Origin of the sequence: Bifidobacterium commune, from assembly GCF_900094885.1 — a bacterium.
Taxonomy (GTDB): Bacteria; Actinomycetota; Actinomycetes; order Actinomycetales; family Bifidobacteriaceae; genus Bifidobacterium; species Bifidobacterium commune.
This window is the reverse complement of sequence record NZ_FMBL01000003.1, coordinates 115343-173013: the sequence shown is the minus strand read 5'-3', so window position 1 is coordinate 173013 and position 57671 is coordinate 115343. Positions and strand designations below refer to the sequence as shown.

The following is a 57671-nucleotide window of genomic DNA, read 5'->3' as shown; positions in this document are numbered from 1 at the left end:
TACTCCTTGGCACCATCGTTGATCTCATTGAAGCCCTGTGCATAAGCGACAATCTTCGAGGCATACATCGCCTGACGAATATCATTGATGAAGGCCTTGCGCTCCTCATCATTGGCGAACTCAATGGTGCCGTCCGGACCGGAAAGGTTCTGCTCAGCTGCCCCCGCACGCAGTTCTGTCTGATCGGAAAGACCACGCGCGAACACGCCTTCGGCCACGACCGTGACGGGGGTGCCGAGTTCGAGTGCGGTCTGGACCGTCCACGTTCCCGTGCCCTTCATACCGGCGTGGTCAACGATGATGTCAACCAGCGGCTTGCCGGTCTTCTTGTCCTTTTCATGGAGCAGATCAGCCGTTATTTCAATCAGGTAGGAGTTGAGCTCGGTCTTATTCCAAGCCTCAAACACATCACCAATCTCATCGGGGGTCATACCCATGCCGCGGCGCATGATGTCGTAGCTTTCTGCGATGAGCTGCATATCGGCGTACTCAATGCCGTTGTGCACCATCTTGACGAAGTGACCGGCGCCGTTCTCGCCGATGTGGGTGACACAGGGCTCGCCCTCCGCTTGTGCAGCGATGGACTTCAGGATCGGGCCGAGGGTCTTCCAGGATTCATCGGTGCCGCCAGGCATAAGGGAGGGGCCGTTGAGCGCACCTTCCTCGCCACCGGAGACGCCGCAGCCAACGAAGTGCAGGCCACGCGCGCGGATGTCCTTCTCGCGACGGATGGTGTCCTTGAAATAGGAATTGCCGCCATCCACGATGATGTCACCGGGATCCATGGCATCAGCCAATGCTTCGATTGTGGCATCGGTCGGCGCACCGGCCTTGACCATGATGATGGCCGTACGTGGCTTGGTAAGGCTGGCCACAAACTCTTCGATGGTCTTGGCCGGGACGAAATTGCCGTCATCACCGTGATCCTCGATCAGCTTTTCGGTGCGCTCATAGTGCCGATTGAAAAGAGCCACGGTGTTGCCGTGACGCGCAAGATTCCTTGCGAGGTTCGAACCCATGGCCGCCAGACCGACGACTCCGATATTTGCTGTAGCTTCCGTCATTGTTTGCCTTTCAATTTGACATTCTTTCGGCTGCCCAGGGACTTCGCTCGGCTCCCGTTCAACCACGCACCTAAGCCTTTAGCTGTTTCGGAGATTGCATAACCCGAAACACACTCGTCAAGTCTATCGCCATCTACCCGCGCATGCATCTCAAAAACGTGGGTTGCGCCACATTAGCGGCGAACGCCGATGCAAATTCCGGCGACAAGCTTGATATGCCCCTCGCTCGCCAGCCAAATGACCTAGCACGAACAATGCCGCAACCGATGCTGCCGATGAGCGACGATATAGAGCCAATCGAGAGAGTGCCTGCCTTATTCAATGAACAAAGCGTGCAGCCGGGCCACTTCGTCCTCACTCATGCCGTTTTGCAGGCAGTAGCGTTCGACGGAACCGCATTCTTTTCTGATGGACGACAGCACGCCACGCATCAGTTCCGGGGGCGAGGCAAGCATCGCGGTCTGTGCGGCCGTGATTTGACCGACGCCCTGTTCGTCATCGGAAAGCCCCTGCATCACCGTCTCCTTGAACGTATCACCGAGATTCGCGCCGGACTGCGCGTAGCAGGAAACGACCATATCGTCACTCACGCCAAGCAGACTCATCAAAATGCCTGTGGTGATTCCAGTACGATCTTTACCTGCTGTGCAATGAACAAGCATCGGACGGCCACCATCAAACAGCAACTTACGCAGAATAAGAATGATTTGTTCGGCCGAACCGAAAACGATATCGCCATACATCTCGGCCATATTGGGGCCTTTGCCCATGCCCTTTATGCCGCCCTGCTCAGTCAGCGGCGTCTTAAACAACGGAACGCGATCGACATGGATATCGTCGGGAAGCGTGTACGGCCATTGCTCGACCTCGAGCGGATCGCGCAAATCCACTACTTCCTTGACGCCGAGACGATGCAAATCGTCGATGCCCTGCTCACCCAGGAAATTCAAGCCGGCCGAACGGAAGAACAAACCATTCCGCAGCACATGCCCGTCAGTAGTTGGGTAACCGCCAATGCCACGCGCATTGGGCACCCCGTCGATTTCAACACCGGCTCCGTCTCCGTCAGGACGATAGTTGAGATACGTCTCGTCGCTGGCCGCATCCGGGTCGGCACCTTGAGCAACCGAACCGTTACCGACTAATCCCTGTTCGCTGAAATCCGACATAAAACCCTTCCTTTACGGGCCACTACCCGCTTCATCATATGTTTTGTTTGACGCAAAATATGCAGTCGCATATGGACAAGCCTACCCACTTATTTCCAATTTTTCTGACCCTCACCACAATATGAACCGAATTGCGCAGAACACCGTCATATTGACGCAACACGCGGCACGACTACGCATCCCCATGTCCATATAGTAAACGTAGACGTGTCACCTTCCGAAAACGACATCCGGTAAGGGCTGAAAACAATTGCCTCGTCGCCAAATCAAACGCCCGCTTAGCGAGCAGCAACAGGATACACGGCGAAATTTCAACGTTGCACACCTTGATTTTTCATTTCATTCATCGGTGAACACAGATAGAATGAAGCACGGGCAAACCAAAAGCATGGGACGTGCATAACAGCAGACATCAGGGAGGTCGCGAAAACCGCGGGAGTTTCGATTTCGACGCAGTCGTCGCCAACTCCTTCGACATCAGACCGGAGAAGGCCTTACGTTTGAGAACCATGCATGTGCCAACCGAAGGAAGGATATCATGACACCCAACAACACTCACAACGACTGGTGGAAACAGGCCGTTGTCTATCAGATCTACCCACGCAGCTTCAAAGATGTCAACGGAGACGGGTTGGGCGACATCGCAGGCATCACCGAAAAGATGGAATATCTGAAGGATTTGGGTGTGGACGCGCTGTGGCTTTCCCCGTTCTATCCGTCGGATCTGGCCGACGGCGGCTATGACGTGATCGACTACCGCAACGTCGATCCACGATTGGGAACCATGGACGACTTCGACCAAATGGTTGCTGCGGCGCACAAATCCGGCTTAAAAATCATCGTCGACATTGTGCCGAACCACACTTCCGACAAGCACCGCTTCTTTCAGGAAGCGCTTAAAGCCGGACGCGGCTCCGCGGCACGCGACCGTTATGTGTTCCGTGAAGGACGCGGTCAGAACGGCGAACTTCCTCCAAACGAGTGGCAGTCACTATTCGGCGGACCCGCGTGGGAACGCGTCGAGGACGGCCAATGGTACTTCCACATCTTCGCCAAGGAACAGCCGGATGTGAACTGGAAGAACCCCGACATTCACGAGGAATTCAACGAAACATTCCGCTTCTGGAGCAACCACGGCGTTGACGGATTCCGTATTGATGTGGCACACGGTTTGGCCAAGGACTTCGACAGCAGACCTCTTGAAGAGCTCGGCAAAGAATTCAGCGTTCAAGACCAAGGAAACCCCGATAATCGGAACCCCCTGTGGGATCGCCCAGAAGTTCATGACATCTACAAAGAATGGCGTGGCGTCTTTAACGAATACGATCCACCGCGATTCGCCGTGGGCGAGGCTTGGGTTATTCCCGAGCACCAGCATCTCTATGCCTCACCCGACGAACTCGGACAGGTTTTCAACTTCGAGTTCGCGAAGGCCAATTGGAATTCGGACGCCATGCGCACGGCCATCGCGGAAGGTCTCGAAAGCGCAGCACACAGCGGCGGATCCACTTCGACTTGGGTGATGAGCAACCACGATATTCCGCGCAACCCCACCCGTTACGCCCTGCCCCAAGTGCCGGCGCGCAACCAGCACCAGATTGCCAAAGACTGGCTGCTGCGCGATGGCGAAACCTACTACGAAGACCGCGAGCTTGGCACCAAACGCGCTCGCGCCGCAGCACTGATGGAGATGGGCCTACCCGGTTCCATCTACATCTATCAGGGCGAAGAGCTTGGACTGTTCGAGGTGCCCGACATTCCTTGGGACCGGTTGGAAGACCCGAACGCCTTCCGCACCAGCCGCAGTGCAAGCGACAAGGGACGCGACGGCTGCCGAGTGCCGATGCCCTGGACCTCCGGAGACGAGGCGCAGCCCGCCCCATGGGACAGTAATTTTGCAGAGGGGTCCCCTTTCGGTTTCTCTCCCGCCACGAAATCCGACGGTACACCGAGCGAGCAGCCACATCTGCCGCAGCCCTTGTGGTTCAAGGAATTCGCGGCCGACAAGGAAGCCGCCGACCCGACTTCGATGCTGGCGCTTTATCGTACGGCATTGCGTAACCGCGCAGCACTGCTCACCGCCACCGACGATTATGACAGCTTTGATTGGTTCGACATCGGCAACGATGTCATCGCCTATACACGACCGGCTCTTGACAACGGTTCACCGACGACATTCGCAAGTGTAACCAATTTCGGGCCGACACCGGTTGCACTTCCCGAAGGTCGAACGATCATGACTTCCGCCGAACTGACCGGCAATGGTGCTCTGCCGCAAGACGCGACCGCCTGGATTCTGCTCGACAAGTAAGTCGTTCGTTCCACTTGTGACAATATTGCGAAATTCGCTGGAATTATTGAGATCCCAGCGAATTTCGCATACGCAATGCATTGTCTGAGCAACACCGTCAAATCTTTGAAACGTCAGGAAACGCGGGAGCAAACAGCCTCTGATCTGTATTGTTTGCCCAGCATCAAACCCCTGCCGCTAGACGTTCCAACGCACGATGACGGGGTCGTTCTTGTAGTATCCGAGAACCGAATGGTGGGCTGTATCAAGACGCAGCAGACGACCCAAGTGCGGGTCGGTATGCAGCCATTGAGACGTAACGATTCGAAGAATATGCGCATGAGCGACCAGCAGCACATTATGCCCCTCAAGAATCAGCGGAACGGCTTTTTCGATGACACGACGTGCTCGCACAGCCGCTTCATCAACGGTTTCGCCATGTCCATTGTGAACATTCAGGATCTGACCGTCCGGAAGCTCGCAAACCCAGTCGCCTCCCATGGTTTCAGGCAACATCTCAGGCCCTTCGTCCCAGATGCACCAGTCATGGCCCAACGCGGCACTAACCTCCTCGCGTTTCCGCCCTTCAGCGCGCCCGTAATCCCATTCCGCCAAGTCCTCAAGCGTCTCAGAAACCGCATATCCAGCCAACTGCGCGGTCTCACTAGCACGACGCAGCGGACTGGTGAAAACACAGCCGTCCGAAAAACCGCCAGGAAACACCTCACGAAGCCGTTCGCCACCAGCGAGAGCCTGCTGCCTGCCCTGCTCGGTTAACGACACATCGGTACGGCCCGTGTATTGCCCGCTGACACTCCAAGGGGTCTGCCCGTGACGCAGTAATACCAAGTAACCAGGATCTGCGGCACCGTCGCCTGAAGTAAGATAATTACCCATACCGCAACTCTAATCCAAACCGGACCTGCGGGCAACATCGCGTACCGTCCGGCATTCGGACTCGCAGGCAGTGGTCTATCATGGAAACCATGCATGCACGACACAGCACAACTTCGGTAAGCGACATCAGCGAAGACGGCACACAAGACCGAATCGATGAGAACGATTCTTTCGGACAAAACACCGCCGAACCCTCACCGTCTTTCGCGGACGACCGCGATTCGAAGCGCTCCGAAGACGAGTTAGCTGACACCGACACAGCACCGCAGCGTGCCGCCGACACCGATGCTTCGGCAAAAGCACGAACATCAACGGCATCTGCCAATTCTTCGGCCGACCATATCGTTGAGAAGTTTCATCGCATCGACCAGAAAGTAGCAACCATGATTCAGAACCGTATGCAAGACCCGGACACGTTGGGCGAGAAAATTTTCAAATTCGTCCTCCCCACCGTGCTAGGCGGTTTGGCAGGAAAAGTGTTCAAAACCATCTGGGACAGCCAAGTGACGAGCAAACGCGGGCCAGCCGGCGGCGACGCTGCCGAAGATGCCAACCAGCAAGGGCTTATCGGCAGCATTCTGTTCGCAGCGGCTTCCGCAGCCTTCGGTTCGGTTATTTCCGAATTGGGTACGCGTGGGTCGAACGCGCTGGTCAACCGCCATCAGAGTCGCCGCAACAAATAATACCAACCTCCGTATTCGCGGTATAACCACGAGAAGTACGTTTGCTTAAGTTCGGCTTGGACCCCGACACATCTCGGTGGGGCCCGACTCCGCATCTATCGCTAGACCGATAGGGCACTCTAGCGTTTTCTTGGCTTGAAGCCGCGTTTGCGAGAACGTGGCTTGCCCTGCCGCGACGCCGCATACCGGTCCATTCCGCGCAGCAACCGCTCCTCGCGTGGGCCATGGTGAGTCAGGTGCCACTCGCTGCAATAATCGCATCGATAAACCCACAACTCTGCCCCGCGCTCAATGAAGGCCTCACGCGCGGCAAACTCGGCCTGCGCCTTATCGTGATACATAATCTTGCGTGAGCTCGCGCATCGTTTCGGGGTGAAGTAGTGCACACCCCCACCCTAGCACGCAGGATTACAGTCAATCGCCCCTTACGGCAGGTCGTTGCCGGCTGCGGTATACAGGTCGTACCATTCCTGGGCACCCAAACGCACATCGGCACCTGCGGCCATCTCCTTCAACCGACTTGGAGTCATTGATCCCAGCAACACCTGCATGTTGGCGGGATGACGCAGAATCCACGCCACGGCAATCGCGCTCTTCGTGACGCCGTGCACATCGGCCACACGCTGCAGCATCTCGTTGAGTTCGGGGAACTTGGGGTTGTCGAGGAACACACCCGCGAAGAAACCGAACCGGAACGGGCTCCATGCCTGAATGGTCATCTTACGCAGACGCGAGTAGCTGATCAGTCCACCATCGTGATCAACGCTAGGTTCATCATCCATGTTGACATGCATCTCTTGACGCACCATCCCAGTGTGCCCGAGACCGAATTGCAGCTGGTTGATTTCCAGCTTCTGGTCAACTGCACTTTGCAGCATCTCGACCTGCATCGGATTTACGTTGCTCACACCAAAACGACGCACTTTGCCGCTGGATTGCAGCTCGTTGAACGCCTCTGCCAACTCATCGAGATCAACGAGCGTATCCGGACGGTGCAACAGTACAAAATCGACGTAATCAGTCTGCAAATTCTTCAACTCATCGTCCAAAGCCGCAACCAAATGATCCTTGGAGAAGTCATAGCGCGTAATCTGGTCGATTTCCGGATTACGGTAGATGCCGAATTTCGTCTGCACGTAGATCTTGCTGCGATCAATCCCAAGATCGCTCAGCGCCTGCCCGAGCTTTCTGCTACTTTCACCGCCCGTGTAGCAATCGGCTGTGTCAAAGAAGTTAATCCCGGCATCCAGCGCAGTGCTAACAATAGTTCGAGCCTCATCAGCACTTTTGGAGTTCATTCTCATCGCCCCGAGAGCTACGCACGAAGCCTTTACTCCCGATGTTCCAATCTCAATGTATCGCATATCGACACCCTTCCTTGGTTGTCCGCCAATGTTCTAAGTCTAGAGCGACACCACGAAAACCCAAAGAGCTAGCGAAAAGATCAGAAAACGGGATGGTTCCGATATGGCGACGGAACACCTCCGAAACCCGCCGAAGACACTTCTTTCGCGAACCCGAAAACCGCGCCATGCACACAATCCAGCGGGAAAAGAAAAACCCGGCGGGAGGAGACCGCCGGGAGGAGAGAAGAGAGAGAAAAAGATTCAATTATGGGATTCAAGAAGAAGAACCTCGTCAGTGGCTCAACCGCTGGCAAGTACAATATAACCGCACATTCCTTAGAAAAACAATGTATAACACTTAAAAAATACTGTGTAAATTCGTCACTTCAGTTAACCCGCGGCATAGAACGATGATTCAGGAACGGACGATCACCGCAAAACCTCATTCAATGCAATTTGCCATCACATTAAAGAGTTTGCGAGACCAGCACGCCCCACCGGCATGAACACCTTTCCCGGAATCACAATTGCTGTGGCGGCATGATCTGGGATAGTCATCTCTCAGCTGTGTTTCGGACCATCCAACGGTCAACAAGCACAAGCCCCACCACAACAAACGAATAGCGCCCCCGATCCATCGAACAGAATTTTGTTGTCCAACCAATCAGGGGCGCAGTTTACAAATGCATCACGGCTTCTACAACATGTTTCGCGATTATTGCTGTTCGGCCAGTTTCTCTTTGGCGTGTTCGAATCGTTTGGCTTCTGCCTCTTTACGAGCCTGCAAATCAGCTTCGAATCGAGCCAGCTCCTCGTCAACAGCTTCCTTGGGAATCTTCTCGAAAATAGGCACCGGCTTCGGAATGGGAGTACCCGCCACCAGAGATTCGCTCTCCCACGGATGCACCGTCTTGCCAAGCTCGTAGTCGCCGGTGATAATCGGATATTTGAAATCGGGCTTATCGAGATCTTCAACCTCTTCGATACGCGGCAACGGCGAGAATGTGCCCGTTCCGCCAAGTGATTCCCAGACCTTCTGCGCCGCATGCGGCAGGAACGGTGCGAGCAGATGGTTCGCGTCCGAAACGGCTTGCGCGCAGGTATGGAGAACCGTACCCAGATGCTTCGGATCGTCCTTGATCTTCCAAGGCTCGACCGCAGAAATGTACTTGTTGATGTCTCCGACGAGTTTCATCGCCTCATTCAGAGCATTCTTCTGATGATGTCGCTCGATGAGCCCACCGACCACATCAAAGGCGGCGGCGCTCTCTTCCAGCAACGCACGATCCTCGTCGGTCATGGAGTCCTCATCCAATTCTGGGATTTCACCGAAATTCTTATACATGAGGTTGGCCACCCGGTTGACTAGGTTGCCCCAGCTGGCAGCAAGCTCTTCGTTGTTGTGACGGACGAACTCGGCCCACGTAAAGTCGGCATCGGAGGTTTCCGGACCGGCCACGGAAATGTAGTAGCGCACAGCATCCACGGGGTAACGCGCAAGGATGTCCTTGACATAGATGACGACTCCACGCGAAGAGCTGAATTTCTTGCCTTCCATGGTCATGAACTCGCTTGAAACAACCTGCTCCGGCATATTGAGTTTGCCGTAGCTTCCGGGTTCACCACCCTTGGAACCCTCGCCGTTGTAGGCAAGCATTTCGGAAGGCCAGATCTGGGAGTGGAAGGTGATGTTGTCCTTACCCATGAAGTAATAGCCGGGGGCGCTCGGGTCGTTCCACCAAGCACGCCACGCCTCGGGATCGCCCTGTCGGCGAGCCCATTCGATGGAGGCGGACAGATAACCGATAACGGCGTCGAACCAAACGTAAAGCTTCTTGTTCGGGTTGTCGATCCAACCATCGACCGGCACGGGAATACCCCAGTCAATATCGCGCGTAATGGCGCGAGGCTTGACTTCTTTGAACAGCCCAAGCGAGAAGTTGATGACATTAGTACGCCAGCCTTCACGGGTCTTAAGCCAGGCGAGATTCGCTTCCGCGAGCGCCGGCAAATCCAGGAAGAAGTGTTCGGTTTCCCTGAATTCCGGGGTTTCTCCGTTGATCTTGGACACCGGGTTGATCAGTTCATCGGGGTCAAGTTCGTGACCGCAATTGTCGCACTGGTCCCCGCGAGCGCCGTCGGCCCCGCAAATCGGGCAGGTACCCTCGATGTAGCGGTCCGGCAAGGTACGGCCGGTGGAAGGCGAAATCGCGACCTTCTGAACGCCCTTGTAGATGTAGCCGTTCTTCAGGCACTGCTTGAACAGCTCCTGAACCACATGTTCATGGTTACCTGTCGTGGTGCGGGTGAACAGGTCATAGCTCAGACCCAAGTCGCACAGATCCTTGGCAATGACACGGTTATAGCGGTTGGCAAGCTCCTGCGGAGTCAGGTTTTCCTTGTCCGCTTCAACCAGAATCGGGGTGCCGTGTTCGTCTGTGCCGGAGACCATCAAGACGTCGTTGCCCTTCATGCGCTCGTACCGGGCATACACATCGGAAGGCACTCCGAAACCGGCTACATGGCCTATGTGGCGGGGCCCATTCGCATAGGGCCATGCAACGTTCACCAAAATATGAGTCATACCTACCGATTATTGGGCCCAGCGGGGACAGCGGAAGACTTAATTGCGAATGCTACGAACGAATTGCGAAACGGGAGACGGGAATCAAGTGGTTATCAACCGTGTCGTACACAATTCAGTGAGCCGCTTTACCTGTTATCCACATATTCACTTTTCATTTTTTTCGATTTGCTGACGCCGCATACCCTTATCTATATTCGTCTACCATGAACAGCACAACAACTGCCACTCGACGAACGAACCGCACCCACATAAACGCCTCGAAACCGACCAACCTCGCTCCGACGCCGATGTTGATCAGCAACAGAGACCTTCCGGGGCCGCTAAGCATGAACCGGCTCGACACCTTCGGCACGGTCCACCAACTCGACGATGCGAACGCGTATCTTGCGCAATACTCAGACACACTGTTCGGCAGAGGCACGATCATGACCAAGGCCGTGCCCCACTCGTGCATAGCCTGCGGCCGCAGCGCATTATGGGTATGGATGGGCGGTGCGTTCCCGAATGTTATCGACACCATCTCAAGTTCGCATTACCGTTCTCTAGTCTATGGACGCCCGATCAAGACCTTCGACCGCAGAATCTCACCTGGCCAGATTAGCACCATTGCCGCCCTGAAGATTACTTCGCCCGCGAGAACTGTCTGCGACATCATGCTGTTGGACAAACACGCAATGTCAGACAAGCAACGAAATGAATCGGCATATGCGATGCTGCAAAAATACCGCATCAACCCTGCGGATTGCCTCGATATTCTGGATAAGAACCGTTTCTGGCCCAATATTGCGCAAGCACGTCAGTTTTTTACGGTGATTGACCGCTGTTGCTGATCCATTTTACTCGGATCAAGACACGTATCGAGGAACCAAACGCGCAACAACAGCAACGACATCCAACAGAACCGAGTGTGTGATTGCGCTAACGGCATAGGCGTTCACAGTGGAACACAACCGCAGTGCGGTACACAAGCGCACCAAAAGCAAACCCAACGTTCACAGGACTTCCAACAGTCCTCAGAATGCAAATTCCGCATATCGAACAAAAATAATTATCAATATAACGTACTTAGCACAAAGCCGAAAACCATGCGTGGTACTAATATTGTCCAAACAACATACAGTGCCGCTACAAGTTTTGCAACAGCTACGGAACCGATGCACGCGCCCGACCGGACGCCCACAGCATCAGAAAACCCTGGGACCACGCGACCGCGACAAGGCCGCGCATCATGGGCTCGGCGCAGGAGATTTGAATCCCTTTGTACCCCTGCATCTGCCTAAATGCCGCTATTTGACTCCGGCATAATCGCCGTGAGCGACCGTCGATTATGCCGCTTTTCACCGGACGTCCCGCAGCCATGCTGTGCAATACCGTTGAAAGGACAGGGCTCGCATGTCTTCATCGACCTCTGAACACCAGCAAGACGCCATACGCACCGGAGAACAGAAAGCACCGTCAACCGAACCGATGGCCAAGACCGTCACGCAAGCCGAGCCAGAAATGCAAGAGATCCATGTGCGCCGTCAGTTCCTGCGCGAAAAGGACGTTACCGTCGTCGAGGAGAAAACACTGAAGCAGGCCATTGCGGGTACCGTGGTCGGCAACTTCATGGAGTGGTACGATTTCGGCATTTACGGCTACCTTGCAGTGACGATGGCAAGCGCATTCACCAGCGGCTTGTCGAAGAACCTGAGTCTTATCGTCATGCTTATGGGCTTTGCGGTCAGCTTCCTCGTCCGTCCGCTCGGAGGCATCGTTCTGGGACCTTTGGGCGACCGTGTGGGCCGACAGAAGGTACTGTTCCTCACGATGGGCATGATGGTGGTTTCCACCGCTCTAATCGGTATTCTGCCCACCAGCAAGCAGATTGGCGTATGGGCCATCGTGCCGCTTTATGCGCTGCAGATGATACAGGGCTTCTCAACCGGAGGCGAATATTCCGGGGCAACCACTTACATCTCCGAGTTCTCGCCCGACAGCAAACGCGGCTTCTACAGCGCCTGGCTTGACACGGGTTCCTACATCGGTTCCGCATTCGGAGCCGCCACGGTGGCAATCATCACAATGATCGCCGAGAACCACTGGGGCGCGGACGCCATGATCAATGGCGGTTGGCGAATCCCCTACCTACTGACAATCCCGCTGGGCATCCTAGCGATAGCCCTGCGTACACACATCCCCGAGACCCCGCAATTCGCAGCGCATCAGGAACGCCAGGAGGAGGAACAGCCGCAATGGTCCAAGGAGGCCCGCAAAGCAGCTCTGCGTAAAGAATCGCCGTGGGATCGTCCCGGCACGATGCTGTACGTCATCAAGCGCCACTGGCGCCGCCTGCTGATTGCCGTAGCAATCGTCGCAGCCACCAACACCGCCGGCTATGTGCTTACCAGCTATATGCCCACCTATCTGCGCGAAGAGGTTGGTACGACACCAACGATGGCCGCCGCCGCAACCGTACCGGTGCTTATCGTCATGTCGTTGTGCCTGCCACTGATCGGTCACCTTTCCGACATCATCGGCCGCAAGCCCATCTACACCATAGCCGTGGTTTCGACATTCTTGCTCGTCTACCCCGCCTTCCAGCTGCTGCATCTGGGTTCATTCTGGGCCGTTCAGGGCGCTCTAGCGATGATCGCAGTGCCGGTGGCGTTCTATGCGGGCGTTTCGGCAAGCACATTGCCGGCGCTGTTCCCCACCGAATCACGATTCTCCGGCATGGGACTGTCTTATAACTTCGCGGTTTCTCTGTTCGGCGGCACCACACCGTTGGTCTCACAAGCACTCATCACACTGACAGGCAACCACGATGCCCCAGGCTTCTATATCATGTTCTTCGCCATTTTCAGTGCAATCGCCACCGCCGTGATGCGTGAATCGTCAAAGTCGCCATTACCCGGCTCCATGCCGACAGTCGGCAGCGAAAGCGAAGCACGCGAACTGGTGCTCACCCAAGAACAGAACCCGAACCTAGACACCACCACGATGCCAATGCCGATGATGACCGTGGAAATCCCCGCAGGACAAACACTCCCGCAACGACCTGAAAACATCAAGCCAGTCAAGCGAACCGAAACCGAAGCGGAATGAACAAAACAGCCCATCAGACCGCTGATGGCTGATACAAGGTCCAAGGATTCAACGAGAGTGATTACCTAGAAGAAGTGAAACGCCACAAATCAAGGCCATTGAACTCATCTCCTAGTCAAACATGAACACCGAGTACAAATTTTGAACTTGTGTCGCTTATCATTTATCATGTAGAGACCACAAAAAGATTCCAAACGGATATTTTTTATATAGCGCGCACTTTAATACCGCAATACGGGAGAGTAGAAGAAATTATGAGCATCATGGCCACACTTACCGCCACAGTCCTATGCGTGACCATGGGAATCGCCCCACCCGCCACCGCGAAAAAAACCGAACCCGCTCCCGTCAGTGCATCCTCAACGCCAGTCAGCCAGAGAGAGAATGATGTTAAGCTGCCCAGCGCTCCATCAGCATTCAATAATGTCCGCCAACCCGTTTCTCCCGTTGGTCAGGTCGCGCCCCTAGACGGGGAACCAGAACCAAAATGTGAACCCTCCGGCATGCAAACCTGGGGCACCCCGGCCAACGACAGCGATGTCAACCAGGTTCCCGACAGAGATCCGTCACCCCTCAAATTTGAGCTCAACAGCAGCTGCGTCCTTACTTTTTACGGCGGCACCAGTCCTAATTGGGACTCGATAAATGATTTCACATTAGCGCAATTTCTCGCGCCAGCCACCGAAATTCGCTTCGCAGGCAACACCACTTTGTACAGCAACAGGCAAAACTACACCGGGTTGTTCAGTTCCCTCTCGTATACGAAGACAGTGCGGGTGGACGGCATCGTCCATCTCGCCGGCACCATAGGCGATAACCTGTTTGCGTACAATTTCGGATTGACCCACTTTGTGGGCAACGGCTTTGAAACCAGCCAGCTGACCACTGCTCACTCGATGTTCCTGTACTGCATGAATCTGGAATCGGTGACCATACCCGACACATGGGATGTCCGCAAAGTCACGGATATGAGTTGGATGTTCATATCCTCACCGAATCTAAAATCAGTATCCCTGCCCACGAGGTGGGACACCAGTAACGTCACCACCTTTGATTCCATGTTTGCGTCATGCTACAGCCTGGAATCGCTGAGACTGCCCGAGATCTGGAACACGGGCAGCGCCACCAACATGCAGAACATGTTCATGTCATGCACCAACTTGAAAAACTTGACCATGCCCACTTGGTGGGACGCCAGCAACGTCACCAACATGCAAAACATGTTTGCGTATTGCCAATCATTGGAATCACTGGTTATGCCCACCACACCGGACACTGGCAACCTCACTAACATATCCCTGATGTTCATGGGATGTGACAACCTGCGTTCGCTGGACATATCCAACATGAACACCAGAAACACCTTTTCTTCCTATGGAGCACAAGGCTCATTCCCTCCAGCGGTGCAGGATATATGGCTTGGCCCCGACACCTATCTTGCCGAAACCGACGACGACTACCAAGTGTTTCAGTACACTATGAATTATGAAGGCTGGGCCGAGATTACGGAGACAGGCGCGCACATACCGGCACCAGACCTGCGCGCCCGCACTTCACTGACTTCCGGAAAGAACCCCAAAGGGCACTACAGAATTCCCAAGCTCGTTCTCACCATCGACTACAACAACGGCGAGGCAAACCACACCGAGACCAAAACCATTGATACCAGCAACAGCAACAGCGCCGGATCCAGGTCGTTGACATGGGGCACACGTCCGGCACCCGCCGGTAAGGTGTTCGACGGCTGGAAACTCACCACAAGCGCCACTGGATACCTTCGACTCAACGACAACACAGTCAGTTGGGATGCGTACACCGATGACCGGGAAGCCAAGATCACGGCCACATGGAGGAACGTGGACCACCCGGCTATCAAGGTCATCGTCCATGCAGAGGGAAGTGCGCGCCCGCAGCGTTCCAACGACCCGTGGGCCGAAGTCACCGTCACCGAACCGGAAGACTCACGTACCGATGACACCATCACCCTCGAATCCCTTAACGGCGAAGGACACAATGACTCATGCAATCCGACGGAGGGCAGCAACCAGTGCACGTTCAGGCTGTCCATCGCACAACTGCGTGACGACGACTTCGAGTCCTTATACCACCTCAGAGCCAAAATAACAGCCTTTGATCGCCGAGACACTGAGACCACCGTCACCGGCCGACCCAGTGACCAGGAAGCCATCCTGCCTTACACCACGATCACTTATCAGGCTGGTATAGGAGCAGGCGGCAGTACACCTGCCACAAAGAGAGCCCTCACGGACACCGCCGCCCAAAACGCACGTTTGACCGTGGCGAGACCCGACACGATTACCAGACCAGCGAACAGCCTCTTCTCCGGATGGCAGACCAACCACGGCAGCATTCGACCTGGCACCACACCCGTACCGGTGAGCGCAGGCGACACCGATGCGCAGGGGCGCACCACTATCGCCCTTACCGCGGCATGGAACACGCTTGCCACACCGGATATCACTTCGGCCGTACGCGAGAGTAACGGCCACACGACCATTACCGGTACAGCCAAACCACTCCGCTCCGACGACATCGTGCGCATCTGCCATCTCACCGACAACCATGGCAGACAATGCCGCGACATCACACCGGACACCAATGCTTCCAACGGAACAACCCTGCCCCACGACGGCACCACTGAACACCCATGGAAACTCGTCCTGACCGACAGCCTCGACGAAGGAACAGCCATTGAGGCCTTCCTCGTCGCAAAAGACACCACATATACCGACAATCCTGAAGTGCAAAGCGCCGCTGCCACCGTCAACACCACCACAGGTATTGGTTCCGACAACGGTACAGGCACAGGCAACGGCTCCGACAACGGTACAGGTACAGGCAACGGTGCAAACACCGGTTCTGGCCCCGGAACCGGTACGAGCAACGGGAATAGGAAGGATACCGGCACTGACACTCAGCCCGGTACCAATAAAGACAACAGAAAGACCAGCCGCACAGACACGGAACCAACCGGAGGTCCGCTTTCCCTGGCCAAGACCGGCGGCATGCCCATTATGCCCTTGTTCGCCATCAGCCTGCTTTTGCTAGCTTCTGGTGCATGTCTCTACGGACTGCGTCGCAGACACGACACCGATTGACACATGGACATAGCCCATTCTTCGTGCCCGGCCAATAATTATGGTCGGGCACTTTTTCACTCATCGCAAGAGCCTCAAATGATGATCGGAAGGAAAGGGCATCCGCCACATTCACACCAGACTCAAGTCGTGTCGTCAATGCAGAGACATCACATCGAACCCCACAGGCCAAGATGAGACTGCGTTTGCCTTACGGCAGCACTGCCGAACACTCCTAGAGCATCACTCTGCCAACCATCGATGTGCCACCTTACTTGCTGCAGATGACACAAGATCCACTCTCTCGAAACGTAATACAGACAACGAAAGGCGCCTGTTTTGCGCTTTCTTTATTTATCATTAACCATACCTTCGGGGTTAAAAGTTATCGAAAAAAAGAAGACAACTATTATGGGCACTTTAATCACAATCATCATGACGGCTTTATGCTTAACCATTGGTGCGGTATTGCCGGCTTTCGTACCGGGTCAGGAAACGACACGCGCCTCCATGTCGGTGTCGCAGGCGAACCAAGCCCACGTGACCACACAAACCGCTACAGATCCGACATCCAAGACCAGTCTGCAGACCAATTTCATCGCCACGCACGACAATTCCCCCCGGCATAGGACCTCAGTCAAGCTGCACTCCCAGCGGATTACAGACCTGGGGCAGGCCATCCAACGATCCTGCCCTCAACCAAATCACCGGCAGGGACACGAATCCCATCCAATGGGAAGTTGACAGCAACTGCACCCTCGTCATCCACAGCGGCACCGGCCCGGATTTCGACGGCATTCTTCCATGGCAGAATTATGTAAACGACATCGTCAAAATCCGCCTAGAAAACAATGCTTCTCTGTACACTTCGGCGCCATACACCAATAGTTTGTTCGCTTTCTTGTGGACAGCAACTACAGTGCAGATAGACGGAAACGTTCATCTGGCCGGAAACATCGGGCAGAATCTATTCAGCGGCATGGAATCTCAGTAACCTCACTAGCCTGCAATCCATATCTGCCAACTGCGACGAGTTAGTTTCGTTAGACATATCCGGCCTGAATACCAGCGCCGCCGTATCTGCGGGAACGCTGATGGGGCTGCTGCCCACCAATGTGCGTGATCTGTGGCTCGGCTCCCACACTTACCTTGCCACCGACGAAAACGACAGCCAAGCATTCGGCTATGGCGTGAACTACGAGAAGTGGGGTGAAATTTCGCCCGACGGAACACGCACTCCCGTGGAAGATATGCGCGCTCGCACTTCACTGAGCTCAGGAAGGAACCCCAAAGGACACTACAGAATCGCTTCACTCGTTTTTACGGTGGATTACAACAACGGCGAGGAGAACGAGACCACGACACTCAATACCGCCAGCAGCTCCAATTCATGGAATATTCCATGGGGCACCCACGCGATACCAGCCGGCAAGATATTCAAAGAGTGGAAGCTCACTACAAGCGATTCCGACCATGTGTCCATTAACCGCAACACACTCACCTGGGATGTCGGTGCGAATGATCCGAATGCCAAACTCACAGCGGTGTGGAGAAACATGGATCGACCAACCATCAACAGCATCGTCGTACACAAGGCCGCGAGCGCAAACCCGGAGGACAACACGGACTCGTGGGCCGATGTCATAGTCGATGTGCCTGAAGATTCTCGCGATACCGACGACCCCCTCACTCTTGAATCATACAACTGCGAAGGCTTCAACAGCTTGTGCATACCCTCCGCAGCCGGCAACCAATGCACATTCCGTCTCTCCATCGCACAGTTGCGCGGCAACGACTATGATGCCGAGTATCAACATCTCAGCACGCAGCTGACTGCATACGACCACTACACCGAAATCAACGTGACTGGTCCACTGGGCTATTACAGAGGAATTCTGCCCTACACCACTGTCAACTACCAGCCCGGCGCCGGGGCCGGTGGCACGGCTCCTTCCACCCAGAAGTCCCTCACCGACACACCATCTCAGACAGCGCCGCTGACCATGGCCGGCCCTGACACAATCACCCGGCCAAAGCACAGCGTGTTCAACAAGTGGCAGGCAAGCCACGGCGCCATCAATCCCAGGGCCGCACAAGTCCCTGCAAGCATCGGTGAAACAGATGCAACCGGATGTACCATCATCAGTCTCAGCGCTGCATGGACCAAACTGGCCACACCCGAAATCACTACGGCCAAACGCGATGCAGCGAATAACCAAGCCACCATCACCGGCACAGCCAAACCACTCCACTCCAGCGACATCGTCCGCATATGCCATCCAACCAACACCGGCAGCAGGCAATGTCAGGATATTACTCCGGATTCCACAGGACAAGACGGAACTGCTTTGCCGAACAACGACACCAGCGAACATCCGTGGAACATCACCCTGCCAATCGCCGACGATCAAGGCGAACTGACCGTCGATGCCACTCTGATCTCCAAGGACACTGCTTACACCGGAAATCCCGAAGTCCAGAGCGCCACAGCCTCGGCCACCACTGCCGGCAGCACCGGTGACGACAACAATGACGGCATACACGATACAAGCGGCACTCCCTCGGAGCCCAACACCCCTAACAAGGGTGAAACCCCGGAAGCCCCGAAGACCCCCGAGACGCGGAAAAGAACCGAAATCCTCAATGGTATCGGCAGGCGCAGGATCATTCTTCCTCAAATGGCACCTATACAACTATCAAGGAAGGCCGGTTCGGAACGACCGGCAGAAACCGATATTCCCGAACCGACCCCTTGAATTCAGAATCTCACGCCACCAGCGTGGAAAACTGGCTGTTGTAAAGATCGGCGTAGAAACCGCCCTTTTTCAGCAGCTCGTCGTGGGTGCCACGTTCGACGATGTCGCCGTGGTTCATCACGAGAATCATGTCCGCGTCCTTGATGGTGGAAAGTCGGTGCGCGATCACAAAGCTTGTACGACCTACGGTGAGGTTGTCCATCGCCTTCTGAATCAGCTCTTCGGTACGGGTGTCAACCGAGGAAGTCGCCTCGTCCAGAATCAGAATCGGCGCATCCTGCACCATTGCTCGGGCAATCGTCATCAGCTGACGCTGGCCTTGCGAAAGGGAGGAATTGTCGTCAAGCACGGTGTCGTAGCCCTGCGGCAGCGAACGTACATAGCGGTCAAGCCCCACAGCCTTGCACGCATCCTCGATTTGCTGGTCGCTGACATCCTTCTTGGCATAGGCGATGTTTTCTTTGACAGAGCCGCGGAAGACCCATGTGTCCTGCAGCACCATCGAGAACTGGTCATGCACGTTGGCACGCGGCACGCTGGAAGTGTCGATGCCGTCGATGTACATGGCCCCGCCGTCGATGTCGTAGAAGCGCATCAGCAGGTTGACCATCGTGGACTTGCCCGCACCGGTCGGTCCGACAATAGCGATCTTCTGCCCCGCCTTCACACTCGCGGAGAAGTCATGGATAATCGGCTTGCCCGGCTCGTAGCCGAAGTTCACATCTTTGAACTCAACATCACCGCGCACGCGAGTGGGTTCGCCGGTTTTCGGGTCACGTCCAAGCAACGCAGGTTTGTCGGACTCATCACTCATCTCAGGCTCGTCAAGGAAGTTGAAGACTCGCTCTGAAGCTGCGGCACAGCGTTGAAGATTCTGGAACGCCTGAGCGAACTGCGAAAGCGGCTGGGTGAAGAGCCTAACATACATCATGAATGCCACAATGACACCGAATTCGATACGTCCGTCGATGGCGAGCGCCCCGCCGACCACACACACGACCACGAAGCTCATGTTGCCAATCATGTTCATCATCGGGCCCATGAGCCCGGAAAGAAATTGACTCTTCCACGCAGAATCGTACAGGTCGTTGTTGTACTTCTCGAAGCGTCGGATGGAATCAGCCTCGCCGTTGTATGCCTTGACGACGATATGACCCGAGTACATCTCTTCGACATGGCCGTTCACATCGCCCAGCGCAATCTGCTGACGAGCGAAGTACTTCTGGGAGAAATGCATGATCATTCCCATGACGATGATGCCAAGGAACGAGACTGCAATGGCGCACAGGGTCATGATGACATTGTTGTAGAACATCATGAACAACGAACCGAAGAAAAGCGTTATGGATGTGATCAGCATGCCCAACGACTGGCCTAGGGTCTGACCTATGGCATCGACGTCGTTGGTAATGTGCGAGAGCACGTCGCCATAGCTGGTGCGGTCGAAGTATTTCAGCGGTAACCTGTTGATCTTGTCCGAAATTGACCTGCGCAGGCTCTGGCCGATCCGCTGAGTGACGGTTGCCATCATCCAGTGTTGCGCATAGCCCAAAATCGCGTACCCTACATAGAGGCCGACCAATAGCCATGCAATACGCGTCACCTCGCCCATATCCACCGCACCCATAACAGGCTTGCCATGCACCAAAGCAGGCAAACCCTTGGCGATAGCGTTGGTCATGTTTTTCAGCTGATCCGGCCCGATAATCTGGCAGACGGTGCTGACGGCGCCCAATATGAGCGCGACAATGATGACTGGCAGATATTTCTTGCAGTATTTGACCAGTTTGAGCGTCACTGCACCAAAATCAGCCGGTTTATCGACCGGCCCTCTCGTTCTTGGCATTTGTTGCTACTTTCCTAGGTTTTAAACGTTTGCTTTCATCTTTGGTTTGGGCGGTACTGCTCCAGCAGTCAATGCACAGCAGCCACGGTTGCCGTCAGGCGAAACGTTTCCGCGCCGAACCTTTCTTCGCCGGCCCTATCCGGCCAACTCGTCAGGACTCATCTGCGATTCGGCGATTTCCCTGTAAACCGGGCAGCTCTCAAGCAGCTCCTTGTGCGTGCCCTCTCCTACTACCTTGCCGTCATCTAGCACGACGATGGTGTCGGCATCCATGATCGTGCCCACTCGCTGGGCGACAATCAGCTTGGTGGCGTCGGATGCGTTCTTCTTCAAGGCATCGCGCACCGCACGGTCGGTTTTGAAATCAAGCGCGCTGAACGAATCGTCAAAGACCATGATCTCGGGATGCCGATAAACGGCACGGGCGATGGAAAGCCTTTGCTTCTGCCCGCCCGAGACATTGGAACCGCTTTGCGCTATGGGTGCGTCGTATTCACCGTCCATGCGCTGCACGAACTCATCGGCCTGCGCCACATCGCTGGCCGCGCGAACATCCGCCATCTGCTCCTTGCTCAGCTCACCACGCTCGTCTTCACCGGCGATAAGAGCGAGTTCAAGCTTACGACCCTTAGCCGTAGAGGTATCAGCCACTTCGACCTCTTCCGCATCGCCGGGCCTGTCGCCATAGCTGACATTGGACGCCACGGTGCCTTTGAACATCACGGACTGCTGTGGAACGTAGCCAATCTTGTCTCGCAGGACCTTGATGTCGTAATCCTTAACGTTGACACCGTCGACCAGAATCTCACCTTCGGTCGCATCATAGAAGCGTGGCACGAGGTTGACAAGGGTCGATTTACCGGAACCGGTGGATCCGATGAAGGCAACGGTCTGCCCCTTGCGGGCGGTGAAACTGATGTTCTTGAGCATCTCCTCGCGGGTGCCTGGGTAGGTAAAACCGACATTGCGGAACTCTACGGTCCCTTCCTCGCCGGGCTTACCCTCGGTGAGCGATCCCGTTGTGACGGACGGTTCGGTATTCAGCACTTCCATCACACGCTGGGCGGACACGTCGGCACGGGGCCACAACACGAAAACCATGCTTAGCAGCAGGAACGCCATGATGACCTGCATCGCGTAGCTGGAGAAAACGACCATGTTGGAGAAGTTGGTGAGTCGGTCGGCCGGCAGCGCAGCATCCTTGATCAGATAAGCACCAATCCAGTAGATCGACAGACCAAGGCCGTTCATCACGGAGCTCATGACAGGGTTCATCGCGGCCATCGCACGTGTGGTGAACAGCTGGGTATTGGTCAGGTCGTCATTGACTTTGGCGAATTTGTTCTCCTGATAAGCCTCGGCGTTGTAGGCTCGCACGACTCGCAAACCGGTGAGGTTCTCGCGAGCGACAGCGTTGATGTTGTCGGTCAGGCGCTGCATCGAACGGAACTTCGGCATGACCAGAATCATGATGATAATGACAAATAGCAGCATCACCACCGTGGCGACGGCCGTCGCCATCGTCCATTCGAAGCCCTTCCCGGCGATCTTGCAAATGGCCCAAACGGCCATGATCGGGGCACGGAAAATCAACAGCACACCCATGGTGATGAACATCTGAATCTGCGTGACATCATTGGTGGAACGGGTGATCAGCGACGCGGTGGAGAACCTACTCATTTCTGCCGGACCGAAGGACTCGACCTTACGGAACTCGAGCGAACGCAACCGCTGACTGAAGGAAGCACCGACACGTGCCATGAAGTACCCCACGGCAACAGCACAAATCACCGACCCCAGGGAGACAAGCAGCATCTTGCCGCCTTCCTTCCAGATGTCAGCCATCTTGCTGCCCGGCGTTTCCACCAGTTCAGTGACCTTCGACATGTAGTCCGGCAGTCTGAGGTCAAAAAAGACCTGCCCTGCAATGAACGCAAGGCTGAGCAGCATCTGCCCAATCTCCGTCTTAGAGAGGTATTTGCTAATGCGAAGCATGAATCTCTTCCCATTCTCTTTCTTCATTATCTCGGATCCATCAATCCCGAGCGCCAATAGCAAGCGATGATTTTCATAATATTTTATTATCTGAATGTACACTACTGCGTGGTGTCGGCAGCGGAAATAAAAAACCACCCGCAGCAACAGATTGCGGATGGCAAACGCCTGCATTATCGATACAGACGGTGCAGATCTTTTATCAGGACCTGAATTTCAGGATCAGACTTTGGTCTCACGAGTCGGACGAATATCGGCGTGACGACGCTCCAAATATTCCTCGACGGCGGTGCGGATAAGCACCGAGGGCCGTACACCTTCATCGGCCGCACCGGCAAGCACCCAATCAGCTAACTCAGCCGTTGCTCGGACACACCAAGAACGCTCCTGAAGTTGACGTCCCCCACGCCGCGACGTAACTGACTCACCCAATTTCGCTCTCCCCCATAGTCGGTATGCCGTGTCGCTGGTGACTAGATAACAATTACTTTCGGGTTACGGCAAACCCGAAACCCCACCCCGAAATAGTCATCAAACTACAAACTATTTGGCATCACCCAAATTTTACGAATCCATTATAAGACACAGCAGCGCATTATTTAGATAGTATTTCAAAAATGTAATAATATTCACATAAATTCAACACATATATATAAATATGTCTTGATGTCAATCAGTGGCGGTCTTCTTACGATACACCGCATCACACCCCACGGTAATCGTTGCGTCCAAACTCAATGATGCCTTGGCTCAGACGCAACGCAAGCACCTCAGGAAATTTACTTGGTTTTCCGCCTCAACTCAGCATCTCATTCTGCTTTCCACGGAAGCGCCACACGCAATATCCACCGAACAGAGCCAACCAGATGAGCCCTGCGATAGCGGAACCACGTGTATCGGCAGAGATGAACAACGTGCAGTAAATGAACAGGAAGAAGAGAATCGTGAGCGTGTTCGTGACCTTATAGGCGGGCATCACGAAACCGTCAGCACTGAAATCCGCGGAGCGGCGGTAACGCCTGTGCGCGAGCATCGTGAGCACGTAGACGAAAATGATCACCGCGCTGGAAGCCGACGAGAAGAGCACGAATACGTTGGAAATCTGCGGAATGGAATTGATCATCGGCGAAAGCAGGATGAAGCACGCGGAAACCACGATGGCACGAGCGGGAACCTTGCTTTCGGATACGACGTCAAGCTTGCGCAGCACGGGCGAAGTGGAAACTTCCGCCAACTGATAAAGATGGCGTCCGGCTGAATACAGCAGCGAGTTGAGTGCGGACGATGCGGCCGTGATGACCACGAAGAAGACCAGTGCCGAAGCCCAATTCAGGCCCGCATACTGGAAGACCATGATGAACGGGGACGCGAACGAACCATCCTTGTTCGGCTTGAACGTGCGCCACGGAACGATGAGCATGATGGCAACCAGCGCCCCGACATAGAAGATGAGGATACGCATAATGATCTCATTAACGGCCTTCGGCAGCACCTGGCGCGGGTTCTTCGTCTCTGAGACAGTCACACCCACGAATTCAATCATCTCGTAGGCGAAAAAGACCATCTGGAAACTCATCAGCAGTGCAAGCCAACCGTTGGGAGCCAACGAGAGGCCACTGAAGATGTTATCCAAACCTGCATGGCCGGCCGGGCTGACATGATCGACGCCGTGAATCTGGACGGCCGGATAATGGTAGCCAATGACGACCATGACCACGGCCGTGACGATAAGCCCCACGATCAAGGTGATCTTAATCATCGAGAACCAGAATTCCGTCTCACCGAACGCTTTGACGGCAATGAGGTTGATGATCGCAAGAACCGCGAGGAAGCAGACCTCGATAAGCGGCTGCCACGCACGCAGGTCGAAGCCGAACGTGTCGAAGAAAGTCACGAAATACGTGCCGACCGCCGTAATCTCGGAAAGCCCCATCAGAATGAGAACGATCCAGTAGGTCCAGCCCGCGAAATGCCCCCAGCCCGCGCCGAGATAGCGGCCAATGAAGCTGATGAACGTGTGCTGGTCCGGATCGTGGTACATAAGCTCGCCGATGGCGCGCATCAGCAGGAACATCACCAGGCCGACCAGAATGTAGACCAGAATGATGCTGGGTCCGGTAAGCGCGATCGACTTTCCCGAACCGAGGAACAAACCGGTGCCGATGGTGCCGCCGATGGCAATGAACTGGACGTGCCGGTTACTCAGGCCGCGCTCGAGCTGGTTGCTGCCCTCTCCCGTACCGCTCTTTGGGTTTTCGACAGCATTGAGACCGGTCATAGCGGCATTCTCGCTTTTGTCCGTTTCAGTCATTTGTCCCCCTCGTAAATGGATTCTCGCTTACGCAATAGTGCACAGACTACGCCGCAGTAGGTGACATCCGCATTACGCACTCGATTTTTCTACGATACTCACCCACAAAACAACCCATGGGCAACGTCCGAAACACAGATGACCGCAAACATCGAGAGGACAGCCTATGCTTCAAACCAGCTACGGGGAGATGAGAGTCGAGCATCCAACGCCAACAGCTCCCGACCCCAAGGCATATGCGTATACATCAGATATACACACGAGCAGGGAATCCCGTGAAAGAGGAGCGCCACATGACTAGCCGGTCGGGGACAATAACAGGCAACAACAGCGTCGGCAGTGACAACACCGGCAAGACACCACGGAACCGCGGAGGCAACGGCGTCGTCCGCAAGCTCAAGACCCGCCACATCTCAATGATCGCACTCGGCGGCTGCATCGGCACCGGACTGTTCATGACCTCCGGTGGCACGATCGCGCAAGCCGGCCCCGGCGGCGGACTCGTGGCCTACGCGGCAATGGGCATAATGATTTACTTCCTGATGACCAGCCTGGGCGAGCTGGCCACAAACATGCCCGTTTCCGGCTCATTCGCAGTCTACAGCTCCAAATACGTCGATCCCGCGCTGGGCTTTGCGATGGGCTGGGACTACTGGCTCAACTGGGCCATCGCAGGGGCTACCGACATCTCGACGGCCGCGCTGCTGATGCAGTTTTGGTTTCCGGATTCACCCGGTTGGGTGTGGAGCCTGACAATGCTCATCATCATTTTCTGCCTCAACGCCTTCGTGGTCTCCGCATTCGGCGAGACGGAATTCTGGTTGGCACTGATCAAAGTAGTCACCATCGTCATCTTCATTGTCATCGGCCTGATGATGATCTGCGGCATCATGTTCCAGCCAGCCATCGGCTTTAAGAACTTCACTTACAAAGACGGGCCGTTCGTCGGTGGCTTGCCTGCAATCATGGCAGTCTTCCTCATTGCCGGCTACTCGTTCCAAGGCACAGAGGTCGTAGGCGTCACGGCCGGTGAGTCCGAGGACCCCAGCCAAGCGGTGCCCAAAGCCATCAACAGCGTTTTCTGGCGCATCGTGCTGTTCTATTTGCTATCGATTTTCGTCATCGCAGCAATCATCCCCTACACCAACCCGAATCTGCTGGGTGCTTCCGACGCCAACGTGACGATGTCGCCGTTCACCATTGTCTTCCAGAAGGCCGGTTTGGCAGCTGCTGCAAGCGTGATGAACGCGGTGGTACTCACTTCGATTCTTTCCGCCGTGAACACCGGAGCTTACGCTTCCAGCCGCATGCTTTACGGCATGGCAAAGGACGGCTACGCACCTAAGTTCCTTGGCACCACAACCAAACGCGGCGTACCGCTTGCGGCACTCATCACCACGCTGTGCATCGAGGCACTTGCCTTCTCATCGAGTATCTTTGGCCCGAAATTCTACATGTGGCTGATTACGGCCACCGGGCTAACCGGCTTCATCTCCTGGATCGGCATTGCGCTGAGCCACTTCCGTTTCCGCCGCGCGTTCAAAGCGCAGGGCCACAAAATTTCCGAGCTAAAGTACCATGCCAAACTCTTTCCCTTCGGGCCGCTGATGGCCATCGCGATCTGCCTGGTCGTGATCTGCGGCCAGAACATTCCGGCTCTTGCTTCTGGCAACTGGGGCGAGATGCTGATGACCTACTTCAGCGTCATCCTTGTCGCCATCCTTTATTTCGGCTACAAGTTCACCCACCACACTCACATCGTCAAGCTCAAAGACATGGACATCTCATCCGTCTGCCCCACAGCACCTGAGCAGCAGTAGCGCAACGGCATTCGAGACAATACGTAACGATTCCCGGACAGTGGTTATAGCTGAGTCTAGTTCTTGACCACGCCCGCTGTTCCACAGGACGAAGAAGAAAAGCATTTGTCTCCCAGAATTTCTGTTCTGGGAGACAAATGCTTTTCACGGCCTGATTGACGGGAACGCCAATCCGATGCCGACTGTTTCAAAAGAAGCGCCCTACACTAACCGCTAGGCATACCTCTCAAACCGTGCAATGTTTCAAACAATTATTGCAGATTAAATGTTTTCGTGATCTTGGCTTTGCCCATGTAATCAACACCGGAGGAGACTTCCACATCCACAGGTGAGGTCTCATCGTTAAGTTCGTAAGCAACAGTAACGGTCAAGTTGCCATTGGGCTGCAGCTCAGTATGATCGGAATCGTCATTGTAGCCCTGAACATCATCAAGGTAATAGGCCCTCTTCAGACTCGCGCCCTTCTGGAATACCTTATCCCGGAGACCATCCCTGAAGGAGTGGTTTTCCTTGTCAGTGTTCGTGTACTCGTAAGTAACGATAATCGTGTTATGACCCTCGAAGTCATCCGGACCCCTTTGAGCAGAGGCAATCTTGACGTCACCACCCTTGAGGCTTCCGCTGCCCTTCATCTCCTTGTCCTTCAGCTTCTGGTCAGTAGACCCCTTGTCACTCCTGGCCTTCTCGTGAGTGGTGTCGGAACTGGTAGAAGAATCCATTTGATTTGCTTCATCAAGGATGGACTTGCCCATGCTGAATGCACCAACGAGCACGATGGCGGAAATAACCAGACCAACAATACCGGTAACAAGACCGGTGATAGCCATATTTTTGCCGGAAAGATTGCCGGCATTAATCTTGCGCATCGACATGACACCGGTAACTATGGCGGCAATACCGCAGATGACGCCAATGAAGGGAATCCAGAACATAACAATGGCGACAATACCCAAAACCAGCGCGGCAATAGCCATGCCAGAACGGGTTGGGGTCATAACCATTGGCTGCTGAGGCATGGCGCCCATCGGGGCCTGCGGCATACCGTTCATTGGAGCCTGCGGCTGCTCATCACCCATGGGAACCTGCTGCGGCATCTCACTCATCGGCGGTTGAGATTCAGGAGCAGCCGGCCGCTGAGGCATCTGATCCATCGGGGTCTGCTGCGGCTCCGAACCGTTGGTCGGCTGCGCCCCCGGCTGGACATCGTTCTGCATTTCAGGCTGAGGCACCATGCCCCCACCATCCTGGTTGTTCTCTTCTTGCGCTGTCATTCTCTCCCACAATCCTTTTAAGCACCGGGGGGGGCTGTCCCGCTACTACTTTCAGCAACAGGCAAACCCGAAGCAAACGAATTAAACTAGTGTAATACAATTATACCCTCGTTAAGAATAACTCTCAACATAATAGAAAAAGACACCAATTCATTACTCAGGTATCGCTTCGGCGCATTACGACCTGTCAAAACCAAACGTTTCACGAATGCCTAGGGATGCTTTTATAGGGCACAACGTTTTCCACACGTATGCAACAGGGGTTGTCAACGAGCCTAAACTCGACAACAACCCCTATAACTTTCTATTCACAAAGCAATGCAAATCGTTGCTAGGTAAATCGAAAGAAGCGTCGGGCCGGACGACTACTCCTGGACCTGGGTGCGGGCAATGTCACCATTGAAGGAATCCTTCTCATCAGCGTCGGCCGATTCATCCTTAAGCCATGAGAACATCGCACGCAGCTTCGGACCAACGGTTTCGATGCGCTCGTGGCTGTACTTCTTCTGAAGTTCCTTGAAGTGCGGTCCGCCCTTGGCCTGATCGTCCATGAACTCCTTGGCGAACGAGCCGTCCTGAATGCGCTTGAGCTGGTATTCCATGTTCTTACGGGTGTTTTCATCGATGACGGTGGAAGTGAAATCGCCGTACTGAGCGGTGTCGGAGCAGGACCAACGATCCTTGTTCAGACCGCCTTCGTTCATCAGGTCGACGATCATCTTCAGTTCGTGACAAACCTCGAAATAGGCGATTTCCGGCTGGTAACCAGCATCTACAAGGACCTCAAAACCAGTCTCGACCAGGTGGTTGACACCACCCATGAGCACGTCCTGCTCACCGAAGAGGTCGGTCTCGGTCTCTTCCTTAAAGGTGGTCTTGATGGCACCGGCACGCAAAGCGCCCAAAGCCTTCGCGTACGCCAGGGTGATCTCCCAGCCGTTGCCCTTCTCGTCGTTCTCGCAGGCGACGACGGCAGGAACGCCGCGGCCGGCCATGTACTCGCGGCGAACCATGTGCCCCGGACCCTTCGGCGCGACCATGAAGGTCATGTGGCCCGGGCCAGGCTTGATGTAGCCGTAGCGAATGTTGAAACCGTGAGCAAACGCAAGGGCCGCGTCTGGCTTCATGTTGGGTTCGACGTCTTTGCTGTAGATTTCGCTTTGATACTGATCAGGAGCCAGGAACATAATGATGTCCGCGTCCTTCACCGCATCAGCGACGGACTTGACCTCAAGTCCCTGCTCCTTCGCGTATTCGACGGACTTGGAGGTAGGCCGCAGGCCGATGACGACATCCACGCCGGAATCGCGCAGGTTCAGAGCATGTGCATGACCCTGAGAGCCATAACCAACAATTGCTACCTTCTTGCCGTCGAGAACGGAAAGATCAGCGTCGTCTTCGTACCAGATTTGTGCTGCCATAATATGCACTCCTTGCATCATTTGTTATAGATAGTGCCGGCTGGACTATCGGCGCCCCCGGCGTAGAAAATCGGCTCATGATCGAAAGGGATTTTGTCCCGTTGAAGATTCATTCTAGCGGCGTCCAACGTGCAGCCCACGACCCCGTCCAATAATCGAACACACATTTGAGACGAATCACCGTCGGAACATTGTGAAGATAGTCCGCTGTCGATCTTTGTTTGCCGCCTGCATCAACACTTTCTTCGATAGGACACAACAGCAAGGGCAAGATCTGTATGGACTCCTTATCAACCAAGCAGAAAACGGCGAATCTTGCCGGTACTTGTGCGGGGCAACGATTCGACGCGATAGAAGCGGCGCGGCACCTTGTGGTGCGGAAGCCGGGCACGCCCGAACTCGCGCAATCGATCCGTTAGCGACTCATCGTCGCCGGCAACCACATACGCCACCGGCACCTCGCCCCATGTCTCGTCAGATTCGGCCGTCACGGCGATCTCATCGACATATGGGCAGTCATCATATACGCGCTCGATTTCTTCGGGGAACACGTGCTCGCCGCCGGAAATCAGCATGTTGTCGAGTCGGCCATCGACATAGAGGTATCCGTCGTCATCGAAATGGCCGACATCTCCTGTGCGATACCATCCGTCGGCGGTTTTCTTGGATTCAAATGCACCGGAACTGTTGACGTAGCCCGGCGTGAGCGCACCGGTTTTGACCAGTATCTCGCCGGTCGATTCGTCGAATTTCAGCGAGGTGGTGAAGTAGGGTTTGCCGCTGCAGAACGGTTTGCGCGGACCGTCGGCGATAGCGGTACCGACGATCTGTGAACAGGTTTCAGTCATCCCGTAGGTGCGCACCACAACCATACCCAACTTTGCACAGCGCTGCAACAGCGAAGCATCGCTCTTCTCGCCACCTAGAATGAAACCCTTGAACGACGACGAGTATCCCGTATTCGAAGCGACGCCACGCTCATGCTCGGAAACCAGTTGTTTGAGCATCGTGGGCACCACGGAAACCCATGTCACCGGCTCATCGGTGAGGATGCGTTCCATCTCGGAAGCATCAAAATGATCCATCAGGCGCACGGTAACACCGAAAATAAGGCCCCGAAGAATGATGGAATAACCACTGATATGGAAAATGGGAACAGCGCAAAGCCATTCATCGCTCGGGTCGGAACCCAGATTCAGAGCAACGCCGGTTGCCGAGACGAAATGATTACGAATCGTCTGACGCACGCCCTTCGCAGCTCCGGTAGAGCCTGAGGTGAACATGATACTCACCGTTTGCTCTTCGTCAAACTCACGCGGAATCGTCGCAACGGGTACACCGCATCGGACTTTTGCCTCGCTATCGGAACCAGGACCGCCCTCGCTCGAACCATCGCCGACCACCGCCAGCCCACATTCGTCCATACCCGCTTCAGCGAATATCTCATCAAACCCAATGACACGAACCTCGGTGTCAGCTTGCGAAGCAACCGACAGCCGCTCGGAGAGACTGTCGTCCTTAAGACAGCATTCGACGCGCGCATCGCACATCTGACCTTGCAGCTCGCCGTCCGTCAGACGTTTATTGAGCCATACCACGGTCTTGCCATACAGCAGCAACGTGACCGACAACAGATATCCTCGAATGGTATTGTCCGCGAGCATCGCCACGTTCTGCGTCCTGAACACCCCAAGCCGTTCAAGTGCGGAGCCAAGCTCCTGAGTCCGCTCGAAAACTTCAGCGAACGTATAACGCGTCCGGCCGTCGTACACCGCCGTACGCTCCGGCGTAAGCTTCGCTCGCTTCAGCACCCAGTTATCCACGCCGCATTCCTCCGATTGGCCACACGACCACATCCTGCCTTCAGGCTTGCCTATTCGTCAGCCACGTTTCACTCGCAAACACGGAACATGTCATCGATCGATCACGGGAATCTCGGGAATTGATCGAAATCAGGCTCACGCTTTTGATTGAAAGCGTCACGCCCCTCCTTCGCTTCCTCGCTGGTATAGAAGAGCATCGTCGCGTCGCCGCCCAGCTGCTGCAAACCGGCAAGACCGTCGGTGGCAGCGTTCATCGAAGCCTTGATGAAGCGTAGGGCCGTCGGGGATTTCATCAGCAATTCGTCGCACCATTTGAGGGTTTCCTCCTCGATATCCGCCAGCGGAACGACCTTGTTGATCCAACCCATTTGCAACGCTTCCTCAGCGCTGTAGAAATGACCGAGGAACCAGACTTCCTTCGCCCGCTTCTGACCGATGACATCCGCCAGGAGACCGGAGCCATAACCGGCGTCAAAGCTGCCGACTTTCGGGCCGGTCTGTCCGAATTTGGCGTTGTCGGCGGCGATGGTGAGATCGCAAACCAGCTGCAGCACATTGCCGCCACCAACCGACCAACCCTTGACCATCGCAATGACTGGCTTCGGAATGATGCGGATGAGATGCTGCAGGTCAAGTACATTGAGACGTGGCACATGGTCGCCGCCCACATACCCGCCGTTGCCCCGCACTCCTTGGTCCCCTCCCGACGAGAAGGCAAGATCGCCCGCGCCCGTGAAGATAATCACCCCTATGGTCGCATCGTCACGGCAGATGGTGAAAGCATCAATCAGCTCCTCGATCGTTTTGGGAGTGAACGCGTTACGCTTTTCCGAACGATTGATGGTGATTTTGGCGATGTGGTCAGACCTGTCGAACAGTATTTCGTCGTACTGTTTGACGACCTGAAAAGCATGGTTGTCGGTCATTGCCCTCCCCCTGGCTTTTGCATGAATTCAACACTACATCATCCACCGCACGCTATGCTGTATAGAAACGCGAAGACCCACCGGGGCTGCGCGAACACTTTTGGGAGTGAGGTTCCGCGTCATGTCGCTTGCAGCTTATCTTGGAATCAGACGGCAGGAAGTCTCCGAGACGAAGGTGGTTCTATCCCTGTCCGTCACCGAAAACGTGTTGCAGCCTTTCGGCGTTCTTCACGGAGGCGTCAACGCGGCGTTGGCCGAGGAGGCCGCCAGCTTGGGCGCCATGTCGCGGCTCGACGCTTCTCATGTGGCCGTCGGTGTAAGCATCAGCACGCATCATTTCCGGCCGGTTACGTCAGGAACCTTAATTGCCACCGCAACCCCCGAACATGTCGGTAAATCGTTACAGACATGGCGGGTCGAGGTGCGTCTGAGCAACGAACTCACCAGCGTTTCAACCGTTACACTGGCCGCGCGCGAGCGCCGGTAGCCCACCCCGATAAGTTGCCGTCAAATGCTGCCAACATATATACCGACGTTTCTGCACTTCCATCAAGCCGGGGCAGCAAAACGCTATGTGACGCAATTCACACGAATGATCGTTACTCAGCATCGGGCTTGGTTTCCTTGGTGCGGGGCACCGCAACAATGGAACATCACATTTATGGTCACGGCAAGGGACAGCAATATGCAAATCGAGTGATTTGCTTTAGACATAACCGTCTTCGTTATCTATTCTCACCCACATTTTGTGGCATATACTTTGAGATTGGACGTGGATCCCGATCGCCCCATGGTGGACGCGACGACGAAACGCGACTTCATCGTTATACTCCAAATAACCACAGCAGTACGTTACGCCATGCTTTGAAAGGACCGTGAACCGCCGTCATGTCTTCAGTACTTACCAAGAAAAAAATTCCGTTTGTCCTGTTCCTACTGTGTTGCGTAGGACTCATCTTCATGTGGTTCACACCCGCTCCGGCAGGCGTGAAGACCGTCGGCTGGCACAGTTTTGCAATCGTCCTGTTCTTCCTCGCGGGCTGCGTGTTCAACGTCGCCCCGCTTTCGATTCTTTCGCTGGCGATGATGTCGCTGCTTGGCCTGACCGCCACGATGCCCTCCGCCACGCTGATCTCGTTCTTCGGATCGGCTCCGGTCTGGCTTGTGCTGTTCGCCTTCTTCATGGCCATCGGTTTCCGCAAGACCAACCTTGGCGCCCGCATGGCCTACTGGCTCATTGCACACTTCGGCCGCAGCCCGCTCGCATTGGCCTACGTCATGGCCGTCTGCGACTTGATTCTGGCACCGGTCATCCCTAACACCAACGCGCGCGGCGCCGGTATTCTCTTCCCCATCAACCAGTCGCTGGTCGAGGCGCTGAACGAGCCGAAAGACCCGAGCAAACGTTCCGTCAGCTCCTATTTGACCCTTACCACATTCCATCTGAACCTGATTATCGGCGGCCTTTTCCTTACTTCAATGGCAACCAATCCGTTGATTGCCAGTATGGCCAACAGCACATTCCACATCTCAATCTCGTGGCTCCAGTGGTTCGAGTACGCAAGCATGCCAACGTTGCTCGCCGCGGTGATCATGCCCGTCGTCATCCTCTTCATACACCGCCCGCAAAGCCAAAGCGCCAACCTATCTGTTGTGCGTGCCGCCGCGCGAGACGAACTCAAGAAAATGCCGAAAATGGCTTTGAACGAATACCTGATGATTGCCGTGTTCGTTGTGGTTGTCGCCCTCTGGGCCACTTCCTCGATCACCAAGCTTGATAACACACTGATTGCGATGGTCGGTCTGACAGCCCTGCTCATCCTTCGCATCATCAGTCTTGACGACGTATTCGCCGAAAAACAGGGATGGAACATCCTGCTCTGGCTTGCACCACTGATCGGCGTGACGGAATACCTGAATCAGACCGGTGTAATCGGTTGGATTAAGAGCGTGCTCACTTCCGCCATTTCAGGCATTCCAGCCTGGCTTGCCATCATCGCAATCATTCTGCTGTATCTGTATGTGCACTACCTGCTCACCAGCGTGCTCGTACACGTGCAGGCGTTCTTCATCCCCTTCGCGCTCATTCTGGTCTCCCTCGGAGTACCGCCGATCGTGGCAACCATGCTGCTCGGCCTGCTGACCTGCATCTCCCCCGGCATGACCCATTACGGCACCGGCACCGCGTCCATCTACTACTCGACCGGCTACATCAGCCAAAAGCAATGGTGGCAGGTCGGTTTTGTCGTCAGCCTTGTTAATCTCGCTGTCTATGCCGGCATCGGCACCCTATGGTGGAAGCTTATCGGGCTGTGGTAAATGCGCCGCTTGCGTAGAACACGGGACGCTTGGTAATCCGTCACTACCAAATCAAGCAACCAAGTAATTTGCGTCCAACATAAGATAACGAAATCCCGCCGAAACCAAATGGTTTCCGGCGGGATTTCGCAAAAACGATAACCAGACTGGTTCCTCGACATGAACAGGTTTCACCTTACGCCATAGCGCTTTCCCTCTCTCCGCACACATATGTATCGCACTATTCGGCCCTGTATTTGCAAAATCTGACATTGAACGTCCCGAAACCCCTGTATATCAAAAAGAAAGCAACCAAGTCGAAGGCCTTTCATGAAGCCGAAAAGCTGTCTCAATCGCAGGTAGATGAGGCGTTCGCGGCCTCGGTCAAAACAACGAAGAACATATACACGTTCAATTACGAAGGGAAGATGCGTGAGGTCTATCTTCTGGAAAAATCAGCAGCAATAGATAACGGAATCACCAAAATCTCGGAACCTCATGCCCCTTCCGGAATCGCCCTAAGCAGTATAGAAAAAACGTTGATCGAATGCGTCATCAAACCGAACTACGCAGGTGGCACACAGGAAGTTATGGCTGCATTCCACGCAGCCAAGGACCGGCTGAAAGTACTTCGGATGATGCAGCTGGTTGAGAAAGGCGGATACTCGCTGCCCTACGGAAAAAACATCCTGTTTTATATGGATCGCACAGGCTATACCGAACAGCAGAAAGATTTGGTGCGGCAGCGGTTGACCCCTGAGACAAAACAGCTGAACAGCTATCTCGAAAAAAGCATGCGTAACCCCGCATTTGATGCGAATATCGGAATCTACTACCCCAAAGGGTTATAGGAACAATGGCAAGCAACGAGTTAACCAAACAGGAAATCATCGAGAGGACCCTGGCGGCACTCTTTTCAATAGACAAGTTTGCCGGACGAATCGCGTTGCGCGGTGGACAAGCGTTAATTGCGCACAGATTAACCACCCGTGCCTCGCAGGATATCGACCTGTTTGTACACGAAAACACCATTACCGAGGGCGAAGGAACAAGAAAACAGCTTGAGGGCCAAAGATTTGTTTGACATATCCACAATTCTGCAGCATGAGCCCGAGACGCGAGAGCAGGTACTGTCCGAGGAAGAAATCGGGAATCTTCGATTGCTAATGGAAGACATCAATCTTACGGTGAGTGATTTGAACACCCTCGCCCATGACATCAACGAACGCACTGCTGATTACCAGAACGAGTACGACCGTATGAGCAATGCGGTTGTTTTCGCGCTGAGGAGCGCATAGATTTTGCAGTTGCTCAGAAGGACGTGCTCGACACGCTGGCAGCGGTAGAGCAAAAGCTGTAACGTGTATCCCACGGTTTTCTGCTGCGCACAATTAATCGCATGCAATGACGAACGAGTTTCCGCATGCACTGAATCCGCAAGCATGGGGCGCAATAACGATTGGGCCCGCTCACCATCGAGAATGGCGGGCGGGCCCGAAACGTGGGGTTGTTGATTAGTCGACTAGGGAATGAATTTCGATGATGTGGTCGCGTTGGGGGCCGGTGCCGATGGCGGAGATGCGGCAGCCGGAGATCTCCTCAAGTCGCTTGACGTAGGCCTGGGTGTTGGCCGGCAGGTCTTCGAACTTATGGATTTTCGAGATGTCCTCGGTCCAGCCAGGCATCGTTTCGTAAATCGGCTTGGCGTTGGCGAACGCGACCTGATCGATAGGCATGTCGTCGTAGCGCGTGCTGGTTCCGTCGCCGTTGTCGACCTCGTAGGCAACGCAGATCGGAATTTCGTTGAGGCCGGTGAGCACATCGAGTTTGGTGAGCACGATATCAGTCAAACCGTTGACCTGCGAGGCATAACGGGTGACGACGGCATCGAACCAGCCACAGCGACGCGGACGGCCGGTGGTCACGCCGAACTCGTGACCCTGCGCACGCAGCCATTCGCCGGATTCATCCATCAATTCAGTCGGGAACGGGCCTTCGCCCACGCGGGTGACATATGCCTTGGCCACGCCGATGACGCGGTCGATCTTCGTCGGACCCACACCCGTGCCGGTGCAGGCACCGCCGGCGGTCGGATTGGAAGAGGTGACGAACGGATAAGTGCCGTGATCGACGTCAAGCATCGTGGCCTGGCCACCTTCGAACAGCACCGTCTGCCCCTCGTCGAGCGCCTTGTTGAGCAGCAGCGACGTGTTGGCGACGTACGGCCTCAACCGCTCGCCAAGCTTGAGCAGCTCGTCAGTGGTCTCGTCGACTTCAACCGGATGCTGGTTGTAAAGCTTGACGAGCATCTGATTCTTCTGGTGCAGGCTCGATTCAACCTTGTCGTGCAGGTGTTCAGCATCAAACAAATCATGCACGCGAATACCGACGCGGTTGATCTTGTCAGCGTAAGCCGGGCCGATGCCGCGACCCGTGGTGCCGATCTTGTGCTTGCCGAGGAAGCGCTCGGTCACCTTGTCGATGATGCGATGATAAGAAGTAATGACGTGAGCGGATTCGCTGACCTTTAGGTTCGAGCAATCCACGCCGCGCGCCTCAAGCCCGTCAATCTCCTCGAACAGCACCTCGGGGTCGATCACCACGCCGTTGCCGATAACCGGCGTAACGTTGCTGTTCACAATGCCGCTGGGAAGCAGGTGCAGGGCATACGTTTCATCACCAACCACCACCGTGTGGCCTGCGTTGTTGCCGCCGTTGAAGCGCGCGACATAATCCACCTTGGTACCGATGAGATCAGTCGCTTTGCCCTTGCCTTCGTCTCCCCATTGGGCACCAATCAGAACAATTCCAGGCATACTAACCTCCCGAGATTCGCGTTATTCCGCCGTTGCTAGCCTACCGGCACGTCTATACCGGCGTTTCGGACGAACCTACCGATCCTCGCGATCGCGCAACGCGGTGAGCGCCCAGAGAATCGAAACGACGTCAATCGCCTCCTGCATGAACGCGCCGACCACTACGGGTATGAGGTTGAACGCGGCGACGACCATGCAAACCAGAGCAAGAGTAAGGCCGGCAACCACCGCCTGCAGCATCGTGCGCTTGGTCTGGTGAGCGATGGAAACGGCCTTGGGCACATCGGCGATGTCGTCATTCATGATGACCACCTGGGCGGTTTGCGAGGCGGCCGTGGAGGTGCCGTCCGTCATGGCGATGCCAATATCGGCCGCAGCCAAAACGGGAGCGTCGTTCACACCGTCGCCGACCATCACGGAAATGGGATGTGGCGCGGGCTGGCCGGAAAGCCGACTGAGTAGCGATTCAATCTTCGAGGAGTGCGCCAACCCTTCTCCCGCAACGGCTTTGACGGCAGCCACCTTGTCCTGCGGAAGCAAGCCGGCGCGAACGTCGTCAATACCGACCTCAGACGCGATCGCGTCGGCGGAATCGGGCGAATCACCGGTGAGCATCGTCACCTTGCCGATACCCATGGAACGCAAGCGCTGCAAAGATTCTCGGGCGTTGCTGCGAGGCACGTCACGCAACACGATACGCGCGGCAAGAATCCCGTCAAACGAAACATACGCGGCCATCTCATCGGCGGCACGCGGCTCGAACTGCACCTCGGGGAATGTCTCGCCGGCCGTCGCCACAAAGCCCAACCGTCCCACACGAACCGTATGCCCCTCAACCTCACCCTGCACACCATTGCCCGCGTCCTCATGCACGCGCTCGACCACCGGGAACGCGGCCCGGCCATGGTGCAGCTGCTTCGACGCGGCAACCCCGGCCGCCACAATGCCCTGCGCGAGGATGTGTACGGAGTAGGTCTCCACCACAGCCGCAAGTTCCACAATCACTTTCTCAAGTCGGCGCGCGGCCGCAGGTCCGTCTGCGGCACCAGCTCCGGCGAGTTCACCCGCCTGGGCTGCGTTTGCGTCCCTGTCCATGCCAGCGCCAGCGTTTACATCGGCCCTCGAGTCCTGCGCAACCGAACCTGCGCCTGCGGAACGTTCCTGCAAACCGGCCATCACATTCAAACGTTCCGTAAGCTCGCCCCGCACACCCGAGGGCACATCGACCCGAACGACCTGCGGCTTGGTGACCGTCAGCGTGCCCGTCTTGTCGAAGAACATATGCGAAACCTTGCCCAGATTTTCCAGCACTTCCTGTGTTTTCGTCAGGATACCGACCTTCGCGAGCCGCCCGGTGCCGGCCATGTAGGCCACGGGAGCCGCGATGAGCAATGGGCACGGAGTGGCCAGCACCAGCACCTGCGCGAACCGTTCCGGCGTACCGGAAACAATCCACGCAATCACGCCAATGACAAGGGAAATGATGGTGAACGGCACCGCAAGTATGTCGGCGGTTTTCACCACCGGCGCGCGCGAGGAGCGTGCCGAATCAACAAGCTGCAGGGTCTGCTGATACTGCGAGTCCTCCGCCAGCTGGGTGGCGCGAATTACGATCATCGCCGAGCCGTTAATCGCCCCGGACATCACGCGAGCGCCGGCAAATACCTTGCGCGGCAAAGGCTCACCGTTGATGGCACTCAGGTCGAGGGTAGCCGTGCCGCTGAGAAGCTTGCCGTCGACCGGAATCGTCTCTCCGGGCAGCACCATCAGCACATCGCCTAGCTTCACCTGATTGACCGGAACGGTGTGGAAATGCGCGCCCTGCGCGGTCTGAGCACCTTGAGTGACCAGAGTACCCTGAACGGCCTGAGCAACTTGGTCGTCTTGCGACCCTTGAGCAGCTTGACCGGTTTGGTCCGTCAAGGCAGCTTTGCCGAACCGAGCACCGTAAGCCAACTGCCCATCTTCAGCACCCAAGGAATTACCGGCCCACACGCCACGCGACAACGATCCGCCGATAAACGTATGCCTGCCCAGCGAATGCGCCGGCGAAGAGTTCGCGCGCGCCGGTCTGTTGTCGTTGCTGGCGACGGAAGCAAGCTCACAAGTGCAATCCTTCGCGTCAATTGCATCGATGTCACCCTGCAACTCACGCGCGCCCGAGCCCGACAAGGCCGCCGCGGATGTCGCGCGGAAACCTTCAGCGGAACGCTTCGCCGCATCAGCTGCGGGCAAATCCGATATATGCGCCATCTGCGGAGCGGCGGCGACCAACGCGCTCAGATTGCTCTCAGCCTTGGTCTGCGCGAAGTCTTCAATGGCCTCGCCCGACCAGATCATCAGCACCACAGCCCAGCTGGCCCAATATTCCTGCACACCCACCGTCGAAAGCAGCGCAAGAATCGCAAGCACATCAATGCCCACATGCCCGGCCTTAAGCGAAGCAACCATGCCCTTGACGGAGTCGAACACCGAATATGCAACGAGCAGCACCACAATGAGCTGACCGACAGAAGGATTGAACACGAATGGCCCGATATGCCATGCCGTTGCACTCGGTGCCTGAGCCACAAAATTGCGGACATTCAGCGCCACAACACCGTTGAGCCACGGCCGATAGTTCCACAGCAATGCCACAGGAATTGCAGCCAAGATGGTGATGGGAAGCATCGGCACCTGCCGGCAAATGCCGACAAACCTGCGGAAGATTCGCATAATTCTCCTTGCGCGTGTGCTGCCAGGCCACACAACACGCGCAACCAAGCAAGTCGGTCACGCCTTGTTAACCCACCGGCGGCCAAGCCCCCGATACACGGCGTAAAGATAATGGGCCTATTTTAACCCGCCCCACCGACGGCGCGAAGAACAAACCAGCACCACTTAAAACACAACAAACTACCAACCTCACGCCGAAGACTTCCCGCATGGCCGCGCAACGAAGCACAACGACACACCAAGAGCCCTTCCAGCCCCCCCCCACATACAACAGGCCGCAGCACGCGCACTCTGCTGGCATACAGAAAATCCGGCGTCGCTGGGGCGCCGGATTTCTGTTTACTGCACTTCTTTACCAGAGGCCGAAGGGATCGAAGAGGCCACCGTCATCTCCGTCGCCATCCTCGCCCTGTCCTTGCTGATCCTGCTGACCGTTACCGTTCCCGCGCTGCTTTGGCTTCAGCTTTTCGGAGCGGTTGCCACCCTTGACGTCACTTTCCTTCTGGTCGAGCGTGACATCGACGTCCATCGTCTTGCCGCCGCGAACAAGAGTGAGCTTCACCTGGTCGCCGAGGCTCGCCGCGCGGACGTAGCCGAGGAGGGCAGCACTGCTGCCAACCGCTTGGTCGTTGAACGCCACGATGGTGTCGTCGGTCTTGATGCCGGCCTTATCCGCAGGACTTCCGGAAACAACCGCAGAACCGCCTGCTGCAGCGGTGACCTGCGCACCGCCGCGGGTGATGCCGTCCGCTTCAGCAGTCGCCGACTTGATGGTCACACCGAGCATCGCATGCTCAACGGAACCCTTGGCGACGATCTCATCAGCCACTCGCTTGACGAGGTTTGAGGGAATCGCGAAACCAATGCCGATGGAGCCCGCCTGGCCTGAGGTCGAGGATGCCGAGGCGATTGAAGAGTTGATGCCGATGACCTGGCCGGCCACGTTGAACGTCGGCCCGCCGGAGTTGCCGGGATTGATGGCGGCGTCGATCTGCACGGCGTTGGTCACGATCTCGGAATTGTTGTCGTCCATCACCGAGACCGGGCGGTTAAGCGCCGAAACGATGCCGGTGGTCGCGGTGTCGTCATAGCCAAGCGGGTTGCCAACTGCCATCACGTCCTCACCTACCGCAAGCTTGCTGGAATCACCGAATTCGATGGGCTTGAGGTCACTGGGAGCGTTCTGAATCTGCAAAACCGCAAGATCGGTGGTGTTGTCGGAACCAACGATGGTCGCGGTGTACATCTGTCCGTTGGAAAGCGTGATTTGGATATTCTTGCCGCCAGAAACCACGTGATTGTTGGTGATGACGTGACCCTTGTCGTCGATCACAGCACCGGAACCCTTGGCGATACCTTGGCTCGCCTGCGTGGTGATGGACACCACCGAGTCGGACACCTTTTGCGAAACCGCAACCCAGTCGGGAGCCTGACCGCCCTTGACGGTGGCCGAGCCGGAGCCGGACTTGTTGGAAGCTATGCCGGACATCGATCCGGCACTAGGCACACTGATCCATCCGTTGGAAATGGCGGCGAACATGATGCCCAAGCAAAGCGCCGCGGTCACCACAGCTGTGACGATGGCGGTGATGATGTTGGCGTGCATGCGCGGCTGACCGGAACCGTAGCCACCGAAACCATTGTTTCCGCCGTTCATCGGGCCGCCGGGAGCGCCTGGACCTCCAAAGCCGGCACCGTTGAAGTTGCCGGCCTGACCAGCAACATTATTGGGGCTCTGCGCACCTGCACCACCCGCATAGCCACCCCACTGCGCGGTCTGAGAGGTCGGGGCTTCGTCGCTGGGACGGTCAACCGAAACCGGCACAGGACCGTACGCGCCATATTCCGGGGCCGGGCTGTACGGATTCTCATGAGGGTTATTGCTTTCAGGCTCTTGCACGGGGGCCGGGGCAGACGCAGCAGCAGGAGTCTCGGCAGAAGTTGCAGCATCAGGTTGCGCAGCAGGCGCAGCAATGGGTTCGGTCGGGGAATCACCCGAGGCAGGGGTGCCTGCCGAATCAAAACTGGTGAGCGAACCGCCATTGTCAACATTCACATCATTGGAGCCATAGCCAGCATTGAGCACTTCGGTGGGAGCGGTGCTGGCATCATCGAACGCTGCAGATCCACTTGCATTCGATGAATCCGCGGAAACACCGGTCCCAGACGGTGACAAGTACTGCGGCGCCGTGTTGATTCCGGCATCCGCACCTGCGTCGTCACCGGAGCGCGCAGACTGGCCGCCGTTCCACTCACCTTTATTTTCTTCAGTCATTGCTGCTCCTTTGTCGTATTGGATGGATGTGACGCCAACCAACTCCGCGCGCCCCATCAGCGTCCAATCGTTAACTACCAGTAAAGGCAACCGTTCTGAACGTTTCCTGAACGTTTTTTGAAAGGATGTTTCGAAATTGATTTCATTTTCCTGCAATTCGCGTCACTCGGCCCATTCACCACAATTTTATAAGCTGCCATGACCGCAGACAACTACGGGTCCATATCGTGTATGGCTTCGCCTAAAGTGAAGGCATGACTCACGTTCGCCGCCAGGCCCGGCGCCAGCACGGCTCGACGGACGAATGACACCGAACTGCGACAACAGGGACGACATGGATATTTCAACAGACGCAACCACGAATACCGCGAAAACCGGCAAACACACAACCGTACGCACACGCGGTAGCAAGGAAACCCCTTCCGAAGCCACCACTCACGCGCGGCAACAGTCCGGAAGCGGCGTCTCCCAGCTGGCACCGAGCACATCGGGCCTGCTCGAGCGCCCACGCGGCAGCGAACCCGGCAAGCCCGGCGACCGCAGCCAGTTTTACTTCGAGCAGCACACACGCCTTTCCAACACCCCCGAAGGCAAGGGGCGCAACGGTGCCAGGTACGGCCGCACAGGCGTCATCCACACCCCGCACGGCGACATCCATACGCCGGCATTCGTGCCCGTTGCGACGCAGGCTGCCATGAAGGGCGTACTGCCGGAAACGATGAAAGAACTCAACGCCCAGTGCCTGCTTTCTAACGCGTTTCATTTGTTCGAACGCCCCGGCGAAGACATCATCGACGAGGCCGGAGGCTTGGCGCGCTTCGAAAACTGGGACGGCCCCACGTTCACCGATTCGGGCGGCTTCCAAGTCCTTTCGCTGGGTGCCGGCTTCAAAAAAACGCTTGCGATGGACGTCACCGGCATGAAGTCGGACGATGTCATTGCCAAAGGCCGGGAGCGCAAGGCATTCGTGGACGAAGACGGCGTGACGTTCAAGTCACCGCTTAACGGCAACAAACACCGGTTCTCTGCGGAGATTTCGATGGGCATTCAGCATAAGATCGGCGCGGATATCATGTTCGCGTTCGACGAGCTGACCACCTTGATGAACACCCGCGGCTACCAAGAGCAGTCGATCGAACGCACGTTCCGTTGGGCGAAACGCTGCATCGCCGAGCATGAACGACTCACGCAAGCCCGTCTCGGCAAGCCGTATCAGGCACTGTACGGCGTGGTGCAGGGCGCGAATTACGAGGATCTGCGACGGCGTGCGGCCGAGCAGATCGCCTCGCTGGACTTCGATGGCGTGGGCATCGGTGGCGCAATCGAAAAGCGTCTCATCGGCGACACCTGTGCGTGGATCTGCGACGCGATGCCAGAATCACGACCTCGCCACGTACTGGGCATCGCGGCCGTCGATGACATCTTCGCGTGCGTGGAGAACGGCGGCGACACCTTCGATTGTGTCGCACCCGCCCGTTGCGCACGAAATGGCGCCATCTACACACGCGACGGCCGCTACAACATTCGCCGCGCGGCCAACAAGCGCGACTTCGGCCCGCTCGAGGAAGGCTGCGACTGCTACACCTGCACGCACTACACGCGTGCCTACGTCGACCACCTGCTACGCGCCGGCGAAATGAACGGCGCAACCCTGGCCACCATCCACAACGAGCGCTTCTTCATCCGCCTGCTTGACGACATCCGCGCCTCCATCGACGGCGGCTACTTCGAAAAGCTGCGCGACGAAACTCTGGCCCGCTACTACGCCCACGGCTCGAAGGGCTAAGCAAAGACCGAACAACGCTTCCGGTCTGCATAAGCCAAGGCCAAAAGCGCACGGTTCTGCCTCTGGCAAGTTTGTGGGAGACAGAGCCACCTGCACAAGACCCGCAACAACACACCTTGCTACAGCCCCTTGCACTCGTCGGCATTGAGCGGTACCCTTGTTATTCGTCTGCGAGTATGGCGGAATGGTAGACGCGCTGTCTTCAGGTGGCAGTGAGCGTATGCTCGTGGGGGTTCAACTCCCCCTACTCGCACGAATAAAACCTCCGATTCTTGAAATATCAAGAATTGGAGGTTTTCGTTACCCAGTCAAAGTCCCAGCGGACGCCGGCAACTGGTTCAGTCAATGAACACGTACTTCGACAGCCGTTCCATTGCTTCCTTAACGCGCGAAAGCGGCAGGGCCAGATTCATGCGGATGGCGCACGGGGCTTTGAACTGGCGGCCATCCTGCACGGCAACGCCGACGTTCCATGCGCGTGTCAGCAGCTCGTCAAGCGTGATGTTGTGCGCTTCGCACCAGGCGGTGCAGTCCAGGAACAGCATGTAGGTGCCTTCGGGGCGCCCGAAGGTGACGGATGGGAAATGCTCGGCGAAGTAGTCGCACACGTAATCCACATTGCCGCCGATCACCTGCCGCAGCTCGTCAACCCACTCGTGCCCCTCGGGCCGATACGCTCCAATCAGTGCGTGCATCGACAACACGTTCATGGCGTTGTATTCAGGCTTCGCACCTTTTGACACCACGCGATCGCGCAGATACTTGTTATAGATGATGTGGTACGACCCCACCAGCCCGGCCAGATTGAACGTCTTGCTCGGCGCATACATCGCGGCCACGCGGTTGCGCGCATCCTCACTCACCGATTGCGTGGGGATGTGCTTGTGGTCGCCCAAAATGATATCGGACCAGATTTCGTCGGCAATCACCACGCAGTCGTTCGCGCGGTACACCTCCATCGCCTTCTCGATCTCCCACCGCTCCCACACACGGCCACAGGGGTTGTGCGGGCTGCAGAAGACGGCGACGTGGATGTTGTTTTCCTTGAGTTTCCTGTCCATATCGTCGAAATCCATGCGCCAAACGCCGTTTTCGTCGGGCTTGAGCGGCGAGTGGACGATGTGGTAGCCGTTGGATTCGATCGCGTGGGTGAAGCCCACGTAAGTCGGGCTGTGCAGCAACACCGAGTCACCGGGTGCCGCAAACGCCGTCACCGTCGAAATCACCCCGCCCAAAACGCCGTTTTCGTAACCAATATGCTCGGGTTTCAGCCCATCGACGCCGTTACGTGTCTTCTGCCAGTCAATAATCGCGTTGTAGTACTTGTCGGTCGGATCGAAATAACCGAAAGCCGGGTGCTTGGCACGCTCGATAATCGCTTCCTGAATGGTGGGAACGGTCGCGAAATTCATATCGGCGATCCACATCGGAATCGTATCGAACCCGTCTTTCGGCGGTTCCGGCGCAAAACCGGGATCCGTGCCGAGCCCGTCAACCGCTACCGCATCCTTGCCATGTCGGTCCATAACCGTTGTGAAATCGTACTTCATCTTCCGTCCTTACCTACGTTAATCGGCGACAGGCCCCGATCGGTCGCTCCCCCGCGCCATTTCTGCCAATGATGCCCAGACTACCCGTCAATTGCCTGAAACCACTGTAATTGTCATCATTCGGAACACCGATCACAATGAAGAAAACTACCGTTCCAAACCCAGCGCTTCGTAAAGGAAGTCTCGCTGAAGAACGAGCAGGTTTTCGGCGACTTTGGGGTCGTTGGTCATGTGGGTGATGCCGGTGAGCGGCAGATAGGTGTGTGGCCGGCCCGCCTCCATCAGCGCCTGCGAAAGCCTGAGCGAGTTGGCAATACTCACGTTGTCGTCGGCAAATCCGTGGATGAGCATAAGGGGGCGCTCGAGCTTCGGAGCATCGGCGATAATCGAGTTGCGCTCATAAACCGCCCGATCAAGCCCAAGGTAACGCTCGGTATAGTGCGTATCGTAAAGCGCCCAGTCGGTCGGCGGCGCACCTGCACAGGCAGCATGCACCACATCAGGGGCATCAAGCACCGCGAGCGCCGAAAGGTATCCGCCGTACGACCATCCCATCATGGCCACACGCTCGAGGTCCGCATCCGGCGCGACCCGAGGCAACGCCCGCACCGCTTCGACCTGATCGGCCAACGTCACGTCCTTCATACGTTCGAAGATTTCACGGTCCCATTTCGGGCCACGGCCGGTGGTTCCGCGACCGTCAGCGGTGACTACGATGAAGCCCTGATCGGCCCACCACTGCGCTTCAACATAGCTGTTCTGCGAGAAAGCGACCATCTGAAAACCAGGACCGCCATAGGGTTTAAGCAGCACCGGAAGCTTGCTCGCACCGGCGAACCGACTGGAAGCGCTCGGACGAACAATCGCGGCAAATAACCGATGCTCGCCAAGCCGCACAAACTCGGTATTCGGTGTAAAACCGGGCGTTGCAGCATGGTCCGCAATCCGGACCCGCATCGTGTACACGCTGTCACGCGCCAACACGTCGTCACCGCAACCATCGGTCACCGTGGCATGAACCATCACCGAGCCAGCCTGCTGCATATCGCTGCCCGACACCACGATGCCATCTCCGGCGCGGCTTGCGCTCCACACACCCGGCCCTGCGGTCACCGGCGTGATGTTCCCGTCAAAATCAATGGAGACCACATCGAAGCTGCGGGCATCATGCAATGTCTCATCGCCCCGCCAAGCCGTAGGGACGCTCGGCAAAGCGGCATCCTCTTCAGATGGCGTGCGCTGCACCACAGCGAGAACGTCATCGTCCCGAACATCCAACACGGTGCGCACCTGCCAACCGACGGGCGTGAATGGCCTGCCGTCGACGGTAAGACGGTTCGTATCAGCCTCCATATCATTGAGCGCGCAGACCAAACGCCCGTCCGGAGTGAAGCTCGGAACACCCGGAACAATGTCGATCCACTGGTCGTTCGCATGCTCCTCAAGTGACTTGGTGCGCCCATCGGGCTGCACTTCCAAGACCTGATCACACGTCTGGTGACGGTTCTGCACCAGCACCAACGGATTATGACCCAGATTCCAATGCACCGCCGCCACATATTCGTAGGTCTCGCGATCCCACGAAACGTTCTGAACATCGCATCCAACGTAATACGCAGAACCGATAGGCGAGCCGCCGTCCGTCAGTGTTCCAGAAATGCCCACTTCGTCGCCAAAGCCGCTTGCATCCGCATCATGAGCACCGACGTAAGCATCCTCGTCGCAACCACTCACCCAACCCGTGTCACCAGCCGATGCGTCGAATTCAAGATGGGCCAGCATCAGCCGCACAACGGCATTTCTCGTAAGTGCACGAGCGTAATGCCGACCAACCGCGGGCTTGTCGGGATGTGTTGGATCACTGATATACCAGACCGGCTCAGGAGAACTGTCATACATTTCAAACAGCAATCCGCACGAATCCGGGGCCCACCAGAAGCCGTCGTACCGGTCCATTTCCTCACCGGCAACAAACTCAGCCAAGCCGATTTTCAACGTGCCGTCCGACTCATCCCCCACACTCCACACCGTACTGAATCGGTCACCCGAAGCATTGGTATCGTTGACATTCACAGCCCTGTAATCCTCTTCGGCCTCAGCTGCACAGGTATGCGGCCGAGCAGCGGCATGCCCGCTACACCCGACACCATCCAATTCGGTATCGCCCCATTCAGCCAAATCCACCATCACCAGCCGAGCGCCGGTCGTGTACGCGATGTGCCTCCCATCCGGCGAAATTCTCGGGTTAAGCACCGGCATCCACTTGCTGTGCGACGATAAATCAGAAGCTTCCGGGTCACCCTCATCGGCATTCCGCCTATCATCCGCACCAATGACCACCTGCCGCGTGCGAGCGCCATCCACATCGATTTCACTGACGAACAACTGCCCGTTGACCGTAAACGCCACACGCCGTCCAGCGGCATCCACAGAGTAAGAAACAATGCCCTGCCCGCCTTCGCGCGCACGCTCACGCCGAGCCCTCTCCTCATCCGGCACATCGTCGTTATCGACATCAGCCAGCAGCTCGCGTGGATCGGCCAGCAACACCTCGCGATGTGAACCATCAGGCCCGATCACACTCATCCACAGCGCACCGACCAAGTCTTCCGGCCCTTCCGAACGCAAAAACAGCGCTCGCGACCCATCGCCAACCGCCATCGCCGCCCGAGGCGCCCCACAGGTGAATCGAGCCGTGCGAGCCTTACGCGCCGGAAACTCCGCAACCGCCCTCGCCTGCAGCTCCAAACCACCGTCATTCCCAGTCATATCTAAAACCATGCTCTCAAGTATAAGGACGGTACCCACTCATCCACCCGGCATCATCCACAGCTTCCGATCCACACACAATTTTGTTCCAACTGCCACGAGTCCGGTCCAGCGCATTGCAGCCACCCACACGATGAAGAAATTGCACGGATTGCGCCACAAATTGCATCAAGTTTGCTGCATCGCGTAGGATAGTGTCTGATAGAAAGGGGCCAGAATGAGTGTTTTTGATCGTTTTGAGAAAAACGTTGAAGGCGCAGTCAACGGCGTATTCTCGAAATTCGGCTCGAAGGACCTCCAGCCGGTTGACCTTTCCAGCGCTCTCGAACGCGAGATTGACGCGGAGGCCATGCCGGTAGGTCGTGACCGCACCGTCGCTCCGAACGAATATCGGTTCAAGCTGAGCACACCAGATTTCGACCGCATTGAGCAGTGGGGCAGCGAGACACTGGCCAACGAACTCGCCGATAATCTCACACAGTACGCCAAAAGCCAGCATTACGCTTTCGTCGGCCCCGTCGTAGTCATCTTCGAAGAGGATCTCGACCTGAGCAAGGGCAATTTCAAACTCAGTTCGGAGTCGGTGCAGGGTAACGCTGTGCCGGTAACTACCGATAACCAGTCGGAAAACAGCCCGATGCTTGAGATCAGCGGCAACCAGTATCTGCTCACGAAAGAGAAGACCGTCGTGGGACGCGGCTCAGGTTGCGACATCGTCATTGACGACCCAGGCATCTCGCGCAATCACCTCGAAATCGACATCACACCAAACGGTACCATCGCCCGAGATCTGGGTTCCACAAACGGAACCTACGTTGAAGGTCACCAGGTGCCGGCCGCAACCCTGCTCGATGGCAACACCATCACCATCGGCCGCACACGCATCCTGTATTGGGATTCTTCGCAGGATTCTGAGTAAGAACAAGCGCCAGGTACCTCCTTCATGATTACCGAACTTACTTTTGCGATTCTCAAGTATGGCTTTCTGGCCTTGCTCTGGGTTTTCGTATGGCTTGCCGTCCGCTCGCTCAAACGCGATATCGAGACGCTGAGCCCACGCAAATCATGGTCGCATCGCAAGAGCGCCCGGCGCGCACGAAAGGCCGCCAAATCAAGCCCGATGCCCGCCGAAGCCAACGTTCCGGTGGTGTCTCGTCGCGGCGGGTCAACAGGAGCTCAGATGGGACACAACGGCAGGGTAGATATGCACACCAAGCCAACGCTGCTGACCATCATCGACGGTCCGCTTGCCGGCTCATCCTTGCCTTTAAGCAACGGCACCATCACGCTCGGCCGTTCCAGTTCCAACACCGTCGTCCTCGACGATGAATTTGTCTCTTCACAACATGCGCGCGTCTACCCAGATCCGTCATCCGGATCCTGGGCAATCGAAGATTTGGGCAGCACCAACGGCACCATCGTCAATCAGCGCCGCATTACGGCGCCGACAATTCTGTCTGCCCGCGTTCCAGTACGCATCGGCGCAACAACGTTCGAATTGAGGTGACGGCGAATGTCAGATACCTCAAGCTCAACACCCATAGCGTCCGAATCCGGCATGACGACACAGCTGCAACAACGGCTTTTTCTGTATTCGGCGACGGTTTCAGACGTGGGTACGGTCCGTAGCAATAATCAGGATTCTTCGTTCGCCGGCGAACATCTTGTCGCCATTTGCGACGGCATGGGTGGGCACGCGGGCGGCGACACCGCATCGACCATCGCCATCCGTTCGCTGGCACACATCGAACAGCATGATTCCGCCAACAACGTCGCCTCCATCGCCTCGATGATGGAAACCAGCGTGATGGCGGCCCATGACGCAATCGTCGGCAAGGCGAAACGCGAGCGCGCACTGGCCGGCATGGGCACCACGGTAACGGCGGTGGCCCTTATCGAAGGCTACTGGGTCATCACCCATATCGGTGATTCCCGCGCTTACCTGCTGCGAGACGGCAAAATCCGCCGCATGACGCAGGACCACAGCTACGTCCAGCATCTTATCGACACCGGTCGTATCACCGAGGCAGAGGCCCGCAACCACCCGCAGCGCAACGTTGTGATGCGTGTACTCGGCGATTTTGACATCGATCCGCATCCTGACATTGCGATTTTCCGGGCACAACCTTCCGACCGCTGGCTGCTGTGCTCCGATGGCCTTTCCGGTGTTCTTGAAAACGACACCCTTGAACAGGTGCTAACCGATTTTCCGACCGAAGAAGAGTGCGCGCAACAGTTGGTTTCCATGGCGTTGAAGGCCGGCAGCACCGACAACGTGACCGCGGTCATCGCAGATGCCACCCTCGCGCTCGACGCCGATTCGTTCGACTTGCCCCATCAGACGCCGTTGGTTGGAGGAGCCGCAAGCTCAAGTCTCGAAGCCATCGCGGACATCATCAAGGAACCCGTTGCATCCTCCCCCGCTTTGCGGTTGGGCAAGCAGTCGCCGGCGCAACGTGCCGCCGCGCTCACACACAGCACGAGCGATACCTCAGGCAACGACGAACCATCCGATTCAGACCTTCCAAGTCTGCCGCCGGAACCCGGGGCCCATCAGATTTCGGAAAAGTCTGAGGAAAAAAGCGACGTCACCGGCACCATCGTGTATGTGGCACAGCCGTCCGCAGTGCGCGACGAAAATGATGAAAAAGCCAACATGGACACCAGTGAGATCCCGGTCGTAACCAAGAAGAACGGCCGTGTTTCCGCCGATCCCAACGATCCTGAGGTGGCACGGGTCATTCGTCGCAAGCAGCTGCAGGAACGTCAAGTCAACCGCCGCAAACGCAATCGCGGCCGCATCGCGGTCATTATTTCGCTGCTCGTGGCACTTGCCGCCATACTTGGTGTCGGTTTTGGTGCCTATCGCTGGAGCCAGACCAAGTATTACATCGGTACCAGCGGCCAAACCGTGGCCATCTACCAAGGTGTCAACACCAACCTGTTCGGCGCATCGCTTTCACATAAGGTGGAATCCACCGACATCAAACTTTCCAAGCTGCCACAATCTTGGAACGATGAACTCAGCGAAGGCATCACAGTGAACTCGCTGGAAGAAGCGCATAGCCATGTCCAAATGATCAAAAAAGAGGCCAAAACCCTCGATAAATCAACGAGCGAAGACACACCGTGGCCGTGGAAAAACCAGCAAAACGGACAACAGGGTAATTCCGGCGAGAACGATGCCGAGCCTGCTGAAAACGACCCCGACACCGCAGGCACACTAGTGGAACCTTTCGAGAAGATGATGGACGAACAGGCGGGGAACGAATGATTGCCAACCGTTTCCGCCAAATAGGGCTGCTGCTTTTCTCAATGGTAATTAGTGCCATTGCCTTCTTCCAGCTCTTCGCGCACTTCAACAACTATTTCTCCAGCAGCTACGTTATTGCCCTTAGCACAGCGGCGGTCCTGTTCTTTGTGCTTTGGCTATTGCTGTTGAAATTCCAGCCCTACGCAAACCAAGAGATCTTGCCCTGCGTCTTACTGCTGACGGCCATCGGAACCATGATGATTGCCCGTATAGATTACGACAAAAAGAGCTCGGTGGCCCTTTGGCAGATTATCTGGGTATGTGCCGCGCTGGTGCTCACCTGCATATTCGTTGTCGTTCTACGCGATTACCGCGTGCTGCGGCGCTTCTCGTACGTGAGCATGGTCATCGGCCTGGCACTTTTGCTCTCCCCCATGATCCCGAAACTCGGCAAGGAAAGCGGCGGCGCCCGCATCTGGATCGGCATCGGTTCACATACCGTACAGCCAGGCGAATTCGCCAAGCTGTTCCTCGCGTTCTTCTTTGCAGCCTACCTGTTCAACCACCGCGACCAGTTGGCCGTCGGCGGCAAGAAAGTCGCCGGCCTGCAATTGCCGCGCGTTCAGGACATGGGTCCGCTGGTCGTGGTGTGGGTCGCGGCCATCGGCGTGCTCGTCGTACAGCATGATCTCGGCACCTCACTCATGTTCTTTGCCATGTTCGTTTCGATGCTTTACGTGGCCACCGGCCGCGGAAGCTGGCTGCTCATCGGTGGCATCGCCTTTGTGGTAGCGGCCGTGGTCTCCGTAAAGCTATTCGCGCACGTCGGCTATCGCGTCGATGATTGGCTGCACCCCTTCGATGCCGCGGTTTACAACCGTAAATACGGCAGCTCATACCAATTGGTGACCGGCATCTTCGGCCTCGCGTCAGGTGGCCTGTTGGGCACTGGCATCGGCCAAGGGCATCCGGGCCTGACGCCATTGGGCAATTCCGATTTCATATACTCCTCCCTCGGAGAGGAGCTTGGCCTGACCGGCTTACTGGCGGTTTTGCTGCTTTACTTGATCATCATCACCTCCGGTCTGCTGACCGCAATGAAGATTAAGGACGGATTCGGCAAACTTCTGGCTTCCGGTCTCGTTTTCACGATGGCATTCCAAGTGTTCACCGTGGTCGGCGGCCTTACTTTGGTCCTCCCGATGACCGGCCTGACCATGCCTTACATGGCAGCCGGCGGATCGTCGCTCGTTGCCAACTACTTGCTCGCGGCTTTGCTCATCGTCATCTCCAACGAGGCCAACAAGCCAGAACCGGAAGGTGAACTTTCCAACACTATGCAATACGAGGCGATGGAATTGCTCAACGAACGCAACGCACAAAAGCGCCGCGAGAACGAGAAAGGCAGACACACACAATCCGATCTGCATGACCGCTCAGGCGACGAGCCAGCTACGTCAAACTTCCCGCTCGTAACCGCGGCATCGTCGGAATCAGGGCGATCAACTTCCTCCACGGGCAACGAGAACATCACAGAAGAAGGCGCACAATGAACAAATACTTGCGCCAACTTTTTACAGCCGTTATCGTCCTTTTCATGATCCTGGGTCTTTCCAGCACGCTGATCACGGCCATCAACGCCAACAAACTCAACAATGACCCACGCAACCTGCGTGGCCTTTATCACGAGTTCAACGCACCACGTGGCTCAATCCTTGCCTCCGATGGTTCCGTGATGGCAAAGTCCGATCCGGTCAGCGACCCGTTCGCATACCAACGTTCCTATACCAACGGCCCGCTGTATGCACCGGTAACCGGGTATTTCTCCATCAGTCAACGGGCCGATCGCGGCATCGAAAACTCACGTAACAAGCTGCTCACCGGCGAATCAAACCAGCTGTTTTGGCAGCAGTTCAAGTCGCTGTTCACCGGCTCCAGCAACAAGGGCGCCTCGATCGAAACCTCCATCAACCCGAAACTCCAACAGGTTGCATACGAGCAGCTTGCCGGCAAAGACGGAGCGGCCGTCGCCTTTGAACCCAAAACCGGTCGTATTCTGGCGATGGTGTCAACACCAAGCTACGATCCGAACGAGCTCGCCAGTCACGATACGTCGATGGTCAATCACGCCTATACGCAGCTGACCGGCAACACGTCGAACCCGATGCTCAACCGCACGATTTCCGAGCTGTACCCTCCGGGGTCCACGTTCAAGACCGTGGTGGCAACGGCGGCGCTGGAAAGCGGCAAATATCAGCTGAACACGCAGATTCCCGCGGGAGCGAGCTATACGTTGCCCAACACGGCCACGAAGCTGACCAACACGACCAGCATGGCCAACGGCAATGCCGAAGGTATGATTTCATTGGAAGATGCGCTGGCATATTCCTCGAATACGGCATTCGCGCAGCTGGGTCAAGAGGTCGGTTCACAGGCCATCCAGGACACGGCGAAAAAGTTCGGTTTCGGCTCTTCGATTTTGGTTGACGGTTCAAATTCAACAGGTAACCCGATGCAGGCAATTTCATCGAAATTCCCCGACAATCTAACCCCGGACCGTCTTGCGCTGGCTTCCATCGGACAAGGCGATACCCAAATAACGCCGTTGCAGGACGCGATGATTGCAGGAGCGATCGCCAACGGAGGGACACTAATGCGCCCCACGTTGGTCGATCGCGTACGTTCCAGCGATCTGACGGTCATCTCGACCACCACCCCGAGTCCGATGAGCCAGCCGATGAGCAAAGACACGGCGAACAAACTGACGGAAATGATGAAGGCAGTGATTACAAAGGAAAATCCAAACCTAGCGATTCCCGGTGTAAGCGTCGCAGCGAAAACCGGCACCGCACAGATCGGAGTGGGCAACGAAAGCGTCAATGGCTGGATTATGGGCTTCGCCCCGGCGGAGGACCCGCAAATCGCAGTCGCCGTGGTTGTCCATGACGCCAACCAATTCGGCACATACACCGCCGGACCGGTCATGAAGGCAATGATGAAGGAGGCTCTGGGCAAATGAAACTTGTTGAAGGCCAACTGATTCATAACCGCTATCGCCTCGTTCGCCGACTGGCACAAGGCGGCATGGGCGAAGTCTGGAAGGGTTACGACATTCAGCTCAATCTCGTGGTTGCAATCAAGGCATTGCGGGGCGATTTGAGCGATGTCGAGGCGAAACGACGCAGGCTACGCATCGAAGCCCGCAATTCTGCCGATCTTGCCCACCCGAATATCGCCGCGCTCTTCGATTACTACGAAAACGACGGCATCGGTTTTCTGATCATGGAGTACATCGACAGCGATTCGCTGGCCGATATATATCGCAAGCAAGGCATCGTCAAGCCGCTTGAGCTGCTGCCGATTCTGGTGCAGGTGGCACGCGGCCTCTACGTGGCCCATTCGCACGGAATCATTCATCGCGACGTAAAACCCGCCAATATCATGGTTTCCGAGGACGGGGATGTGAAGATTACCGATTTCGGCGTCTCCACGTCAACGAATCAGGCGCAAATCACGCAGGACGGCATGGTTGTGGGCACCGCGCAGTACATCTCCCCGGAGCAGGCGCAGGGCAAGAAGGCGACACCTCAATCCGACATCTACTCGCTGGGTGTGGTGGCCTACGAGGGCCTGTGCGGACACCGACCATTCACCGGCGCTACCCCGATCGACATCGCCGCCGCGCATGTGAACGAGGCAGTGCCACCGCTGCCGGACACAGTCGATGTGCAGTTGGCACAATTCGTTATGTCGATGCTTTCCAAGGATCCGCGCGATCGTCCAGCTGACGCATTGGTGGTTTCACGCATGCTTTCCCACATCGAACGCCGGCTAATGGACCAGCAGGCCGCTCGCGAAGAGACCCCAATGTCACGCGGCGGCCGTGTGGCACGCAGAGTAGTCAGCACTCCCTTTTTCGTAAACGAAGAGCCAGAGGACGCCGATAATCGGGAATCCGTTGCGCCAAAGAGCTTTGATATTGAGCACGAACCTCGAATTCAGTCCAAGAACGACGAACCCAGCCATCATTCCAACAACCAAATCGATGGCATGGGCAATGCCTTTGTAGTCAATCTCGCCACCGGCTTCGACCACCCCAAGGTGGCGCAGAAGATGTCAGGCAATATGACCGACACGACGTGGCAGCTAGACAATCTTGAGGTACCGAGAAACTTGACACAAGAAAATGCCGGTGAAGCAGCACCCGCGAACAACCGGAAGGAGCAGCAATGAACACCAATATGCCGACATCCCTGGCAAACGGCCGTTACCAGTTGGGGCAATTGATTGGCCGAGGCGGCATGGCCGAAGTTCATATCGCACAAGACACGCGTCTGGGACGTGTTGTAGCGGTTAAGATCATGCGCTCCGATATGGCCAACGACGACATCTTCCTTAAGCGTTTCTCGCGCGAAGCACACTCCGTCGCGCAGATGAACAACGTCAATATCGTCAATATCTACGATTCCGGTGAGGAAGCCATTACTTCTGAAGACGGCAATACCGAGCGTGTGCCGTACATCGTCATGGAGTATGTCAAGGGCCAGACGCTGCGCGACATCATCAAAGCGAACGGCCCCTTGAGCCAGCGTGATACCGAACAGGTGATGCTGGGTGTGCTCAATGCGCTCGACTACTCGCATCGTATGGGCATCATCCACCGCGACATCAAGCCCGGAAACATCATGATCAGCGAGCAGGGCATGGTCAAGGTTATGGACTTTGGCATCGCGCGTGCGCTTGACGATTCCGTGGCCACCATGACCCAATCGCAGGGCGTGGTCGGCACAGCGCAATATCTCTCACCCGAGCAGGCTCGCGGCGAAGCCGTTGACATGCGCAGCGACCTGTATTCGGCCGGTTGCGTGCTCTATGAGATGCTTACCGGACGTCCCCCGTTCCAGGGTGATTCTGCTGTGGCCATCGCCTACCAGCACGTTTCGGAAGTGGCCACCCCGCCCAGCACCATTGTCCCCGGCTTGCCGAAGATGTGGGACCAGATTTGCGCGAAGTCGATGGCCAAGGACCGCCAGAACCGTTACTCAACGGCCGCGGAATTCCGCAACGATATCCTGACATATATGAACGGTGGCATGCCTGTTGCTGCTGCGTTCAACCCGCTGACCGACCTTGCCAACATGAAGGAGCGCAAGCAGGCCGAACAGACCGCTGCAACAGAAGCGATGAACCCCATCGAAACGACGGCGACCCAACCCTTCGACCCGCTGACCGGCACTTTCGGCAACACCGGAACCGCACCAATGGCTACCACTGGTGGCACCGCGATTAAATCCCGCGCCGAAAAAACCGCAGCAGAAAAGGCCAGAAAGAAAAAGAAGCTCATCATCGGCTCGGTAATCGGTGCAGTAGTGGCGATTCTTGCCATTGGCGGAATCGCCTTCGGTGTGACCCACATGAAGAAAACCGAAATGGTGAGCGTGCCAACCTTCAATTCCGCCACCACGCAGGCCCGCGCCGAAGAACAGCTCACTGAAGCCGGGTTCAAGATGAAGGTGGAACAAGACACCAACTCTTCCGAACCGAAGGGTACGTTCACCAAGCAGAACCCCAACGGTGGCACCAAAGCCCCGAAGGGATCCACGGTAACGGTGTGGTTCTCTGCAGGCCCCCAATCCGGGCAGATACCCGACATCAAGGGTAAATCGCAAGATGAGGCCCGAAAGACGTTGCAGAAGGCCGGTTTTAAGGTTGCTCCGATGGCGCAGGTCGAAGACAGTGCCGACGTCGAAAAAGACAAGGCCACTCGCACCGACCCAGCTGCAGGTACCGCAGCAGACAAGGGTACGTCCCTGATGTTG

General features: G+C 56.3%; 39 protein-coding genes, 1 tRNA gene and 1 pseudogene (2 of these 41 running past the window's edge). 21 read left to right on the top strand and 20 right to left on the bottom strand.

The window, feature by feature from the left end:
* Together gndA and GA0061077_RS06050 are read right to left on the bottom strand one after the other, a co-directional pair.
* Positions 1–1064: the 5' portion of an NADP-dependent phosphogluconate dehydrogenase gene (gndA, locus tag GA0061077_RS06055; RefSeq protein WP_091848049.1), read on the bottom strand. 397 nt of this gene lie to the left of the window's left edge; the window shows 1064 of its 1461 coding nt (coding positions 1–1064); the start codon lies at positions 1062–1064; the stop codon falls past the left edge of the window.
* 314 nt (positions 1065–1378) lie between these two features.
* Positions 1379–2233, bottom strand: coding sequence for a tyrosine-protein phosphatase (locus tag GA0061077_RS06050; protein ID WP_091848048.1), 855 nt, complete (start codon positions 2231–2233; stop codon positions 1379–1381).
* 538 nt (positions 2234–2771) lie between these two features.
* Between GA0061077_RS06050 and GA0061077_RS06045 the strand changes: the two genes are divergently transcribed.
* Positions 2772–4544 (top strand): glycoside hydrolase family 13 protein, encoded by a 1773-nt coding sequence (locus GA0061077_RS06045; RefSeq protein ID WP_091848047.1) that lies wholly within the window; start codon positions 2772–2774, stop codon positions 4542–4544.
* A 177-nt stretch (positions 4545–4721) separates the two neighbouring features.
* Here the strand turns inward: GA0061077_RS06045 and GA0061077_RS06040 are convergent, their stop codons facing one another.
* A complete protein-coding gene (locus GA0061077_RS06040) occupies positions 4722–5420 on the bottom strand; it encodes a histidine phosphatase family protein (RefSeq protein ID WP_091848046.1) in 699 nt (232 codons plus the stop codon).
* Positions 5421–5500: 80 nt separating this feature from the next.
* Here GA0061077_RS06040 and GA0061077_RS07100 point away from each other — a divergent pair, with 80 nt between their 5' ends.
* The gene (locus GA0061077_RS07100) at positions 5501–6103 is read left to right on the top strand and encodes a DUF4235 domain-containing protein (RefSeq protein ID WP_234696542.1); all 603 of its coding nucleotides are present in this window, start codon (positions 5501–5503) and stop codon (positions 6101–6103) included.
* 119 nt (positions 6104–6222) lie between these two features.
* On the opposite strand, the gene GA0061077_RS06030 is transcribed toward GA0061077_RS07100, so the two are convergent.
* The 3 genes from GA0061077_RS06030 to metG form a co-directional block, all read right to left on the bottom strand.
* Entirely contained in the window at positions 6223–6489 is a 267-nt protein-coding gene (locus GA0061077_RS06030) for a hypothetical protein (protein ID WP_091848045.1), read from the bottom strand.
* Positions 6490–6528: 39 nt separating this feature from the next.
* A complete protein-coding gene (locus tag GA0061077_RS06025) occupies positions 6529–7467 on the bottom strand; it encodes an aldo/keto reductase (RefSeq protein ID WP_091848044.1) in 939 nt (312 codons plus the stop codon).
* A gap of 697 nt (positions 7468–8164) precedes the next feature.
* Positions 8165–10033 (bottom strand): methionine--tRNA ligase, encoded by a 1869-nt coding sequence (metG, locus tag GA0061077_RS06020; protein WP_091848043.1) that lies wholly within the window; start codon positions 10031–10033, stop codon positions 8165–8167.
* A gap of 428 nt (positions 10034–10461) precedes the next feature.
* Here metG and GA0061077_RS06015 point away from each other — a divergent pair, with 428 nt between their 5' ends.
* The 3 genes from GA0061077_RS06015 (at position 10462) to GA0061077_RS06000 (ending at position 16242) form a co-directional block, all read left to right on the top strand.
* Complete coding sequence (locus GA0061077_RS06015; RefSeq protein ID WP_143249626.1) at positions 10462–10866, top strand: hypothetical protein; 405 nt, start codon at positions 10462–10464, stop codon at positions 10864–10866.
* Positions 10867–11428: 562 nt separating this feature from the next.
* Positions 11429–13123 (top strand): MFS transporter, encoded by a 1695-nt coding sequence (locus GA0061077_RS06005; RefSeq protein WP_200754453.1) that lies wholly within the window; start codon positions 11429–11431, stop codon positions 13121–13123.
* Between the two features lie 254 nt (positions 13124–13377).
* Entirely contained in the window at positions 13378–16242 is a 2865-nt protein-coding gene (locus GA0061077_RS06000; RefSeq protein WP_091848040.1) for a BspA family leucine-rich repeat surface protein, read from the top strand.
* A 612-nt stretch (positions 16243–16854) separates the two neighbouring features.
* Here the strand turns inward: GA0061077_RS06000 and GA0061077_RS06900 are convergent.
* Positions 16855–17019, bottom strand: a complete 165-nt coding sequence (locus GA0061077_RS06900; protein WP_159426927.1) for a hypothetical protein — start codon at positions 17017–17019, stop codon at positions 16855–16857.
* A gap of 296 nt (positions 17020–17315) precedes the next feature.
* Between GA0061077_RS06900 and GA0061077_RS05995 the strand changes: the two genes are divergently transcribed.
* Positions 17316–18977: a hypothetical protein gene (locus GA0061077_RS05995; RefSeq protein WP_091848039.1), complete on the top strand. Its 1662-nt coding sequence runs from the start codon at positions 17316–17318 to the stop codon at positions 18975–18977.
* Between the two features lie 10 nt (positions 18978–18987).
* On the opposite strand, the gene GA0061077_RS05990 is transcribed toward GA0061077_RS05995, so the two are convergent.
* The 4 genes from GA0061077_RS05990 to GA0061077_RS05980 all read right to left on the bottom strand — a co-directional run bounded on the left by GA0061077_RS05990 (position 18988) and on the right by GA0061077_RS05980 (position 25096).
* Positions 18988–20823 (bottom strand): ABC transporter ATP-binding protein, encoded by a 1836-nt coding sequence (locus tag GA0061077_RS05990; RefSeq protein WP_091848038.1) that lies wholly within the window; start codon positions 20821–20823, stop codon positions 18988–18990.
* A 135-nt stretch (positions 20824–20958) separates the two neighbouring features.
* A complete protein-coding gene (locus tag GA0061077_RS05985; RefSeq protein WP_091848037.1) occupies positions 20959–22818 on the bottom strand; it encodes an ABC transporter ATP-binding protein in 1860 nt (619 codons plus the stop codon).
* 222 nt (positions 22819–23040) lie between these two features.
* A complete protein-coding gene (locus GA0061077_RS06790) occupies positions 23041–23250 on the bottom strand; it encodes a hypothetical protein (protein WP_143249625.1) in 210 nt (69 codons plus the stop codon).
* Positions 23251–23614: 364 nt separating this feature from the next.
* On the bottom strand, positions 23615–25096 hold the full coding sequence (locus GA0061077_RS05980; protein WP_234696557.1) for an amino acid permease: 1482 nt from the start codon (positions 25094–25096) through the stop codon (positions 23615–23617).
* 326 nt (positions 25097–25422) lie between these two features.
* Between GA0061077_RS05980 and GA0061077_RS05975 the strand changes: the two genes are divergently transcribed.
* Positions 25423–26949, top strand: a complete 1527-nt coding sequence (locus GA0061077_RS05975) for an amino acid permease (RefSeq protein WP_091848035.1) — start codon at positions 25423–25425, stop codon at positions 26947–26949.
* A 251-nt stretch (positions 26950–27200) separates the two neighbouring features.
* Here the strand turns inward: GA0061077_RS05975 and GA0061077_RS05970 are convergent, their stop codons facing one another.
* The 4 genes from GA0061077_RS05970 to menB form a co-directional block, all read right to left on the bottom strand.
* Positions 27201–28220: a DUF5067 domain-containing protein gene (locus GA0061077_RS05970; RefSeq protein ID WP_091848034.1), complete on the bottom strand. Its 1020-nt coding sequence runs from the start codon at positions 28218–28220 to the stop codon at positions 27201–27203.
* 365 nt (positions 28221–28585) lie between these two features.
* Entirely contained in the window at positions 28586–29641 is a 1056-nt protein-coding gene (gene ilvC / locus GA0061077_RS05965) for a ketol-acid reductoisomerase (protein ID WP_091848033.1), read from the bottom strand.
* 290 nt (positions 29642–29931) lie between these two features.
* Positions 29932–31464, bottom strand: coding sequence for an o-succinylbenzoate--CoA ligase (menE, locus tag GA0061077_RS05960; RefSeq protein ID WP_159426926.1), 1533 nt, complete (start codon positions 31462–31464; stop codon positions 29932–29934).
* Between the two features lie 101 nt (positions 31465–31565).
* The gene (gene menB, locus GA0061077_RS05955) at positions 31566–32390 is read right to left on the bottom strand and encodes a 1,4-dihydroxy-2-naphthoyl-CoA synthase (RefSeq protein WP_091848031.1); all 825 of its coding nucleotides are present in this window, start codon (positions 32388–32390) and stop codon (positions 31566–31568) included.
* 121 nt (positions 32391–32511) lie between these two features.
* On the opposite strand from menB, the gene GA0061077_RS05950 reads away from it, so the two are divergent.
* From GA0061077_RS05950 to GA0061077_RS05930, 5 genes are all read left to right on the top strand, one after another.
* A complete protein-coding gene (locus GA0061077_RS05950) occupies positions 32512–32877 on the top strand; it encodes a PaaI family thioesterase (RefSeq protein ID WP_091848030.1) in 366 nt (121 codons plus the stop codon).
* Positions 32878–33278: 401 nt separating this feature from the next.
* Positions 33279–34709, top strand: a complete 1431-nt coding sequence (locus tag GA0061077_RS05945; protein WP_091848029.1) for a DASS family sodium-coupled anion symporter — start codon at positions 33279–33281, stop codon at positions 34707–34709.
* Positions 34710–34960: 251 nt separating this feature from the next.
* Positions 34961–35539, top strand: a complete 579-nt coding sequence (locus GA0061077_RS05940) for a hypothetical protein (RefSeq protein WP_091848028.1) — start codon at positions 34961–34963, stop codon at positions 35537–35539.
* A 5-nt stretch (positions 35540–35544) separates the two neighbouring features.
* Positions 35545–35772 (top strand): nucleotidyl transferase AbiEii/AbiGii toxin family protein, encoded by a 228-nt coding sequence (locus GA0061077_RS05935; protein WP_091848027.1) that lies wholly within the window; start codon positions 35545–35547, stop codon positions 35770–35772.
* A complete protein-coding gene (locus tag GA0061077_RS05930; protein WP_159426925.1) occupies positions 35750–35986 on the top strand; it encodes a hypothetical protein in 237 nt (78 codons plus the stop codon). The genes GA0061077_RS05935 and GA0061077_RS05930 overlap by 23 nt, the downstream gene beginning before the upstream one ends.
* Before the next feature lie 216 nt (positions 35987–36202).
* Here GA0061077_RS05930 and GA0061077_RS05925 read toward each other — a convergent pair whose 3' ends face one another.
* From GA0061077_RS05925 to GA0061077_RS05915, 3 genes are all read right to left on the bottom strand, one after another.
* On the bottom strand, positions 36203–37504 hold the full coding sequence (locus GA0061077_RS05925) for an adenylosuccinate synthase (RefSeq protein ID WP_091848025.1): 1302 nt from the start codon (positions 37502–37504) through the stop codon (positions 36203–36205).
* A gap of 75 nt (positions 37505–37579) precedes the next feature.
* Complete coding sequence (locus tag GA0061077_RS05920) at positions 37580–40219, bottom strand: HAD-IC family P-type ATPase (RefSeq protein ID WP_234696541.1); 2640 nt, start codon at positions 40217–40219, stop codon at positions 37580–37582.
* A gap of 352 nt (positions 40220–40571) precedes the next feature.
* Positions 40572–42494, bottom strand: coding sequence for a S1C family serine protease (locus GA0061077_RS05915; protein ID WP_091848163.1), 1923 nt, complete (start codon positions 42492–42494; stop codon positions 40572–40574).
* A 334-nt stretch (positions 42495–42828) separates the two neighbouring features.
* Between GA0061077_RS05915 and tgt the strand changes: the two genes are divergently transcribed.
* Both tgt and GA0061077_RS05905 read left to right on the top strand, forming a co-directional pair.
* The gene (tgt, locus tag GA0061077_RS05910; protein WP_091848024.1) at positions 42829–44280 is read left to right on the top strand and encodes a tRNA guanosine(34) transglycosylase Tgt; all 1452 of its coding nucleotides are present in this window, start codon (positions 42829–42831) and stop codon (positions 44278–44280) included.
* A 170-nt stretch (positions 44281–44450) separates the two neighbouring features.
* Positions 44451–44533: transfer RNA gene (locus tag GA0061077_RS05905), tRNA-Leu, on the top strand.
* 85 nt (positions 44534–44618) lie between these two features.
* Here GA0061077_RS05905 and GA0061077_RS05900 read toward each other — a convergent pair.
* Both GA0061077_RS05900 and GA0061077_RS07095 read right to left on the bottom strand, forming a co-directional pair.
* Positions 44619–45830 (bottom strand): MalY/PatB family protein, encoded by a 1212-nt coding sequence (locus GA0061077_RS05900; protein ID WP_091848023.1) that lies wholly within the window; start codon positions 45828–45830, stop codon positions 44619–44621.
* 147 nt (positions 45831–45977) lie between these two features.
* Positions 45978–48599: a S9 family peptidase gene (locus GA0061077_RS07095; RefSeq protein WP_234696540.1), complete on the bottom strand. Its 2622-nt coding sequence runs from the start codon at positions 48597–48599 to the stop codon at positions 45978–45980.
* 217 nt (positions 48600–48816) lie between these two features.
* Between GA0061077_RS07095 and GA0061077_RS05890 the strand changes: the two genes are divergently transcribed.
* The 7 genes and pseudogenes from GA0061077_RS05890 to pknB form a co-directional block, all read left to right on the top strand.
* Entirely contained in the window at positions 48817–49518 is a 702-nt protein-coding gene (locus GA0061077_RS05890; protein WP_091848022.1) for an FhaA domain-containing protein, read from the top strand.
* 24 nt (positions 49519–49542) lie between these two features.
* Positions 49543–50106 (top strand): FHA domain-containing protein FhaB/FipA, encoded by a 564-nt coding sequence (locus tag GA0061077_RS05885; RefSeq protein ID WP_091848021.1) that lies wholly within the window; start codon positions 49543–49545, stop codon positions 50104–50106.
* 51 nt (positions 50107–50157) lie between these two features.
* Entirely contained in the window at positions 50158–51873 is a 1716-nt protein-coding gene (locus GA0061077_RS05880; RefSeq protein WP_091848161.1) for a Stp1/IreP family PP2C-type Ser/Thr phosphatase, read from the top strand.
* On the top strand, positions 51870–53405 hold the full coding sequence (locus GA0061077_RS05875; protein ID WP_091848020.1) for an FtsW/RodA/SpoVE family cell cycle protein: 1536 nt from the start codon (positions 51870–51872) through the stop codon (positions 53403–53405). The genes GA0061077_RS05880 and GA0061077_RS05875 overlap by 4 nt, the downstream gene beginning before the upstream one ends.
* Positions 53402–54871: a peptidoglycan D,D-transpeptidase FtsI family protein gene (locus GA0061077_RS05870; RefSeq protein WP_091848019.1), complete on the top strand. Its 1470-nt coding sequence runs from the start codon at positions 53402–53404 to the stop codon at positions 54869–54871. Before GA0061077_RS05875 ends, GA0061077_RS05870 begins: the two co-directional genes overlap by 4 nt.
* Positions 54868–55764: pseudogene (locus GA0061077_RS05865) on the top strand (serine/threonine-protein kinase); the annotation flags it as partial. The gene GA0061077_RS05870 and the pseudogene GA0061077_RS05865, both read left to right, overlap by 4 nt.
* 317 nt (positions 55765–56081) lie before the next feature.
* Positions 56082–57671 carry the 5' portion of a Stk1 family PASTA domain-containing Ser/Thr kinase gene (pknB, locus tag GA0061077_RS05860; RefSeq protein ID WP_091848018.1) on the top strand. It continues 501 nt past the right edge of the window, so only the first 1590 of its 2091 coding nucleotides appear in the window; the start codon lies at positions 56082–56084; its stop codon lies off the right edge, out of view.

What these genes read in the sequence shown, in the direction of transcription:
- GA0061077_RS05885 (WP_091848021.1), top strand. Translation starts at nt 49,543, where the DNA reads ATGATTACCGAACTTACTTTTGCGATTCTCAAGTATGGCTTTCTGGCC.
- GA0061077_RS05890 (WP_091848022.1), top strand. Translation starts at nt 48,817, where the DNA reads ATGAGTGTTTTTGATCGTTTTGAGAAAAACGTTGAAGGCGCAGTCAAC.
- GA0061077_RS05880 (WP_091848161.1), top strand. Translation starts at nt 50,158, where the DNA reads ATGACGACACAGCTGCAACAACGGCTTTTTCTGTATTCGGCGACGGTT.
- GA0061077_RS05870 (WP_091848019.1), top strand. Translation starts at nt 53,402, where the DNA reads ATGAACAAATACTTGCGCCAACTTTTTACAGCCGTTATCGTCCTTTTC.
- GA0061077_RS05925 (WP_091848025.1), bottom strand. Translation starts at nt 37,504, where the DNA reads ATGCCTGGAATTGTTCTGATTGGTGCCCAATGGGGAGACGAAGGCAAG.
- GA0061077_RS05920 (WP_234696541.1), bottom strand. Translation starts at nt 40,219, where the DNA reads ATGCGAATCTTCCGCAGGTTTGTCGGCATTTGCCGGCAGGTGCCGATG.
- GA0061077_RS07095 (WP_234696540.1), bottom strand. Translation starts at nt 48,599, where the DNA reads ATGACTGGGAATGACGGTGGTTTGGAGCTGCAGGCGAGGGCGGTTGCG.
- GA0061077_RS06000 (WP_091848040.1), top strand. Translation starts at nt 13,378, where the DNA reads ATGAGCATCATGGCCACACTTACCGCCACAGTCCTATGCGTGACCATG.
- GA0061077_RS06900 (WP_159426927.1), bottom strand. Translation starts at nt 17,019, where the DNA reads ATGCCGTCGAAATCCGGGCCGGTGCCGCTGTGGATGACGAGGGTGCAG.
- GA0061077_RS05980 (WP_234696557.1), bottom strand. Translation starts at nt 25,096, where the DNA reads ATGACCGGTCTCAATGCTGTCGAAAACCCAAAGAGCGGTACGGGAGAG.
- GA0061077_RS05935 (WP_091848027.1), top strand. Translation starts at nt 35,545, where the DNA reads ATGGCAAGCAACGAGTTAACCAAACAGGAAATCATCGAGAGGACCCTG.
- GA0061077_RS05950 (WP_091848030.1), top strand. Translation starts at nt 32,512, where the DNA reads ATGTCGCTTGCAGCTTATCTTGGAATCAGACGGCAGGAAGTCTCCGAG.
- ilvC (WP_091848033.1), bottom strand. Translation starts at nt 29,641, where the DNA reads ATGGCAGCACAAATCTGGTACGAAGACGACGCTGATCTTTCCGTTCTC.
- menB (WP_091848031.1), bottom strand. Translation starts at nt 32,390, where the DNA reads ATGACCGACAACCATGCTTTTCAGGTCGTCAAACAGTACGACGAAATA.
- GA0061077_RS06050 (WP_091848048.1), bottom strand. Translation starts at nt 2,233, where the DNA reads ATGTCGGATTTCAGCGAACAGGGATTAGTCGGTAACGGTTCGGTTGCT.
- GA0061077_RS06045 (WP_091848047.1), top strand. Translation starts at nt 2,772, where the DNA reads ATGACACCCAACAACACTCACAACGACTGGTGGAAACAGGCCGTTGTC.
- GA0061077_RS05875 (WP_091848020.1), top strand. Translation starts at nt 51,870, where the DNA reads ATGATTGCCAACCGTTTCCGCCAAATAGGGCTGCTGCTTTTCTCAATG.
- GA0061077_RS05990 (WP_091848038.1), bottom strand. Translation starts at nt 20,823, where the DNA reads ATGCCAAGAACGAGAGGGCCGGTCGATAAACCGGCTGATTTTGGTGCA.
- GA0061077_RS06040 (WP_091848046.1), bottom strand. Translation starts at nt 5,420, where the DNA reads ATGGGTAATTATCTTACTTCAGGCGACGGTGCCGCAGATCCTGGTTAC.
- GA0061077_RS05970 (WP_091848034.1), bottom strand. Translation starts at nt 28,220, where the DNA reads ATGACAGCGCAAGAAGAGAACAACCAGGATGGTGGGGGCATGGTGCCT.
- GA0061077_RS06005 (WP_200754453.1), top strand. Translation starts at nt 11,429, where the DNA reads ATGTCTTCATCGACCTCTGAACACCAGCAAGACGCCATACGCACCGGA.
- GA0061077_RS05995 (WP_091848039.1), top strand. Translation starts at nt 17,316, where the DNA reads ATGGGGCTGCTGCCCACCAATGTGCGTGATCTGTGGCTCGGCTCCCAC.
- GA0061077_RS06025 (WP_091848044.1), bottom strand. Translation starts at nt 7,467, where the DNA reads ATGCGATACATTGAGATTGGAACATCGGGAGTAAAGGCTTCGTGCGTA.
- GA0061077_RS06015 (WP_143249626.1), top strand. Translation starts at nt 10,462, where the DNA reads ATGACCAAGGCCGTGCCCCACTCGTGCATAGCCTGCGGCCGCAGCGCA.
- GA0061077_RS05945 (WP_091848029.1), top strand. Translation starts at nt 33,279, where the DNA reads ATGTCTTCAGTACTTACCAAGAAAAAAATTCCGTTTGTCCTGTTCCTA.
- tgt (WP_091848024.1), top strand. Translation starts at nt 42,829, where the DNA reads ATGGATATTTCAACAGACGCAACCACGAATACCGCGAAAACCGGCAAA.
- GA0061077_RS05915 (WP_091848163.1), bottom strand. Translation starts at nt 42,494, where the DNA reads ATGACTGAAGAAAATAAAGGTGAGTGGAACGGCGGCCAGTCTGCGCGC.
- GA0061077_RS05985 (WP_091848037.1), bottom strand. Translation starts at nt 22,818, where the DNA reads ATGCTTCGCATTAGCAAATACCTCTCTAAGACGGAGATTGGGCAGATG.
- metG (WP_091848043.1), bottom strand. Translation starts at nt 10,033, where the DNA reads ATGACTCATATTTTGGTGAACGTTGCATGGCCCTATGCGAATGGGCCC.
- GA0061077_RS07100 (WP_234696542.1), top strand. Translation starts at nt 5,501, where the DNA reads ATGGAAACCATGCATGCACGACACAGCACAACTTCGGTAAGCGACATC.
- GA0061077_RS05900 (WP_091848023.1), bottom strand. Translation starts at nt 45,830, where the DNA reads ATGAAGTACGATTTCACAACGGTTATGGACCGACATGGCAAGGATGCG.
- GA0061077_RS05975 (WP_091848035.1), top strand. Translation starts at nt 25,423, where the DNA reads ATGACTAGCCGGTCGGGGACAATAACAGGCAACAACAGCGTCGGCAGT.